Below are 42,901 nucleotides of genomic sequence, written 5' to 3'. Positions count from 1 at the left end.
AAGCAGCCACCCTTGAAAGAGTGCGTAATAGCTCACTGGTCAAGTGATTCCGCGCCGACAATGTAGCGGGGCTCAAGCGTACCGCCGAAGTCGTGTCATTGCAGCATGAGGGCCAACGCCCGCTGTGATGGGTAGGGGAGCGTCGTGTGCCGGGTGAAGCAGCCGCGGAAGCGAGTTGTGGACGGTTCACGAGTGAGAATGCAGGCATGAGTAGCGATTCACACGTGGGAAACGTGTGCGCCGATTGACTAAGGGTTCCTGGGTCAAGCTGATCTGCCCAGGGTAAGTCGGGACCTAAGGCGAGGCCGACAGGCGTAGTCGATGGAGAACCGGTTGATATTCCGGTACCCGCTGTGAAGCGTCAAACATCGAATCCAGTGATGCTAAGCCCGTGAAGCCGCCCTGATCTCTTCGGAGTTGAGGGGAGTGGTGGAGCCGGTGACCCGATCTGGTAGTAGGTGAGTGATGGGGTGACGCAGGAAGGTAGTCCAGCCCGGGCGGTGGTTGTCCCGGGGTAAGGGTGTAGGACGGTGTGCAGGCAAATCCGCGCACCATTGAGTCTGAGACCTGATGCCGAGCCGATTGTGGTGAAGTGGATGATCCTATGCTGTCGAGAAAAGCCTCTAGCGAGTTTTATGGCGGCCCGTACCCTAAACCGACTCAGGTGGTCAGGTAGAGAATACCGAGGCGTTCGGGTGAACTATGGTTAAGGAACTCGGCAAAATGCCCCCGTAACTTCGGGAGAAGGGGGGCCATTCTTGGTGATCCGTTTTACACGGTGAGCTGGGGGTGGCCGCAGAGACCAGCGAGAAGCGACTGTTTACTAAAAACACAGGTCCGTGCGAAGCCGTAAGGCGAGGTATACGGACTGACGCCTGCCCGGTGCTGGAACGTTAAGGGGACCGGTTAGTCTAGTTTCGACTAGGCGAAGCTGAGAACTTAAGCGCCAGTAAACGGCGGTGGTAACTATAACCATCCTAAGGTAGCGAAATTCCTTGTCGGGTAAGTTCCGACCTGCACGAATGGCGTAACGACTTCTCGACTGTCTCAACCATAGGCCCGGTGAAATTGCACTACGAGTAAAGATGCTCGTTTCGCGCAGCAGGACGGAAAGACCCCGGGACCTTTACTACAGTTTGATATTGGTGTTCGGTTCGGCTTGTGTAGGATAGCTGGGAGACTGTGAACTTGCCACGCCAGTGGTGGGGGAGTCGTCGTTGAAATACCAGTCTGGTCGTGCTGGATGTCTAACCCGGGTCCGTGATCCGGATCGGGGACAGTGTCTGATGGGTAGTTTAACTGGGGCGGTTGCCTCCTAAAGAGTAACGGAGGCGCCCAAAGGTTCCCTCAGCCTGGTTGGCAATCAGGTGGTGAGTGTAAGTGCACAAGGGAGCTTGACTGTGAGACCGACGGGTCGAGCAGGGACGAAAGTCGGGACTAGTGATCCGGCGGTGGCTTGTGGAAGCGCCGTCGCTCAACGGATAAAAGGTACCCCGGGGATAACAGGCTGATCTTCCCCAAGAGTCCATATCGACGGGATGGTTTGGCACCTCGATGTCGGCTCGTCGCATCCTGGGGCTGGAGTCGGTCCCAAGGGTTGGGCTGTTCGCCCATTAAAGCGGTACGCGAGCTGGGTTTAGAACGTCGTGAGACAGTTCGGTCCCTATCCGCTGTGCGCGTAGGAGTCTTGAGAAGGGCTGTCCCTAGTACGAGAGGACCGGGACGGACGAACCTCTGGTGTGCCAGTTGTTCTGCCAAGGGCATGGCTGGTTGGCTACGTTCGGGAGGGATAACCGCTGAAAGCATCTAAGCGGGAAGCCTGCTTCGAGATGAGGACTCCCACCCCCTAGAGGGGTTAAGGCTCCCAGGAGACTACTGGGTTGATAGGCCAGATCTGGAAGCCCGGTAACGGGTGGAGGTGACTGGTACTAATAGGCCGAGGGCTTGTCCTCAGATGCTCGCGTCCACTGTGTTGGTTCTGAAACCACGAACAACCCCTGTCCTGGGCCACAGGACGGTTGCCGGTTGTGTGTTTCATAGTGTTTCGGTGGTCATAGCGTGAGGGAAACGCCCGGTTACATTCCGAACCCGGAAGCTAAGCCTTACAGCGCCGATGGTACTGCAGGGGGGACCCTGTGGGAGAGTAGGACACCGCCGAACAAATATTGAAAGAGCTGGTCCCCGAACTTCGGTTTGGGGACCAGCTCTTTTTTGTTGTGCGTTACTTCGTGTTCACGTTGCGAGATAAGCATCCCGAGCATGGGGACTGTGGGAATGCTCAGGGCCGCGGGCGTCGGACTTGGTGACGAGGTCATCGTGCCGGCGTTCGGGAACGTCGAGGTCGCCGAGGCCGTGAGCCTGACCGGTGCGATGCCGGTGTTCGCCGACATCGACCCGGCCACGTACTGCCTCGATGCCGCAGCCGTAGATGCCGTCGTCGGACCGCGGACGGTGGCCGTCGTCGCCGTACATCGCTTCGGTCGGTCTGCTGATCTCGCGGGGCTGCGGCGGATTGGGCAGCGGCACGGTCTCCTGGTGCTGGAGCAGAGCGAGTCGAAGGCGCCGTACGACGAGGTCGGGCAGCGCAGGGCTCATGCCGCGTATCTGGACAGGCGGTTGAGCGGGGTGCGGACGCCCGAGGGCGGCATCGGGCATACGTATCAACAGTACGTCGTGCGGGTGCCGGGCAATGGGCGGCCGGACCGGGACGCCTTCGCACGGGCCGTGCGGGCCAGGGGAGTTGAGTGCTGGGTTCCGGTGAAGACTCCTGTGCACCGCATGCCGGGGTTCCGGCGGGACGTGTATCTGCCGGAGACCGAGCGCGCCTCCGACGAGACGCTGGCGCTGCCCGTGGACGCTGCTTTGACGAGGCGTGAGATGCATCGGATTGTGTCGGCTTGCAATGCGCTCGGTGGGTTGCTGCAGCCTGCTTTCTAGTCGAGCAGGGAGTCGAACACGGTTGGGAGCACTCTGCTGTTCGGGGTATGATCTATGCCGTCGCCGCGCGGAAAATCCGAACGCGTGACGGGCCCCTATAGCTCAGTCGGTAGAGCGTCTCCATGGTAAGGAGAAGGTCAACGGTTCGATTCCGTTTGGGGGCTCTGACAGCAAAGGCCTCCGTCCGATTCGGGCGGAGGCCTTTTTCGTATGCCGTATACCAGGACTTGATCAGTCCTTGTGGAGGCCCGGAACGCGCATGGCCAGGATGGCCATGTCGTCTGACGGGGCGTCGGAGGCGAAGCGTTCTACCGCGCGCATGATGCGGGCGGCGACCGCGCCGGCGGTCAGGCCCGTGCAGGTGGTGAGGACGTCCGTGAGGCCGTCGTCGCCCAACATGCGGGTGCCTTCGCGGCGTTCGGTGACGCCGTCCGTCACGCACAGGAGGACGTCGCCGGGATCGAGCGTCACCGTCTGCTCGTACAGTTCGAGATCGTCCATGACGCCGAGGAGGGGCTGCGGTTCGGCGGCCGGTTCGACTGTGCCGTCCTGGCGCAGGCGCAGGGGGAGCGGATGGCCGGCGCAGACGATCTTCAGTACGGCGCTGCCGTCGTCCTGGGGCCACAGCTCGCCGTACAGGAGCGTCAGGAAGCGGCTGCGGGCTCCCTCGTCGAGGATGGCGGAGTTGAGGCGCTCCAGGACGGCCGGGCCGCCGAAGCCCTCGCGGGCGAGGAGACGGAGGGCGTGGCGGGCGAGGCCTGTGACCGCGGCCGCCTCCGGGCCCGTACCGCAGACATCGCCGATGGCGAAGCCGTACGCGCCGTCGCGGATCGGGAAGACATCGTAGAAGTCACCGCCGACTTCGTTGCCCTCGCCCGCCGCGCGGTAGATGACCTCGACCTCCACGCCCTCGATGACCGGGAGTTCGGGCGGCAGGAGGCTGCGCTGGAGGGACTGGCTGATGGCCATGCGCTCGGAGTACAGACGGGCGTTGTCCAGAGCCAGGGCGGCCCTTCGGGAGAGGTCCTCGGCGAGTTCCAGGATCTCCTGGCGGAAGTGTTCGTCGGTCGGCTTGCCGAGCGTCAGCATGCCGATGACGCGGTTGCGGGCCACCAGGGGGAGTACGACCGTTTCGCCGCCCACTGCCGAGGCCGTGGCGAGGGTCGTGCCGATGCCGGAGCTGACCGTCGCGGGCTCTCCGCGGCCAAGGCTGCGCATGGAGGTGCGCAGGGCCGCCTCGTGGGCCGCCTCGGCGGGGGCCGACCAGACGCGGGCGCCCGGGGTCGGGACCGGGTCCGGCGGGGAGATCTTGGAGAGGAGTGCCTTGAGGCCGTCGATGCGCTCCTCGTCCTCATGCAGGACGTACGAGAGATACGGGTCCGAGGCCTGGTCGGCAATCGTGTAGACGGCACACCAGGTGGCCAGGGTCGGGACCGTCATCTGTGCCATGAGGGCCAGCGTCTGATCGCGGTCCAGGGTGCCCGCGAGGAGATCGGAGGCCTCTACGAGGAAGGACAGGGAGCCGCGGCGCAGGCGCTCCAGCTCGCCCAGGCGGGCCGATTCGACGGCGAGCGCGATGCGGTCGGCGGCGAACTGGAGACGCAGGGCCTCTTCGTTCGAATACCGCGCGGGGGACTCGGCCGCGACGCCGAGCGAGCCCGTGAGGCGGCCCTCGACCTTCAGCGGGACCGTGACGACGGAACGCATGCCCGTGCCGCTCAGCAGCGGGACGGCGCCAGGAACGGCCGTGAGGTCGTCGTGGACGGCCGGCATCCTGGCCGAGCCGTACCGGCCGGGGCCCGCCTCCACGGGGACGCGAGCGAAGCGCTGGCGGGCGGAGGGGAGCCCGGTGGAGGCGCGTACCTCCAGCTCGGTCTCGTCGTCGGTGGCCAGGAGGAGGAAGGCGGAGTCGCCGTCGAGCATGTCGCGGGCGCGCTCCACGGTGCGCTGGAGGAGGCCGTCGAGGTCGTCCGGGGCCGGGGAGCCGATGAACACCTCGAAGGGGTCGGTTGCCTGGCCGCCTTCGGAGAGTGTCGCCGAGTCGGCGGAGGGTACGCGCAGGGGAGTCTGAAGGACGGCGCGCTCGTGATCCCGTACGAGGAGACAGACCGTGGAGGGCTCGCCGCCGGTGTCGCGGACGCGCAGATGCGAGGCGTACACGGGTGTCACGCGGCCGTTGGCGTCGCGGATGCCGTAGCTGCCCTCCCAGCGCGAGAGCTGGAGTGCCTCGGCGATGCCGGTGCTGGTGCCGGGGGTGTGCGGCCAGGCCGCGAGGTCGGTGAGCGGCTTGCCGATGACCTGCTCGGCGGCGTACCCGAAGAGCTCCTCCGCGTCTTCGCTCCAGGCGGAGATGGCGCCGGTGCGGTCGATCTGGACGACGGCGACGCGTACGCGGCCGTCGGCGAGGGGCAGGAGGTCGGCCGGGAGCGCGGGGCCGGCGGCGCGGGTGCCCACGGGGCGGTCCGGGAGGTCGAGTTGGAACCAGACCTGCTTGTGGGTGGGCGTGTACTCGACTCCCCAGCCGGCGGCCAGGGCGGCGCACAATTGGAGGCCGCGGCCGCCCTCGCGGTCGGGGCTGCCCATGTTGACGGCCGTCGCCTGGAGTGGAATCTCCCGCTCCGGGTAGCGGTCCGCTACTTCGATGCGTACGCCGTCCTCGGTGCGCAGGCACAGGACATCGGCGGACGTGCCCGCATGTACGACGGCGTTGGTGACGAGTTCGCTGGTGAGGACCACGGCGTCGTCGACGATGTCACCGAAACCCCAGCCCTGGAGGGTGTCACGGACAAAGGACCGAGCGGTTGCGACGGACCGTCCGACGGGGTCGAAGCTGGCGGCCGCGCGAGCGGTGATCACAGCACTCCTTGTCCGGGTCTCTTCGGGCAGGGCCTCGTGGCCGACTCGCCCCTGCCGCGGCAGGTTGCCGTTGCCTGTCTGTCCGGGATCCTGTGGCTGTCCCCCAGGATGCACTCCGGTGGTCATGGTGAGGCCGCCCCTCCGATGCCTGCCCGCTCGTGCTCGTGCCACCGCCCAGGCCGGTCGGACCGGCGTGGCTGGACAGCCGCATGCAAGGTTACTTACCTTCGCCGTCCATGCGGATGCCGGTCACCACAGTGTTTCCGTCCGGGAGGGTGTGTGCGGACCATGTGCGAAGCTGCCGAACTGTTATGGCCTGGTTCAGGCACGGTGAAACACTGGGCAAGCTTCAAGAGATGGTGCAAACACGCAGTGCACTACCCGAACACCCCGAGCAGTAGTGGTCGACCCTTGCGGGAGGGACACAGTGGAGTCTGGCGCAGCGACGCGGGGCAACAAAGCGCGCGCGAAAGGCGGACAGTCCCTGAGTAACCAGCGCAAACCGCGCAACGGAACCACCGAGGTGGACACCGCTGCGCTGAACAGACTGCTCGCGGCTCTGGAGTCGATGCGGGACGGGAACTTCCGTAAGCGGCTGACCGTGTCCGGCGACGGCGTTATGTCCGAAATCGCGGCGGTCTTCAATGAGGTTGCCGACCGTAATCTGCATCTGACGGGCGAACTGTCGCGCGTACGGCGCATGGTCGGCCGTGAGGGAAAGCTCACGGAGCGCCTGGAGGCGGGCGTCTGCGAGGGCTCCTGGGCCTCGGCGATCGACGCGTCCAACGCGCTGGTCGACGACCTCGTACGCCCCGTCTCCGAGGTCGGCCGGGTGCTGTCCGCGGTGGCCGACGGTGATCTGTCGCCGCGTATGGAACTGCGGACGCAGGCCCCGGACGGCAGTGGGCATCCGCTGCGCGGGGAGTTTCTGAAGGTCGGGCGCACGGTCAACAACCTGGTCGACCAGCTGTCCATCTTCACCGACGAGGTCACGCGTGTGGCCAGTGAGGTCGGCACGGAGGGCAAGCTGGGCGGGCAGGCCAAGGTGCGCGGGATGTCCGGTTCGTGGAAGGACCTCACGGATTCGGTCAACACGATGGCGTACCGGCTGACGGCTCAGGTGCGTGACATCGCGCTGGTGACGACGGCGGTCGCCAAGGGGGACTTGTCCCGGAAGGTCACGGTTCATGTGGCCGGCGAGATGCTGGAGCTCAAGAACACCGTCAACACGATGGTCGACCAGCTGTCCTCGTTCTCCTCCGAGGTGACGCGAGTCGCGCGTGAGGTCGGCACGGAGGGCGAGCTCGGCGGGCAGGCGCAGGTGCCCGGTGTGGCCGGTGTGTGGAAGGACCTCACCGATTCGGTGAATCTTATGGCCGGCAATCTGACGGCCCAGGTCCGCGGGATCGCGCAGGTGACGACGGCGGTCGCCAACGGTGACCTGTCGCAGAAGGTGACGGTTTCGGCGCGCGGTGAGATGGCGCAGCTCGCCGAGACGATCAACCAGATGACCGAGACGCTGCGTACGTTCGCGGATGAGGTCACGCGTGTCGCCAACGAGGTCGGCGGTGAGGGGCGGCTCGGCGGGCAGGCGAATGTGCCGGGTGCGGCGGGAACGTGGAAGGACCTCACCGACTCGGTGAACACGGTCTTCCGGAACCTCACAACTCAGGTGCGGGACATCGCCGCGGTGACGACGGCCGTGGCCAACGGTGACCTGTCGCAGAAGGTCAGCGTCGAGGTCGCCGGCGAGATGCTGGAGCTGAAGAACACCGTCAACACGATGGTCGACCAGTTGTCGTCCTTCGGTGCCGAAGTGACGCGAGTGGCGCGGGAGATCGGCGTCGAGGGTGAGCTGGGCGGTCAGGCGGCGGTGCCGGGCGCGGCCGGTACGTGGAAGGACCTGACGGACTCCGTCAACACGGCGTTCCGGAATCTCACCGGACAGGTGAGGAACATTGCGCAGGTGACGACGGCGGTGGCCAACGGCGACCTGTCGCAGAAGGTCACGGTGGACGTCTCCGGCGAGATGCTCCAGCTGAAGAACACCGTGAACACGATGGTGGACCAGCTCTCCGCGTTCGGCGCCGAGGTCACGCGTGTGGCCCGGGACGTGGGCACCGAGGGTCGGCTGGGCGGCCAGGCCCGCGTGGACGGCGTCTCCGGCACGTGGAAGGAACTCACGGACTCCGTCAACTTCATGGCGGGCAACCTCACCTCGCAGGTGAGGCAGATCGCTCAGGTGACGACGGCGGTGGCGCGCGGTGACCTGTCGCAGAAGATCGATGTGGATGCGCGCGGGGAGATCCTGGAGCTGAAGAACACCCTCAACACGATGGTGGACCAGCTCTCCGCGTTCGCCGACCAGGTGACCCGGGTGGCCCGCGAGGTGGGTACGGAGGGCCGGCTGGGCGGTCAGGCGCAGGTGCCCGGCGTCGCCGGTGTGTGGCGCGACCTGACCGACTCCGTGAACGGTATGGCCGGCAACCTCACCGCCCAGGTCCGCAATATCGCCCAGGTCGCGACGGCGGTGGCGCGGGGTGACCTGTCGCAGAAGATCGATGTGGATGCGCGCGGGGAGATCCTGGAGCTGAAGAACACCCTCAACACGATGGTGGACCAGCTCTCGAACTTCGCCGAGCAGGTGACGCGGGTGGCCCGTGAGGTGGGCACGGAGGGCATCCTCGGCGGTCAGGCCGAGGTACAGGGTGTCTCCGGGACCTGGAAGGACCTCACGCAGTCCGTCAACTTCATGGCGAACAACCTCACCATTCAGGTGCGGAACATCGCCGAGGTGACCACGGCGGTCGCCAACGGCGACCTCTCCAAGAAGATCACCGTCGACGCGAAGGGCGAGATCCTCGCCCTGGTGACCACCGTGAACACGATGGTGGACCAGCTGTCCAACTTCGCCGAGCAGGTGACCCGGGTGGCCCGCGAGGTGGGCACGGACGGCAATCTCGGCGGACAGGCGCGGGTGCCGGGCGTCACGGGTATCTGGAAGGACCTGAGCGACAACGTCAACGTGATGGCGGCCAACCTCACCAACCAGGTGCGGAACATCTCGCAGGTTGCGACGGCGGTGGCCAACGGCGACCTCACCAAGAAGGTCACCGTCGAGGCGAGCGGCGAGGTCGCTCAGCTCGCGGACACGGTGAACACGATGGTGCGGACGCTGAGTTCGTTCGCGGACCAGGTGACGCGGGTGGCCCGTGAGGTGGGCACGGACGGCATCCTGGGCGGTCAGGCGCACGTCCCGGGCGTCGCCGGCACGTGGAAGGACCTCACCGAGTCCGTGAACGGCATGGCGTCCAACCTGACGGGGCAGGTGCGCAACATCGCGATGGTCACCACGGCCATCGCCAAGGGCGACCTGACCAAGAAGATCGACATCGACGCGCGCGGCGAGATCCTGGAACTCAAGACCACCATCAACACGATGGTCGACCAGCTCTCGTCCTTCGCAGAAGAGGTCACCCGCGTCGCCCGCGAGGTGGGCACCGAGGGGCAGTTGGGCGGTCAGGCGCGCGTACGCGACGTCGACGGCACCTGGCGCGACCTGACCGAGTCGGTGAACGAGATGGCCGGGAACCTGACCCGGCAGGTACGGGCCATCGCGCGCGTGGCGACCGCGGTGACCCGTGGCGACCTCAACCTGAAGATCGACGTGGACGCCTCCGGCGAGATCCAGGAACTTCAGGACTACATCAACAAGATGATCGCCAACCTGCGCGACACCACCATCGCCAACGAGGAACAGGACTGGCTGAAGGGCAACCTGGCCCGTATCTCCGGTCTGATGCAGGGCCGCCGCGACCTCGCCGACGTGGCCTCGCTCATCATGAGCGAGCTGACTCCGGTGGTCTCGGCGCAGCACGGTGCGTTCTTCCTGGCGATGCCGCTGGACGACGGCAAGGACGTGGGCGCCGCGGGCGACGACTCGTACGAACTGCGCATGCTCGGGCACTACGGCTACTCCATGGGGTCCATGCCGACGTCGTTCCGGCCCGGAGAGACGCTGATCGGGACGGCTGCCAAGGAGAGGCGGACGATCCTCGTCGACAATGTGCCGCCCGGGTACCTGAAGATCGCCTCCGGGCTCGGTGAGGCACCTCCGGCGCATGTCATCGTGCTGCCGGTGCTCTTCGAAGGGACCGTTCTGGGAGTGATCGAGCTGGCGTCGTTCCAGCCGTTCACACAGATCCAGAAGGACTTCCTCAACCAGATCGCCGAGATGATCGCGACGAGCGTCAACACGATCGCCGTCAACACCAAGACCGAGGTGTTGCTCAAGCAGTCGCAGGAGCTGACCGAGCAACTCAGGGAGCGGTCGGCCGAGTTGGAGAACCGGCAGAAGGCCCTCCAGGCGTCCAACGCCGAACTGGAGGAGAAGGCCGAGCTGCTGGCCCGGCAGAACCGCGACATCGAGGTCAAGAACACCGAGATCGAGGAGGCGCGGCAGGTCCTGGAGGAGCGCGCCGAGCAACTCGCGGTCTCCATGCGCTACAAGAGCGAATTCCTCGCCAACATGTCGCATGAGCTGCGTACGCCGCTCAACTCGCTGCTCATCCTCGCCAAGCTGCTCGCCGACAACGCGGACTCCAACCTCACCCCGAAGCAGGTCGAGTTCGCCGAGACGATCCACGGAGCTGGCTCCGACCTGCTCCAGTTGATCAATGACATCCTCGACCTGTCCAAGGTCGAGGCGGGCAAGATGGACGTATCGCCGACGCGTATCGCGCTGGTCCAACTCGTCGACTACGTAGAGGCCACTTTCCGTCCGCTGACGGCAGAGAAGGGCCTCGATTTCTCCGTACGGGTCTCTCCGGAACTGCCCGCCACGCTGCACACGGACGAGCAGCGGCTCCTCCAGGTGCTGCGCAACCTGCTGTCCAACGCGGTGAAGTTCACCGACTCCGGAGCGGTCGAACTCGTCATCCGGCCAGCCGGCGCGGACGTGCCCGTCGCCATCCGGGAGCAGCTCCTGGAGGCGGGCTCGCTGCGGGACGCGGACGCCGATCTGATCGCGTTCTCCGTGACCGACACCGGCATCGGCATCGCGGCCAGCAAAATGCGGGTGATCTTCGAGGCGTTCAAGCAGGCGGACGGCACGACGAGCAGGAAGTACGGCGGTACGGGTCTGGGGCTGTCCATCTCGCGGGAGATCGCACGGCTGCTGGGCGGTGAGATCCACGCCCAGAGCGAGCCGGGACGGGGCTCCACGTTCACGCTGTATTTGCCGCTGCACGCGAGCGAACTGCCGCCCCAGGGCTACCCGCAGCTCGCGGCACCGGCGATGGACAACGGAGCGCTCGCGCTGCCCCCAGGGGCCGATGACGGGGCACCTGTGGAGACGCCCGCCGAGGTCAAGTCGTACCAGGAGACTCAGAACGGGGCGGCCGCGCTCTTCAGGCGGCGCCGCAGGTCGGTGCCCTCTGCCGGGCAGCGGCAGGCGCTGTCGGGGCAGCAGGGTCAGGCCCAGGAGCCCTGGACCACGCGCGATGAGGAGACGTCCGGCCGGACGAGGGACGTCTTCCACTTCGAGGGCGAGAAGGTGCTGATCGTCGACGACGACATCCGCAATGTGTTCGCGCTCACCAGCGTCCTGGAGCAGCACGGACTGTCGGTGCTGTATGCCGAGAACGGCCGAGAGGGCATCGAGGTCCTGGAGCAGCACGACGACCTCACGGTCGTCCTGATGGACATCATGATGCCCGAGATGGACGGGTACGCGACCACGACGGCGATCCGTCGGATGCCCCAGTTCGCCGGCCTGCCGATCATCGCTCTCACGGCGAAGGCGATGAAGGGCGACCGCGAGAAGGCGATCGAGTCGGGGGCTTCCGACTATGTGACGAAGCCGGTCGATCCCGATCATCTCCTTGAGGTGATGGACCGGTGGATGCGCCAGCGATGACCGGATCGGGTCCCCCTGTTCACGTGCACGGCGAACATGGGGGACCAGGGCACGCGGACCTGCTGACTGACCGTGCCCGAACCTGTGTAGAAACCCGGGATTCGGGGAACCTTCTGGTCTCCTGCCGCGTTTCTGCTACGTGCACAGTGACATCGCGGTGACAGGGTGTGGCGACAGGCGGGGTGCGGCTACCATGACCGGCACAAGGACGGGCGGCGTAAGGGAGTCGTCCCCTGGGGCGGCGCCCGGTGCACTGCCGGGGCGAGGAGGACGGGCCATGGTGCAGAAGGCCAAGATCCTCCTGGTCGATGACCGGCCGGAGAATCTGCTGGCGCTGGAGGCCATCCTCTCTGCGCTCGATCAGACCCTGGTTCGGGCATCGTCCGGGGAGGAAGCGCTCAAAGCACTGCTCACGGACGATTTCGCGGTCATTCTGCTGGATGTCCAGATGCCGGGCATGGACGGTTTCGAGACCGCCGCGCACATCAAGCGGCGGGAGAGGACCCGGGACATCCCGATCATCTTCCTCACCGCCATCAACCACGGTCCGCACCACACCTTCCGGGGATACGCGGCGGGCGCGGTGGACTACATCTCCAAGCCGTTCGACCCGTGGGTGCTGCGGGCGAAGGTCTCCGTGTTCGTCGAGCTCTACATGAAGAACTGCCAACTCCGGGAGCAGGCAGCCCTGTTGCGGCTCCAGTTGGAGGGCGGTGGCGGCAAGACCGCCGAGGCAAAGGAACCGGCCGGGCTGCTCGCCGAACTCTCCGCGCGGCTCGCGGCCGTGGAGGAGCAGGCCGAGGCGCTGTCCAAGCAGCTCGACGACGACTCCGCGGATGCGGCGGCGGTCGCGACCGCGGCGCATCTGGAGCGCAAGCTCACGGGACTACGCAGGGCGCTGGACGCGCTGGAACCGGGCTCGGGGAACGGCGCGGCTTCGCTCCCTTCGCAGAACTGAGTTTGCACAACGGTGGCGATCCGGTACGGCGGTTGAGGCTCCGTCAACTTGACGCCTCGCTGGGGTGCGACACGAATGGGTGAAGCGCAAGGCACACGTGTCCCCAGTGGTCTGCCCCGGTAACCTCACCCTCATGGCCTCACGTCAGCCCGCTGCCAAGAAGTCGACCGCCAAGAAAGCGGCCGCTCCGAAGAAGGCTGCGGCGAAGAAGGCCCCAGCGAAGAAAGCCCCGGCCAAGAAGGCTCCCGCGAAGAAGGCCGCGGCCAAGAAGGCGCCGCCCAAGCCGGCGCCCAATCCCACCGGGGGCGTGTTCAGGCTCGTACGCGCCCTCTGGCTCGGTGTCGCACACGCCGTCGGCGCCGTGTTCCGCAGCGTAGGGCGGGGCGCGAAGGGGCTCGACCCGGCGCATCGAAAGGACGGACTCGCCCTGCTGCTGCTCGGCCTCGCCCTGATCGTGGCCGCGGGCACCTGGTCCAACCTCCGCGGCCCCGTCGGCGACCTCGTCGAGCTGCTGGTGACCGGAGCCTTCGGCCGCCTCGACCTGCTCGTACCGCTCCTGCTCGCGGTGATCGCCGTACGGCTCATCCGGCACCCCGAGAAGCCCGAGGCCAACGGACGCATCGTCATCGGCCTGTCCGCGCTCGTCATCGGCGTGCTCGGCCAGGTCCACATCGCCTGCGGGGCGCCCGCGCGCAGCGACGGCATGCAGGCGATACGGGACGCCGGCGGGCTCATCGGCTGGGGCGCGGCGACGCCGCTGACGTACGCGATGGGTCAGGTTCTGGCCGTTCCGCTCCTTGTGCTGCTCACGGTCTTCGGGCTTCTGGTCGTCACGGCGACGCCCGTGAACGCCATTCCGCAGCGGCTGCGGCTGCTCGGCACCAAGCTCGGCCTCGTACAGCCGAAGGCGGCCGAGGGCGACGTCAGCGAGGACGACGAGCGCTACGACGACCAGTGGCGCGAGGCGCTGCCCGCGCGCTCCCGAAAGCGCCGCTCCGCCCCCCGGACGTCCGAGGAGTACGACCCGGACAGCGCCGAGCAGGAGGCGCTCTCCAAGCGCCGCAGCCGCTCCAGGCGGCCCGCAGCACAGCAGCCCGCCGCTGACCGGCAGAGGGACGCGGTGGACGTGGCCGCGGCGGCCGCAGCGGCGCTCGACGGTGCCGTGATGCACGGGATGCCGCCCTCGGCGCTCGTGGCCGATCTGACGCAGGGCGTCGGGGCGGACCGCGGGGACCGCGAGGACACGGGTGGTGGGCACCAGGAGACAACGCCGGTGCCGGCAGCGCGCAGCAAGTCCGGCAAGGGCGGCAAGCCCAAGCAGGAGATGCTGAAGGCCGAGGTCGCCGACCTCACCAAGGCGCCCCCCGCGGAGCCGCGCGAACTCCCGCCGCGCGCCGAACAGTTGCAGCTCTCCGGCGACATCACGTACTCCCTGCCGTCGCTCGACCTCCTGGAGCGCGGCGGCCCGGGCAAGGCGCGCAGCGCCGCCAACGACGCCATCGTCGAGTCGCTCACCACGGTCTTCACCGAGTTCAAGGTCGATGCCTCCGTCACCGGCTTCACGCGCGGCCCGACGGTCACGCGGTACGAGGTCGAGCTCGGCCCCGCCGTGAAGGTCGAGCGCATCACGGCGCTCACCAAGAACATCGCGTACGCCGTCGCCAGCCCGGATGTGCGGATCATCAGCCCGATCCCCGGCAAGTCGGCGGTCGGCATCGAGATCCCCAACACCGACCGTGAGATGGTCAACCTGGGCGACGTACTGCGGCTTGCGGACGCGGCCGAGGACGACCATCCGATGCTCGTCGCGCTCGGCAAGGACGTCGAGGGCGGCTATGTCATGGCCAACCTCGCGAAGATGCCGCACGTCCTGGTGGCCGGAGCGACCGGTTCCGGTAAGTCGTCGTGCATCAACTGTCTGATCACGTCGATCATGGTCAGGGCGACCCCCGAGGACGTCCGTATGGTGCTCGTCGACCCCAAGCGCGTCGAACTCACCGCGTACGAAGGCATTCCGCACCTGATCACGCCGATCATCACCAACCCGAAGCGGGCCGCCGAGGCGCTGCAATGGGTCGTACGGGAGATGGATCTGCGCTACGACGACCTCGCGGCGTTCGGCTTCCGGCACATCGACGACTTCAACGAGGCCATCAGGAACGGCAAGGTCAAGCTGCCCGAGGGCAGCGAGCGGGAGCTCCAGCCCTACCCGTACCTCCTGGTGATCGTCGACGAGCTCGCGGACCTGATGATGGTCGCCCCCAGGGACGTCGAAGACGCCATCGTGCGTATCACGCAGCTCGCGCGCGCGGCCGGCATCCACCTCGTCCTCGCCACCCAGCGGCCCTCCGTCGATGTCGTCACCGGTCTGATCAAGGCGAACGTGCCGTCCCGGCTCGCCTTCGCCACCTCCTCGCTCGCCGACAGCCGCGTCATCCTCGACCAGCCCGGCGCCGAGAAGCTGATCGGCAAGGGCGACGGGCTCTTCCTGCCGATGGGCGCCAACAAGCCGATCCGTATGCAGGGCGCCTTCGTGACCGAGGACGAGGTCGCGGCGGTCGTACAGCACTGCAAGGACCAGATGGCGCCGGTCTTCAGGGACGACGTCGTGGTCGGCACCAAGCAGAAGAAGGAGATCGACGAGGACATCGGCGACGACCTCGATCTGCTTTGTCAGGCGGCGGAACTGGTCGTCTCCACGCAGTTCGGGTCCACCTCGATGCTCCAGCGCAAGCTGCGCGTCGGATTCGCCAAGGCTGGGCGGCTGATGGACCTCATGGAGTCCCGCAACATCGTCGGGCCGAGCGAGGGTTCCAAGGCTCGTGATGTTCTTGTGAAACCTGACGAGCTGGACGGAGTGCTAGCGGTGATCCGTGGGGAGGCTCAACCGTAAGGAATCACCGTCAGGAATCGGTGCGGGCCGGGTCCCTGTGCGAGTGGGTCGACGATGCGCGAACGTGACTCATCCGTAAAGAAGCGGCGAGCAACCGTTTCCCTTCGGCCCACGTCAAGTTGAGGGGAGGGACAGGTACGTGTCCCACCCTCAGGATGTCCGGCCATTCTGATGGCGTACAAAGTCATACCGCCCGGTTGCCCCACCCTTTCGTACCCCCCATAAACTGAACCTCCAGCACAGGTGGCTACACGCTCGAAAGGCGCCCCCGTGTCCATCGGCAACTCCCCTGAGGACAACTTCCCTGAGGACAAGCGTCCCTTCGAAGAAGAAGACCGTCCCTCGATCGGCAGCGCGCTGCGACAGGCACGTATCGACGCGGGGCTGACCGTCGACGATGTCAGTAACGCCACCCGGGTCCGCATCGCCATCGTGCAGGCGATCGAGCAGGACAACTTCGATGCCTGCGGCGGAGATGTCTACGCCCGCGGCCACATCCGGACCCTGGCACGCGCTGTGCGCATCGATCCGGATCCGCTGCTCGCGCAGTTCGCGGCCGAGCACGGCGGGCGTCCGGCGCCGACGCCGGCGGCACCGCTGTTCGAGGCCGAACGCATCCGTCCGGAGCGCCAGCGGCCCAACTGGACCGCGGCCATGGTCGCCGCGATCGTCGCCGTGATCGGTTTCGTCGGGTTCACGCTGTTCAGCGGCGGTGACGACGGTGCCGACGCGAAGACGCAGACCGCCGAGGGCTCCAATCCAGCCGCCACCAAGTCCCCCGACCGCAAGCCGGACAAGCCCGACCGCACGCCCGACCCGTCGGACAGCGCCATCGCGGCCGCGCCGCGGGACAAGGTCACCGTCAAGGTGACCGCCCCCGACGGCCGCAGCTGGATCTCGGCCCACGACCACAACGGCCGACGGCTGTTCGACGGCTTCCTGGAGCAGGGCGACTCCAAGACCTTCCAGGACAAGGAGAAGATCGACCTTGTCCTCGGTGACGCGGGTGCGCTTCAGCTGTACGTCAACGGCAAGAAGATCGACGACGAGTTCCGGCCCGGAGGGGTCGAGCGGCTGACGTACACGAAGGGCGATCCCGAGGTCGGCTGAGTCACACGGCATTCAGGGGTTGCTGGACAGCGGGTTTTTCGGGCAGGCGGGCACGGGGTTGGCCAAGGACGGCCAACCCCGTCGACGTGGGCTGTCAGTGGGACGAAGTAGTCTTGAGCCCATGCCTGAACGCCGTACCGTCGCACTCGTCACTCTTGGCTGCGCTCGTAACGAGGTGGACTCGGAGGAGCTCGCAGGCCGCTTGGAGGCGGACGGCTGGCATCTCGTGAAGGACGCCGAGGAAGCCGACGTCGCCGTCGTGAACACATGCGGCTTCGTCGAAGCCGCCAAGAAGGACTCCGTCGACGCCCTTCTAGAGGCCAACGACCTCAAGGGACACGGCAGAACCCAGGCCGTCGTCGCCGTCGGCTGTATGGCCGAGCGGTACGGCAAGGAGCTCGCCGAGGCCCTTCCCGAGGCCGACGGCGTGCTGGGCTTCGACGACTACGCGGACATCTCCGACCGGCTCCAGACCATCCTGAACGGCGGGATCCACGCCGCGCACACCCCGCGGGACCGCCGCAAGCTGCTGCCGATCAGCCCTGCCGAACGGCAGGAGTCCGCCACCGAGGTCGCGCTGCCCGGGCATGGCCCTGCCGACCTCCCGGAGGGGCTCGCTCCGTCATCGGGCCCCCGTGCGCCCCTGCGGCGCCGTCTGGACGGCTCTCCGGTCGCCTCGGTGAAGCTGGCCTCCGGCTGTGACCGGCGCTGCTCCTTCTGCGCCATCCCGTCCTTCCGGGGCTCGTTCATCTCGCGGCGGCCGTCCGACGTCCTGGGGGAGACGCGCTGGCTGGCCGAGCAGGGCGTCAAGGAGATCATGCTGGTCTCCGAGAACAACACCTCGTACGGCAAGGACCTGGGCGACATCCGGCTCCTGGAGACGCTGCTGCCCGAACTCGCCGAGGTCGACGGGATCGAGCGCGTGCGGGTCAGCTATCTGCAGCCCGCCGAGATGCGGCCCGGCCTCATCGACGTACTGACCTCGACGCCGAAGATCGCGCCCTACTTCGACCTGTCCTTCCAGCACTCCGCTCCCGGCGTGCTGCGCGCCATGCGGCGCTTCGGGGACACCGACAGGTTCCTGGAACTGCTCGACACGATCCGCACCCGGGCCCCGCAGGCGGGCGTGCGGTCCAACTTCATCGTGGGCTTCCCCGGCGAGAGCGCGGACGACCTGGCCGAGCTGGAGCGCTTCCTGAACGGCGCGCGGCTGGACGCGATCGGCATCTTCGGGTACTCCGACGAGGAGGGCACGGAAGCGGCCACGTACGAGAACAAGCTGGACGAGGACGTCGTCGCCGAGCGGCTGGCCCGGGTCTCGCGGCTCGCGGAGGAGCTGGTCTCGCAGCGGGCCGAGGAGCGGGTCGGCGAGACCGTGGAAGTGCTGGTCGAGTCGCTCGACGCCGCCGAGGGCGCGATCGGCCGCGCGGCGCACCAGGCGCCGGAGACCGACGGCCAAGTGCTGTTCACGAGCGGCGAAGGCCTGACGGTCGGCCGTATGGTCGAGGCGAAAGTGGTCGGTACGGAAGGCGTCGACCTGGTGGCCGAGCCCCTCCCGGGCTCGCTCGCAGGTCCTGAGGAGGCTGCCAGATGACGGGAGTCCCGGCATCCGCGGCGGGCGGCCCCGGCGCGCCGGGCACGCGTGGTGCTGCCGCAAGCGCCTCCGGTACGGGCGCTTCCGGTGCTCAGGGCTCGAAGTCGTCCCGCGGCGGGAAGCTGGGCGCCGTGGCCGTCAATCAGGCCAGCGTCTGGAATGTCGCGAACCTCCTGACCATGCTCCGCCTCCTGCTCGTGCCGGGCTTCGTCGCGCTGATGCTCGCCGAGGGCGGCTACGACCCCGTGTGGCGGGCCTGGGCCTGGGCCGCCTTCGCGGTTGCCATGATCACCGACATCTTCGACGGCCACCTTGCGCGGACGTACAACCTCGTCACCGACTTCGGGAAGATCGCCGACCCGATCGCCGACAAAGCGATCATGGGGGCAGCCCTGATCTGTTTGTCCTCGCTCGGCGATCTGCCGTGGTGGGTGACGGGTGTCATCCTCGGCCGGGAACTCGGAATTACGCTGCTGCGTTTCCTGGTTATCCGCTACGGCGTCATTCCGGCGAGCCGCGGCGGCAAGATGAAGACGCTCGCCCAGGGCACAGCTGTCGGGATGTACGTCCTGTCGCTGACGGGGCCATTGGCGACCCTGAGGTTCTGGGTGATGGCTGTGGCGGTCGCCCTGACGGTAGTGACCGGGCTCGACTATGTGAGACAAGCCATTGTGCTGCGACGCCAAGGTCTCGCCGAGCGGAAAGCAGCGGCGAAGGAGGCGGAATGATTGCTGCCCAGGCCGCTGAAGTGCTGAGACTACTGACAGTGAGAGGCGAGACGCTGGCCGTCGCCGAGTCGCTGACGGGTGGTTTGGTGGCAGCGGAGATCACCGCGGCGCCGGGGGCGTCCAAGGCCTTCCGCGGCTCCGTGACCTCGTACGCCACCGATGTGAAGCGGGATGTACTCGGCGTCGACGCCGCCCTGCTGGAACAGCGCGGGGCGGTGGATCCGCAGGTCGCGGCCCAGATGGCGGCCGGCGTACGTAAGGTGCTCGGCGCGGACTGGGGTCTCGCGACGACCGGTGTCGCGGGGCCCGAAACCCAGGACGGGCAGCCGGTCGGCACGGTTTTCATTGCCGTCGACGGGCCGTCCTGGGAGGTCGGCGGCCGATTTGGTGGCGGGAAAGTGGCGTCGCTGCGGTTGAACGGCGGCCGGACGGAAATCCGTATGGAGAGTGTACGGAGCGTGCTCGGGCTTCTCCTGGCGGAGCTCGAGCACGAACAGTTGGGAAATGAGCGGGCACAGGATACGGAACAGAACGGGGGGAATTGATGTTTGCAGCCCTGAGTGAACACGACATCGCTCCCCGCACGGCCGCGGCGCAAGGCGGTACGGTGGGGCGAGAAGGATCCGGCTACACGGCCCGAGGAGGGAGCCACCGATGATTCTGCTCCGTCGCCTGCTTGGTGACGTGCTGCGTCGGCAGCGCCAGCGCCAGGGCCGTACTCTGCGCGAAGTCTCCTCGTCCGCCCGAGTCTCACTCGGCTATCTCTCCGAGGTGGAGCGGGGGCAGAAGGAGGCTTCCTCCGAGCTGCTCTCCGCGATCTGCGACGCGCTGGACGTACGGATGTCCGAGCTCATGAGAGAAGTGAGCGACGAACTTGCGCTCGCCGAGCTGGCCCAGTCGGCAGCGGTCACCGAGCCTGTGCCCACGCCAGTACGCCCGATGCTCAATTCCGTGTCAGTGACCGGTGTGCCGCCGGAACGAGTGACGATCAAGGCGCCGGCCGAGGCGGTCGACGTAGTCGCCGCCTGACGGCTGCGCGTCTGTGGTCGGCCGGTCATGAGAGGCATGAGAGTCGTGAGTCGGCTCACATGAGCTGAGAACCGGCTGAGAACTGTGTGAGGGCCCCGATCGGGGCCTCTCCGGGGAGACCTGGAGGGATGCGGTCGGGGTTTTTGCGTTGGTGGAGGGCGGCGGCCGGGGGATCTGTACGTTCCGGATGGCTGCTGTCGTGTGCATGTGGGCAGTCGCGTTTCGGTTTCATCACTTTTGCTCCGTTTGCCGCGGTGTCCCTGGACGGCGATGGTTGAGGGGCCGGGGCGCTTGAAGCTGAGTCGCGGCGCCTTGGGTGCGTGGGTGCGTTGGGTGCGCCTCGTGGGGATTGATGCGCCCTGCCGGTGGTTGACGGTCGCGGTCCAGCGGCGGTTGGCGGTTGGAGGTGGTGCCATGGCGGGGCGGGCGGTGCGAATAGGGCGGTGGGGGCTGGTTCTGGGGGGCGGGGCGCTGTGGTGGTGGGGGGTGGTGCGATGGGCGTTTGCGTCGGATGCCGGGGCATGGGAGGGGATGGTCGTGGCTGGGGGGTGGGGGTTGAGTCTGCTTCCGGTGCACTGTGTGCCGAAGGCTCGGGCCACGGCTGAAGATCCGGTCCAAGGTTGAAGGCCCGGCCAAGGTTGAAGATCGGGCCCAAGGTTGAGTCCCGCGCAAGGCTGATGGTCCCGCACAAGGCTGACCGGGACCTGGGTTGCGCTTTGGGAAGTGGTCCGCGCGGTGCCTACCAGGGCATGGCCACGCCGCCGTTCGGGCGGAGGATCTGGCCGGTTGTGAAGGCCGAGGCGTCGCAGGCGAGATACAGGACGGCGTGCGCGATGTCCTCCGGTTCGCCGACCCGGCCCAGTGGTGACATCCGTGCCATGACCGCCTCGGTCCGCGCTTGGGCCTCGTCGTCGTTGCGGTCCGTCATGGGCGTACGGATCCAGCCCGGCGCGACTGCGTTGACGCGGATGCCGTGCGGCCCCATCTCGGTCGCCAGGGTCTTCGTCAACTGGACGACGGCCGCCTTTGCCGCCCCGTAGCAGAGCAGCCCGGGCCCTCCGGTGTCGACGGCGCCCGAGGCCATGGTGACGATGCTGCCGCGTGTCCCGGACGCGATCATGGTGCGGGCCGCCTCCTGGCAGGCGTAGAGCACGCCCTTGAAGTTGACGCCGAGTACTCGGTCGAGGTCCTCGTCGCGGGTCTCCAGGACCGGGCTGCTGTGCATGATCCCGGCGACGGCGGCCATCACGTCGAGGCGCTCACAGGCCGCGACCGCCTGGCCGAGCCGGGCGCGGTCGGTGACGTCGAGGGCGTATGTGTGGGCCACGCCGCCCTTGTCCTTGATCAGGGCCGCTGTCTCGTCGAGGCCCTGGTCGTCGCGGTCCGCGCAGTGGACGACGGCTCCCGCCTCGGCGAGCAGCACGGCACAGGCGCGGCCGATGCCGCTCGCGGCGCCGGTGACGAAGACGGTGCGTCCGCTGAGGTCGTACGCCGTGACAGGCATGTAAGGACCGTACGAGGGTTTCTGACGGGTCGTCAATTACTCGTACGGGATGGGTGTGTGCGTGATCGGGAGGGCCCTGGCTCGGGGACCGGGCCGGACTGGCATGTCGGGCACCAGTACGTGGGCCGCTCTCGGGAGCCGTCGCCCTGGTTCGCCGTACGGACCGAGGTGCGGCAGCGCAGGCAGGGGCGGGGCGCGCGGCCGTAGACGTAGAGGTTCTGGTCGCGGCGGCCCGTGGTGCTGCGGGCGGGGCGGTCGCGGTTGGCTTCCAGGAGTTTCTTGGCGAGGGCGGGCAACTGGGCGGCACGTTCGGCGTCGAGGTCGCCGATGGGCAGCCATGGGGTGACCCCGAGCAGGAAGCAGAGCTCGCTTTTGTAGACGTTGCCGATTCCGGCGAGATTGCGCTGGTCGAGGAGGGCTTCGCCGAGCGGGCGGGCCGGGTCCTGCAGGAGGTTCTCCAGGGCTTTGTCGGGGTTCCAGTCAGGGCCCAGGAGGTCGGGGCCGAGGTGGCCCACGGCCCGGTGCTCCTCGGTGCTGCGGAGCAGTTCCAGTACGGGGAGCCGGTAGCCGACCGCTGTGTGCTCCGTGGTGCCGAGGATCACGCGGATCTGGTGACCGGGGCCGCCGCTCCAGCGCTGGCCGGACGCGTACACCTTCCAGGAACCGTCCATCCTCAGGTGCGTATGCAGCGTCAGCCCGCCCTCGATGTGGGTGAGCAGGTGCTTTCCGCGTGGGGTGACGTCCAGGACGGTGCGCCCGGTGAGGTCGGCCGTCGCGTACTGGGGCACCCGGAAGTCTGAGCGCGTGAGCACGCGGCCCGCGAGCGCCGTGTGCAGGCGCCGGGCGGTCTGCCAGACGGTGTCTCCTTCGGGCATGGGGTCCAGGGTGGCATGGGGTGGGTGGGTGCGTCTTGGTCGGGGACGCGGGGAGGCTGGTGGAGGGCAGGTTGCGCGGCTGAGGGCGGGACGCGTGGCTGGTCGGCTGGGTGGGCAACGGCGGCTGGGAGGGGAGCGGTTATGGGGAAGGAAGTGGTGGCGGGGATCAGGCAGGTCCGGGCCGTGGCCTCGAGCGGCCATCGGTCCGCTGGTACGGGTATACGGCCTCGGCTGGTCCTATGCCCGGAGGCGTAGGCCCCGCGGTGTCGCGTGGAAACCGGCTCCTTCCAGGAGTGTGCCGAAGGGCGATGTCAGGGCCGAGGCGCCGTTCACACGCTCCACCGTGACTGTGCCGAGGGAGCCCGCGCGGGCGGCCGCGGAGAGGGCCTCGGCGGCTATGCGCAGACGTGGGTCGTTCGGCGGTGTGTCATCCGGCGTGGAGGGCCAGGCCAGGAGGGTCTTGCCGCCGCGCTCCATGTAGAGGGTCAGTTCGCCGTCGACCAGCACGACCAGGGAACCCGCCTTGCGGCCGGGCTTGTGACCCGCCCCGTCCGGAGGGTCGGGCCAGGGAAGGGCTGCCCCATAGGCGTTCGCCGGGTCGGCGGCGGCCAGGACGACGGCACGGGTCGCGTTGCTCGGACGGGGACGGGAGGTGGGGCCGCCGGGGAAGCCGGTGCCGGAGTGGGCGTCGGCGTAGGGGTCTGGGAAGCCGTTGGTGTCGGCCAAGAACTCGGGCGCGCTCGGGAACCCCGGCTCTGGCAGCGTCTCGCCTCGCTCGCGTGCGTTTGCCGCCGCGCGCAGCCGGTCCACCGCGCCGTCCATCGCGAACTGCGCGGCACCGAGCCCCTCCACCACATAGCCACGGCGTGCCTGTCCGCTGTCTTCGAAGGCGGACAAGATGCGGTACGTCGCCGAGAAGCCGCCCTCGACTCCTTCCGCCGCGACCGCGCCCCGGGTGACCACGCCGTGCCGGTCGAGCAGGGTGCGGGCCAGGGCGTGGGCGCGCACGGTGGGATCGGCCTCGCGGTCAGGGAGCAGTGACCAACGGCCCGCGACGGTGGGAGGGCCGCTACGGGAGGCGGGGCGCGCCGCGGCCGTCAGGCTGCCGTACCGTCCGCGCGGGACCGTGGGCTTCGCGCGATGGGCGGTGGAACCCGCAGTGCGGCCCGATCCCAGGAGGGAGCGCATCGGACCGAGGGTGTCGTTCGTCAGCCGGCCCGACCAGGCCAGATCCCAGAGGACGTCGGCGAGTTGGGGGTCGGTCGCGTCGGGGTGCGTGGTGGCGCGGATCTGGTCGGCGATCTGGCGGAAGAAGAGTCCGTAGCCCCCCGAGAGTGTGTCGAGGACCGACTGGTGGAGCGCGGTCAGCTCCAGAGGATGCGGGGCCGGCAGCAGCAAGGGGGCCGCGTCCGCCAGATACAGGGACACCCAGCCGTCCTTGCCGGGCAGCGCGCCCGCTCCGGCCCACACCACCTCGCCGGCGGCGGTCAGCTCGTCGAGCATCGCCGGAGCGTAGTTCGCGACCCGGGATGGCAGGACGAGCTTCTCGAGGGCGGAGGCGGGCACGGAGGCGCCCTGCAACTGCTCGACGGCGCGGACGAGTCCGTCGATGCCACGCAGTCCGTGTCCGCTGCCCAGATGCTGCCACTGCGGCAGGAACTGGGCGAGCGCGGCGGGCGGCACCGGCTCCAACTCCTGTCGCAGCGCCGCGAGCGAACGGCGCCGCAGCCGCCTCAGCACCGTCGCGTCGCACCATTCCTGGCCGATCCCCGCCGGGTGGAACTCTCCTTGTACGACACGGCCGCTCGCGGCGAGCCGCTGCAAGGCGCCCTCGGTGACCGCCGTACCGAGGCCGAAGCGCGCCGCCGCCGCGGTCGAGGTGAACGGGCCATGGGTGCGTGCGTACCGCGCGAGGAGGTCGCCTAGCGGGTCCTTGACCGGCTCGGTAAAGGCTTCGGGGACGCCGACAGGCAGCGCCGTGCCGAGCGCGTCACGCAGTCGGCCCGCGTCCTCGATCGCCGCCCAGTGGTCGGCCCCGGCGACCCGGACCCGGATGGCGCGGCGGGACGCGGCCAGCTCCGGGGCCCACTCCGGCTCGGCGCCGCGCTCGGTCAGTTCCGCGTCCGTGAGGGGGCCGAGCAGGCGCAGCAGGTCCGCGACGCTCTCGACGTCCTTGGCACGGCGGTCCTCGGTGAGCCACTGGAGTTCGCGCTCCAGCTCGCTCAGGACGTCGGCGTCCAGGAGCTCGCGCAGTTCGGCCTGGCCGAGGAGTTCGGCGAGGAGCCGCGAGTCCAGCGACAGGGCGGCGGCGCGTCGCTCGGCGAGCGGGGAGTCGCCCTCGTACAGGAACTGTGCGACGTATCCGAACAGCAGTGACCGCGCGAACGGTGACGGAACCGGCGTGGTGACCTCGACGAGCCGCACCTTGCGGGACTCGATGTCGCCCATCAGTTCCGCCAGGCCGGGGACGTCGAAGACGTCCTGGAGGCACTCGCGGACCGCCTCCAGGACGATCGGGAAGGAGCCGAACTCGCTGGCCACCTGGAGCAGTTGGGCGGCGCGCTGGCGCTGCTGCCACAGTGGGGTGCGCTTGCCGGGGTTGCGGCGCGGCAGCAGCAGGGCGCGGGCGGCGCACTCGCGGAAGCGGGACGCGAACAGGGCGGAGCCGCCGACCTGGTCGGTGACGATCTGATTGACCTCGCCCTTGTCGAAGGCGACGTCCGCTGCGCCCACGGGGGCCTGCTCCGAGTCGTACTCCGTGCCCAGCTTCACGGGCTCCTGGTCGAGCAGGTCCAGGCCCAGCAGATCGGCGTCAGGGAGGCGCAGCACGATGCCGTCGTCGGCGTGCATGACCTGCGCCTCCATGCCGTACCGCTCGGAGAGGCGGGCGCCCAGCGCCAGGGCCCAGGGGGCGTGTACCTGCGCGCCGAACGGGGAGTGCACGACGACGCGCCAGTCGCCCAGCTCGTCGCGGAACCGCTCGACGACGATGGTGCGGTCGTCCGGGATGTGACCGCAGGCCTCACGCTGTTCGGCCAGGTAAGACAGGACGTTGTCGGCGGCCCAGGCATCGAGGCCGGCGGCCAGGAGCCGGAGCCGGGCGTCGTCCTCGGGCAGTGAGCCGACCTCGCGCAGGAAAGCGCCCACCGCGCGGCCCAGTTCGAGCGGGCGGCCCAGCTGGTCGCCCTTCCAGAACGGCAGCCTGCCCGGCACACCGGGCGCGGGCGAGACGAGGACGCGGTCGCGCGTGATGTCCTCGATGCGCCAGGAGCTGGTGCCGAGCGTGAAGACATCGCCGGTCCGGGATTCGTAGACCATCTCCTCGTCGAGCTCGCCGACCCGGCCGCCGCCCTTCTTGGGGTCGGCGCCCGCGAGAAACACCCCGAAGAGGCCCCGGTCAGGAATCGTGCCCCCGGAGGTGACGGCGAGGCGCTGCGCACCGGGACGCCCGGTGACCGTCCCGGCAACCCGGTCCCAGACGACGCGTGGCCGCAACTCCGCGAAGGCGTCGGACGGATAGCGGCCCGCGAGCATGTCCAGCACCGCCGTGAAGGCGGACTCCGGAAGCGATGCGAAGGGTGCCGCCCGGCGGACCGTCGCGAGCAGGTCGTCGACCTGCCAGGTGTCCAGGGCGGTCATGGCGACCAGCTGCTGGGCCAGCACATCCAGGGGGTTGGCGGGGACACGGAGGGACTCGATGGAGCCGGTGCGCATCCGCTCGGTCACGACGGCGGCCTGGACAAGGTCCCCTCGGTACTTGGGGAAGACGACACCGGTGGAGACCGCACCGACCTGGTGCCCCGCGCGACCGACGCGCTGCAGCCCGGAGGCCACCGACGGCGGAGATTCGACCTGCACGACAAGGTCCACCGCGCCCATGTCGATGCCCAGTTCCAGACTGGAGGTGGCGACCACGGCAGGCAGCCGTCCGGCCTTCAGGTCCTCCTCGACCAGCGCGCGCTGCTCCTTGGAAACCGAGCCGTGGTGGGCGCGCGCGATGACGGGCGGGGCACCCTGGGCCGCGCCCGAACCGCCCATCATCTCGGCCGGGCCATGGTGCTCCTCCAGAGGCTCACCCGTCGCCCTCTCGTACGCGATCTCGTTGAGCCGGTTACACAGCCGCTCTGCGAGCCGCCGGGAATTCGCGAACACGATCGTCGAGCGGTGTGCCTGGACGAGATCGGCGATCCGCTCCTCGACATGCGGCCAGATCGACGGGCGCTCGGCACCCTCCTCGGAGTCCGCGACCGGGGAACCTCCCAACTCGGCGAGATCCTCGACCGGAACCACCACCGACAGGTCGAACTCCTTGCCGGACGGCGGCTGGACGATCTCCACCTTGCGGCGCGGCGAGAGATAGCGCGCCACTTCGTCCACCGGACGCACGGTCGCGGACAGGCCGATGCGGCGTGCCGGCTTCGGCAGCAGCTCGTCGAGCCGCTCCAGGGTCAGGGCGAGATGGGCGCCGCGCTTGGTGCCCGCGACCGCGTGCACCTCGTCCAGGATCACCGTCTCGATACCGGTCAGCGCGTCGCGCGTGGCCGAAGTGAGCATCAGGAACAGCGACTCCGGAGTCGTGATCAGGATGTCCGGCGGCCGCGTGGACAGCGCGCGGCGCTCGGCTGCCGGGGTGTCACCGGAACGGATGCCGACCTTCACCTCGGGCTCGGGCAGCCCGAGGCGCACCGCTTCCTGCTTGATGCCGGTCAGCGGGCTGCGCAGATTCCGCTCGACGTCGACCGCGAGGGCCTTGAGCGGCGACACGTACAACACGCGGCATCGCTTCTTGGGGTCTGCCGGGGGCGGCGTAGAGGCCAGCTGATCGAGTGCGGCGAGGAACGCGGCCAGCGTCTTGCCGGAGCCGGTAGGCGCGACCACGAGCACGTCCGAGCCCTCCCCGATGGCCCGCCACGCCCCGGCCTGGGCGTCGGTGGGCGCGGAGAAGGCACCCGAGAACCAGCCGCGGGTCGCGGGCGAGAAGCCGTCGAGGGCACCGTGTGCAGACCTGACCATGCCCCCATCCTGCACCTCGCCACTGACAATGGGTCTGACCTGCGGAAACGGTCTCGCGGCGAGGGCCGGTGCGAGGCGCCGGAGCCAGAGGAACGGGCTGTGGCGGGGGTCGGCGCAGGCTGCGGGGCGGGGTGTTACGCGCTGCGACGGGGGGCGTACGCACGTGATGGGGGCGTATGCACCTGCCGCCCGGCATCGTCGCCCCGAACCGCCTCAGCCCCCAGCAGAGGACGAGTCCGAGCCCGGCAGCACCCCCATGCCCGTACTGCCCGAAACCCCCCGAACCCAACGGGCGACCTGACGCAGAATGGGCACATGGCAGGTTCCGGCGAGCGAGCGCGGCACTGGCGGTACCCGGAACTGCCAGGCGTCGATCTGCTGCGCGCCCGGTACATCCGGAAGACCTTCGTCCGGCACACCCACGAGAACTTCGTCATCGCCGCCATCGCCGACGGCGTCGAGGTCTTCCACCACGGCGGCGCGGACCAGTACGCGGGACCCGGCTCCCTGGCCCTGGTCAACCCAGACACCCCGCACACCGGTCGCGCGGGCAGCCCCGAGGGCTGGCGGTACGGGGCGGTCTACCCGTCCCCCGACCTGGTGGCCGAGATCGCCGCCGAAACCACCGTGATCCGCGGCACCCCCGGATTCACCGCACCTGTGCTCGACGACCCCTACGCCGTGCGCCTGGTCCACCAAGTCCTGCGCGCCGCCGACGAAGGCAACGCACTCGCCGCCGACACCCTGCTGAGAGTCGCCGTGACCCGACTCCTGCGACTGAACGGAGGCCCGCTCCCGCAGCGCACCCCGCGCACGGCAGGCGCCCGAATCGCGGCACGCGCGCGTGCCGTCCTAGAGGAACGCATGACCGAGCCGCCCACCCTGGAACGGCTCGCCGCCGACCTCGGCACCAGCCCCTTTTCTCTGCTGCGTGCCTTCCGGGACACCTACGGCATGCCTCCCCACGCCTGGCTCACCGACGCCCGCGTACGCCGCGCACGCCACCTCCTCGACGCCGGCGCCGCACCCGCCGAAGCAGCCCACGCCGTGGGCTTCACGGACCAGCCGCACCTCAACCGCCACTTCAACCGGATCGTGGGCGTGCCGCCCGGGGCGTACCAGCGCGAGCGCAAGAACGTACAAGACCCACAGGAGAGGTTCCTTCTACCGTCCGAGGCGTGGCAGAACAGACAGCTCTCCCAGACACGCAACGTGAAGAACGCGGAAAACCCGACGCCGCCGTCGTACGAGACGCCCTCGGCGTCGGGGTCGCCGTCGGACTGTCCGGCTTCGCTTTCGGAGTGACCTCGGCAGGAAGCGGCCTCACCCTGCTGCAGACCTGCGCACTCAGCCTCCTGGTGTTCACCGGCGCCTCGCAGTTCGCCCTCGTAGGGGCGCTCGCGGCCGGCGGAAACCCCTTCACCGCCGCCGCGGGCGCGTTCTTCCTCGGGGTACGAAACGCCTTCTACGGGCTGCGTCTGTCCCAGTTGCTGGCCCTCCCGCGCGCGATGCGACCGTTCGCCGCCCAGTGGGTCATCGACGAGACCGCAGCCGTAGCGCTTGCCCAACCCACGCGCCGCAGTGTGCGCATCGGCTTCACCGTCACCGGGCTGACCCTCTACGTGTTGTGGAACCTCACCACATTGCTCGGCGCACTGGGGGCCGAAGCAATCGGCGACACCAACGCATGGGGCCTCGACGCCGCCGGGCCTGCCGTCTTCCTGGCCCTCCTCGCGCCGATGCTCAAGACGACCACGGAGCGGGCCGTCGCGGGCCTCGCAGTCGTCCTGGGCCTCGGACTTCTGCCCGTACTGCCCGCCGGTGTGCCCGTCCTGGTGGCCGCGCTCGCCGCACCGGCCGTCCTGTGGGCGGAGGGCCGCCGCAAGGGGCGTACGACTGCTGAGGAGCCCGCCGACGACGTGCCAGACGCACTGGGGGAAGACCGTTGAACATCTGGATCGCGCTCGGCGTGACCGCCGTCGGCTGTTACGCCGTCAAGCTCATCGGTCTCCTCGTCCCCGCGGGGGTGCTAGAACGGCCACTCGTCCAACGGATGGCCGCCCTGCTGCCCGTCGCTCTGCTGGCCGCTCTTACGGCCCAGCAGACCTTCGCCGACGGCCGAGTCCTGCTCCTGGACGCCAAGGCCGCAGGACTTGTGGCCGCCGCCGTGGCGCTGCTTCTGCGGGCTCCCTTCCTGCTCGTCGTCGCGGCGGCCGTGGTGGTCACGGCAGGGGTGCGGGCGATGACCGGCTGACGCAAGCCGACAGCTGGCGGCACGCGCGCGTGGAGGCTGATTGGCGGCGCGCGCCTGTAGAGGCCGGTTTACGTGCGCGCCGCCCTGGAAGCCCCGCCCTGGACGCCCCGCTCCAGACACGTCAGCCGACAGGCCGCCCGTACGCCCGCAGAGTACGCAGCGCCTCGATCGTGACGATCGGACGCGCCTCCAGGGCGGTGCCCGGCGCCCACTGACGCCAACGGATCGGCCAACCGCCGTCCTCCTCCTGCTCGTTGGCCAGGAAGTCCAGCGAGCGATCCATCTCCTCGTCGGTGAACCACGCGCGCGCGAGCGAGTCCGGCGTCTTGGCGTAGTCGTGCGCGAAGTGGTGCTCGCCCGGCGCGTAACCCGGCGCCACCGGAAACTCCTCACGCCGTTCCGGGGCGAGCGCCACGAGCCGATGCTCGCGCACCAGACGGCCGAGCCGGTCGGCCGCTGCCTCCGCTCGCGAACGATCTGGCGCGGAGTCCAGAAAGGCCACGGCCGCCTCGATCTCGTACGGATGCGACTTCTCCAGGGACTTCACCGCCTGCCAGCAGAAGTCGGTGGCTCTGAACAGCCAGGCGTGCCACACCTCGTTGCGGTGCAGCAAGCCCACGACGGGTCCTGTGGCGAGGAGTTCACTGGGCGGGTCGTCCACGACCGGCACGAAGGGGGCCACCGGGTAGCCGCGTTGGCTGGGATGGATCGCCGGCAGCGCGCCGTCCGGCGTCGACACGGCGGTCAGATAACGGCACACACGCTCTACCCGCTGCCCTCCGCACCGACCGATCGAGTCCAGGACACGCAACGCGTGCCCGGTGTGCAGCGGCTGGCTGACCGGGCCCCGGAGATCGGGCTCGAGCGCGTGACCGTACCCCTCGTCGTCATTGCGGTACGACGCCAGCGCGGTCTCCACCGCGTCGGCACTGCCACCGAGGAAGTGGTACGCGAAACGCCGCTGCTCCAGCACGCGCGCGGTCAGCCAGACGAAGTGCTCGGCGCGGGCGAGCAGGGAGTGCGCCGGGCGCTTCGGGGGGAGTGGGGATGCTCCAGTTTCGGCCATGGCCCGACCGTAGGGCGGAAAGCGTTCTCGACAAGCGGTCCCGGCTCGGACCCACCCTCAGGGGCGGGATACTGGAGTCATGCGGTTGACGGTCTTCTGGCAGCGGATGGCGGAACACTTCGGCAAGGGATACGCCGACACCTTCGCGCGCGATCACGTGATGTCGGAACTCGGCGGACGCACCGTCCACCAGGCGCTGGACGCGGGCTGGGAGGCAAAGGACGTGTGGCGCGCGGTGTGCACCGCCATGAACGTTCCGCACGAAAAGCGCTGAGCGACCACGAAGATCCCAGGACCGGGACCGATTGTCGGTGGCGTGGGCGAGACTTGGACGGTGGCATCGACAGACGAGACCGCCCAGGTCGCACAGCAGGCATCCCCGCTCGGCACGACGCCGCCCACGCGGCCCTCGACCGAAGACCCGACGGGCCGCACCCGCATGCCACGCTGGCTGCCGCGCGCGATGGTGCTCGCGCTCACCCTCATCGCCTGCTTCCAGCTGGGCAGTTGGGCTTTCCACCAGCTGACCGGGCTGCTGATCAACGTCCTGATCGCGTTCTTCCTGGCACTCGCCATCGAACCCGCGGTGAGCTGGATGGCCGCGTACGGCATGCGCAGAGGACTGGCCACCGCGCTGGTGTTCTTCGCCGTGGTGATTGCGGGCGCGGGCTTCGTCACTCTGCTCGGCTCGATGCTCGCCGGACAGATCATCGACATCGTCGAGGACTTCCCGAAGTACGTCGACTCGGTGATCAGCTGGATCAACACGACCTTCCACACGGAGCTCAGCCGCGTCGACATCCAGGACAGCCTGCTCCGCTCCGACTGGCTCCGCAGATACGTGCAGAACAGCGCGGGCGGCGTCCTCGATGTGTCCGCCCAGGTCGTCGGCGGTCTCTTCCAGCTCCTGACGATCACACTGTTCTCGTTCTACTTCGCCGCCGACGGACCGCGACTGCGGCGCGCGCTGTGCTCCGTACTGCCGCCCGCCCGCCAGGCCGAGGTGCTGCGCGCCTGGGAGATCGCCGTCAACAAGACCGGCGGATACATCTACTCACGCGGCCTGATGGCACTGATCTCCGGCATAGCGCACTACATCCTGCTGGAAACCCTCGGCGTGGACTACGCGCCCGTGCTCGCCGTCTGGGTGGGCCTGGTCTCCCAGTTCATCCCCACGATCGGCACCTACCTCGCCGGCGCCCTGCCCATGCTGATCGCCTTCACAGTCAATCCCTGGTACGCGCTGTGGGTGATGATCTTCGTCGTGGTCTACCAGCAGTTCGAGAACTACGTGCTGCAGCCCAAGCTGACCGCCAGGACCGTGGACGTCCACCCGGCAGTCGCCTTCGGATCCGTCATCGCGGGCACCGCGCTGCTCGGCGCTGTCGGCGCACTGATAGCCATCCCCGCCGTCGCCACGCTGCAGGCCTTCCTCGGGGCGTATGTGAAGCGGTACGACGTCACGGACGACCCTCGGGTGCACGGGCACCGCAGGCGGGGCTCAGGCGCTCTCCTCGCGCGCCTACGAGGCGTTTTGAGCGGGCCAGGGAGGGCGCAGCCGACCGTGGAACGGGAGGCGGCGGAGGAAGCGGACGGGGAAGCGGTGCGGGACTCCTCGTAGCGCATCCGCGTACCCGCCCACGGGCCGTGGTCGAGGCGGGTGGTGCGCTTGACACCAAAATCGAACATCCATTCTTATGGAATCTCCGGCGGGGCTCTCGACGGCGATTTCGCGGGGAAGTGCCCGAGTTATCCACAGGCAGGACGGGCGTCGGGGCGCATTGTCAGTGGCAGGCGTTAGCGTCTTTGACGTGAAGCGATCGACTCAAGCAAATCGGGTGGAACCCATGGCAGGAACCGACCGCGAGAAGGCGCTCGACGCCGCGCTCGCACAGATTGAACGGCAGTTCGGCAAGGGCGCAGTGATGCGCATGGGCGAGCGGCCGAACGAGCCCATCGAGGTCATCCCCACCGGGTCGACCGCACTCGACGTAGCGCTCGGCGTCGGCGGCATCCCGCGCGGCCGAGTGGTGGAGGTGTACGGACCGGAATCCTCAGGCAAGACGACCCTGACCCTGCACGCCGTGGCCAACGCACAGAAGGCCGGCGGTCAGGTGGCCTTCATCGACGCGGAGCATGCCCTCGACCCCGAGTACGCGAAGAAGCTCGGCGTCGACATCGACAACCTGATCCTCTCCCAGCCGGACAACGGCGAACAGGCCCTGGAAATCGTGGACATGCTCGTCCGCTCCGGCGCCCTCGACCTCATCGTCATCGACTCCGTCGCCGCCCTCGTGCCACGCGCGGAGATCGAGGGCGAGATGGGCGACTCGCACGTGGGCCTCCAGGCCCGCCTGATGAGCCAGGCCCTCCGGAAGATCACCAGCGCACTCAACCAGTCCAAGACCACCGCGATCTTCATCAACCAGCTGCGCGAGAAGATCGGCGTGATGTTCGGGTGCTTCAACTACTCGACTCGGGTCACACTCGCCGACGGCACACAGGAGAAGATCGGCAAGATCGTCAACCAGCGTATGGATGTGGAGGTCCTCTCCTACGACCCGGACACCGACAAGATCGTCCCTCGACGCATCACCAACTGGTTCGACAACGGGAACGCCGAGCGATTCCTTCAGTTCACCGTGGCCAAGTCCGGAAAGAACGGCAAGGCGCAGTTCGCTGCGACAGAGAACCACTTGATCCGCACCCCAGGAGGCTGGCGCGAGGCGGGTGAGCTGATCGCCGGAGACCGCGTGCTCATCAGCGAGAAGAAGGCACTGAGCGAGCAACAGGAGCAGGTCGTCCTCGGGGCGCTGATGGGCGACGGCAGCCTTTCCCCGAACAGGAAGGGCCGCACCGGAGTTCGTTTCCGGATGGGGCACGGTGTCAAGCAGGCCGAGTACCTGAACTGGAAGGTCTCGTTGCTCGGGAACATCGGATGCTCCCGGACGCAGAACGACAAGGGCGCGGTCTTCGCGGACTTCACTCCGCTTCCGGAGCTGGACGAGCTGAGGGAAGTCGTCTACCTCGGCGGAGACAAGAAGCACATCACCTGGGAGTACCTCAAGGCGCTGACCCCGCTGGCCCTCGCCGTCTGGTACATGGACGACGGTTGCTTCACGGTGCGCTCCCAGGGGCTTCAGGAGCGTACGGAAGGCGGCTCGGGCCGGATCGAGATCTGCGTCGAAGCCATGAGTGAAGGCTCACGGGAGCGCATCGCCGACTACCTGCGAGACACACATGGTCTTGACGTGCGACTGCGGTTCGCAGGTGAGCGACAGATGGCCGTCCTGCAGTTCAGCACGGACTCATCGGCGCGCTTCCAGGAGATGGTGGCTCCCTTTGTGCACTCCTCCATGCAGTACAAGCTCCTTCCACGCTTCCGTGGGCGATTTGGTGTCGAGCCGGAGTTCATCGAGGAGACGCAGCGCTTGGTGGCGTCGAGGATCCTCGACATTCACGTAAAGCCACCGACGCGTTCCATGAAGAAGTTCGACATCGAAGTCGAGGGCACGCACAACTACTTCGTGGACGGCGTCATGGTGCACAACAGCCCGGAGACCACGACTGGTGGCCGGGCCCTGAAGTTCTACGCCTCGGTACGCATGGACATCCGCCGCATCGAGACCCTGAAGGACGGTACGGACGCGGTGGGCAACCGCACGCGCGTCAAGGTCGTCAAGAACAAGGTCGCGCCGCCCTTCAAGCAGGCCGAGTTCGACATCCTTTACGGGCAGGGCATCAGCCGCGAGGGCGGCCTGATCGACATGGGCGTGGAGCACGGCTTCGTCCGCAAGGCCGGCGCCTGGTACACGTACGAGGGCGACCAACTCGGCCAGGGCAAGGAGAACGCTCGCAACTTCCTGAAGGACAACCCCGACCTCGCCAACGAGATCGAGAAGAAGATCAAGGAAAAGCTGGGCGTCGGCGTGAAGCCGGTAGAGCCGACGGTTGAGCCGGGCGCGGACGCGGCGGTCGCGGCTGTCCCGGGCGAGGCCACGAAGGCGGTGCCCGCTCCGGCGGCCAAGGCCACCAAGTCCAAGGCCGCGGCGCCCAAGAGCTGATCCGTGACGCGGCGAACCGACTGGGCCGAGTACGTCTATCCCGGTGTTCCGGAAGGGCGGGGGCATCGTGGTGACGGTGGCTCCTTCGGAGACGGCGACAGGGCGATAGGCAGTGACGGGCTGGACGGCACTGGCGCGGGCGCTGAGGAGGCGTACGGCGGTGATCCGGACGGTGACGGCGGTCCGGGCCGTGGTGACGGTGCGCCAAGTGGCGGCGTACATCAGGGCGGTGGCCGTGGTGGGCGGGCTCGTGGCCGTCGACGGCGCGGCTTCGGGGAGTCGTCCGGCGGCCCGAAGGACGGAGGTACCCCTTCCTTGTCGAGGGCCGAGGCGGGGGAGCCTTCAGGGGACCCGGCTGAGCGGGCGCGGGCCATCTGCCTGCGCCTGCTCACCGGGACCCCGCGCACGCGAGGGCAACTCGCAGATGCGCTGCGCAAGCGGGAGATCCCGGACGACGTGGCGGACGAGGTGCTGTCCCGCTTCGAAGAGGTCGGCCTGATCAACGACAGCGCATTCGCCGACGCTTGGGTGGAGTCCCGCCACCACAGCCGGGGCCTGGCCCGGCGGGCGCTGGCCCAGGAGCTGCGGACCAAGGGCGTGGACTCCACGCTGATCGACGAGGCCGTCGGACAGCTCGACTCCGAGCAGGAGGAGGCGACGGCACGGGAGCTTGTGGCCCGCAAGCTCCGCTCCACCCGAGGCCTCGACCGCGACAAGCGGCTACGGCGCCTTGCGGGCATGCTCGCTCGCAAGGGCTACTCCGAGGGCATGGCTCTCAGAGTGGTCCGGCAGGCGCTGAAGGAAGAGGGCGAAGACACAGAGGGGTTGGGGGAAGAGGGGTTCTGATCCCTGGGGGCTTCTTCGGCCGGATCACGGAACCCTCGTGAGGCGCCCGCGGGCAGTGGTCGCCCGACTATGGCTGCCAGGCGGATCTGGTTATCCATATCAGGTGGTCCTCTCGGGCCCTGAACACGGTAGACGCGCGGGGCGCCGATCGCGCTCAGGGTCCGGATGCCTGTCTGGACATTCCGACAGGTAAGCCCGGTGCGGAACCCCACAGCACCACCCGGATCTCCCCGAACTGGATTCCCGGCCCACCTGTTGACACCCGCAGGCGCAGGTGAACAAGCCCTGCGGCCACGCTTGGGACTCCGCTGCCCTCGCCTCGCAAGGTGGGGGGCTCCTACCACCTACACGAAAGCGCCGCTAACCCGCCCAGGAGACGCTTCCGACCCCCAGCAGTTAAGAGCTCGTAGCACGATCACGAGTGGGCCTTTCAGAAGTGTCTCCACCAAATGAGCCGCAGGCGAGGGAGACGAGGGTGTCATGCAGGTCGAGGCGTCGTTCCCAGCGGACGGCCAGGCGTTTGAAGTGGTGCAAGGGCGAGGAGCTGTGCCCGACGACGTAGCGGAGCTTGACCAGGTCCTTGAATGTTCGGGGCGCTCTTGCGGGAGATCACCGGCAGGATCCGGCGCCGGCGCGGCTCCCGCCGGTTGGGGTAGTTGTCGTGTCCCTCGTCACCGAGCAGGGCCTCGGGTCGACGGCACGGTGGTCCCGGCTTTCCGGCCACGGGCGGGATGCCGTCGACCAGGGCCAGGGTCTGCGTGACGTCGTTGCAGAGCACGCACAGGATGCCCTGCAGGCACAGCATGTCATCCACCGCATCGGGCCGGGACTCTTCTGTGGTCAGGGCGGCAGTAACGGCTCGATCAACGCCCACAGTTCGTCATCCACCATCCATGGCTGACTCCCACACTCCGCGAGGGACGGAATCGTCCTACCGGTCACGTCCGACAAGCACACCTCAAACAAGATCGTGTTACGAGCCCTATGCGGCATCGCCAGCTGCCGCATGGTCAGCCCCTTGCGGCCGCGCTGCCGCAGAAGACCACCTGGTACTTGGCCACCAACCTGCTCGCGATCGTCCGGCTCCACGGGCTGCGACCGTGGATCGAGCACATTTACAAACAGATTAAGGACGAACAACGAACTACCGGTAACCGGACGGGCGAGGACATCGCGGAAGGAAGCTGACAAGGGATTTTCTCAAGCTCAGATCTAGCTCAAAGAATTCATCGATTGCTTGTGGTGGTCATGGCAGGATGCCAAGATCGTGAGCGACCAGAAGGCTTCTGTCGAAGGCTTCAACTACGGGGATGGGAGATTTCCTTGCGTGCCAAAATGAAGAGGCTTGCCATTGTCGGTGCCGCCGCCCTTGGCGTTCTCGCGCTCAGCGCGCCGAACGCCTCGGCGACGTCCCAGAAGGTCGGCCCAGTGAAGATGAAGATTAACCCGAAATGCGATGTCACGTTGTACGTGGACGACCACCAGTTCCCCGGCAAGATTCGTGCTCAGGCCCACTTTGGCTGCTCTAAGGGCGACAACCTCTTCACGCCCTACATCAGCTTCGACCGTAACGGTACTCACGGCATAGCGAGGAAGACTGCCGGTCTAAAGGTGATCAACAAGGACAAGGGCTTCGGGGGCTTCGAGACGACCACCAAGGACAAGGCCGGTACTCAGTGCTACCGGGCTGTCGTGCTCATCGTGTATCCCGATCCCGCAGATGTGAACCAGTCGCAGCAGGTCAAGACTCCGTGTCTCAACACCTGATCCCCGCTGCTGGAGGTCACGCTCGATGAGCCGGGGTAGTGTCACGGGTGCCTGAACCAGTTCTCGAATCTTGACAGAGACCCAACTGTAGGGATTCGCGCAGGATTTGACCCTGGCTGCCTTTTCGGCAGTCAGGGTCTTTCAAATCGCACAGAGCGCTTGGGGTATTGATCCGAAATAGTTGGCGTTCTTTAATTCTTTGATCGCCGCGTGAGTGAACTGGTGGGGGAGGGGCACGGCACTTGTCGCCGTCGGCGTAGGAGGCTCTGGGGATGCGAGCAGCGGTGGCCTTGGCGGCGGGTCGGGCAATTTGGACGTCGCGGCCGTGTTGCAGGGCATATTCGAGACGGCAGCCAATTAGTGGCAGAGTGGCTGGCGGCCAGACGTGAGGCGCTGGTAGCGCGGCCGTGCAGCCGGTGAGCATCAGGCCCTCGGACCCTCGACCTGCACGACGTCATCATCTTTCTCGCCTGCGGCCTCATCTGATGACGTCGTCTCAACAAGGCCCGCCCATGGTCGTGTTACGAGATCAACGGCTTCACCGGAAGCCCAGCCGCCCGCCACGCCTGGAAGCCCCCCACCAGATCCGTAGCCCGGCGCAGCCCCAACTGCCGCAGTGACGCGGCAGCGAGGCTCGACGCGTAACCCTCGTTGCAGACCACCACGACCCGTAGGTCGTGACTTGTAGCTTCGGGCGCGCGATGGCTGCCCTGTGGGTCGAGTCGCCACTCGAGTTCGTTGCGCTCGACGACGAGGGCGCCGGGGATCAGTCCGTCGCGGTCGCGGAGAGCCGCGTAACGGATGTCGACCAGTAGGGCTTCGCCGGCCTTAGCGGCATCGTGGGCGTCCGCAGGCTCGACGCGGTCGAGGTCTGAGCGGACGCGCTCGAGCAACTCGTCGATTCCCGCGGGGCGTTCGGGGCTCACTGCCAGTCCTCCGGGCGTTCGACCTGCTCAAGGCGCATGATCTGGCCGGTACGGCTGTAGCGGCGGATCCGGGGCAGTGGCGGGTAGTACGCGTGGACGGAGATCGCGTGCTCCTCCGTGGACTCGTTGAGTACCTCGTGCACGTGGTTGCGGCCGAAGGCGCGTCCCTTGCCGGCTGGCAGTCGTCGTTCCTGGTCGATTCCTTCGGTGAGTTCCAGGGTCTTCCAGCCGTCGGTGGGCAGCCGGGCCGTGAGCGAGTTCTCCTTGAGTTCGCCCGACGCCGTGAGGAAGGCGCCGACGGACTCGGCGTGGTCGTGCCAGCCGGTGCCGGTGCCGGGTGGCCATCCGATGAGCCAGGCCTCGCTGCCGCCGGGGCCTTCAAGACGTACCCAGGTACGGCCCTCGGGGTCGAGCGGGAGTGAGGCGATCAGCTCGGTGTCGGCGGCCGTACGCCGGACGAAGTCGAGCAAGTCGGCTTGGGTGGGGGTGGTGGTGCGAATGGGCGTGGTGTCAGCGGAAGCGGAGACAGAGGGTGACACAGACACGGGTACCGTCCTGATGAGTGTTCGCGCGGGGGCGCGGGCCGAACATGGGTGGCGCGCGCGGGTGAGTGAGATGCGAATTCAGCAGGACGAGTGACACACGCAGCCCGCATAGCGGACGAGGTCCATATGGACCCTCCGCCACAGGTGCACACAGGTGTCGGTCACGATCCGGAGTACACCATGGCGGTGTGGACCGGTCAACTCGGTGTCGCCGTATGGACAAGCGGTCCGGTGGCCGTGCGGGCAGGGCCAGCTCAGCTGGTCCCCGCCGTGGCCTCGGCCGTGGACCGCGTTCTGCCCAGCGCCGCCTCGGCGGCCTCGTACAGGTCTGCCGGGCGTACCCCGCTCAATGCCGTGACAAGGTGTCCGTCGGGGCGGATCAGCAGCACGGTGTGCGCGGCGGCGCCCGGATATGCCTCGGCGACGAGCAGTTCGGCGCGGTGCGGCAGCGCGGTCACGGCGGCCGCGAGCCGAGGCATGATCCCGGCCGTCATCCAGTGCTTGCGCTCCCACACACCCGTACCGGGTGCGATCAGCAGCACGAGGAGCGCGCCACGGCCCAGCCGGTCCCGCAGTTGCACGAACGAACCGTCCTCCGCCGTCACCCGCACATCGACGACCGGAGCACCGACCTCCGTGGCGACCTCGGCCGCTGACTCGGCGCGTGGAGGCGTGAGCGGCGAATCGGCGTACGCCCCCGGCGCGCCCAGAGGACCGCGTCCAAGGTGACCGTCTGTGAGCAGTGCATCGTGGCCGCGTGCCGAGCCGGGCACGACGGAGCGCAGGCCTCCGCCGGCGCGCAGCAGCGGCAGCGACTGGTCGGCCGCGCGCAGTCGGGCGGCGACGATTGCGCGCCGTTCCACCTGGTAGCTGTCGAGCAGCGCCTCATGCGGCCCGTGGTGCCAGGCGAGGGCCAGCTTCCATGCGAGGTTGTCGGCGTCCCGCAGGCCCTCGTCGAGTCCCTGCGCGCCGAGTGCACCCAGCAGATGCGCGGCGTCCCCGGCGAGGAAGATCCGGTCGACCCGCCACCGGCGGGCCAGGCGGTGGTGGACGATGTGGACTCCGGTGTCGAGCAGTTCGTACGGAGGTGTGGAGCCCCCGTTCCAGCCCGCGAGGGTCTCCCGGACGCGCGCCACCAGCAGCTCGGGCGTGACCAGGTCCTTCCCCGGCGGCAGCAGCCAGTCCAGCCGCCACACGCCGTCGGCGAGCGGACGCCCGGTCACCTCCCCGGCCGAAGGCCCAGACGTCCGCCACGGCGGCATCCGATGCAACAACGCCTCACCGGGCCACGGAAGTTCCGTACGCAGCGCCGCGACGGCGTGCCGCTCCACGGCTGTACGTCCCGGGAAGCGGATGTCCTGGAGCTTGCGTACGGTCGAGCGCGGACCATCGCAGCCGATCAGGTAGCTGCCGCGCCACCACGTGCCCTTGGGGCCTCGGGTGTGCGCCGTCACGCCCGCCTTCTCCTGCTCTATCGAGTCGAGGCGGTTCTCCACGGCGACCTTGATCAGGTGCTCGCCCGCGATCGCGTCTCGCAGGGCGGCCGTCAGCACGTGCTGGGCGATGTGCAGCGGCGCGGCCTCGTCGTCGCCGAACGTGATCTGCTGCATCACCTGCTTGCGTCGCATCGATCGCCATCCGGTCCAACGGAACCCGGCCTCGGCGATCGGGAATCCCGCGAGCCGTTCCATCAGCGCGGCGGTGTCCTCGCGCAGTACGACAGTTCGTGCGGGCCGCTGTTCGTCCTTACCCGGTCCCTCGTCCAGAACGACGGAAGGCACTTCCTGACGCGCCAGCGCCAGCGCCAGCGTGAGCCCGACGGGCCCCGCTCCGACGATGATCACCGGGTCCACGGCGTGGTTCCCCCTGCCCGGAGCGGTGTCCTGAGTGTCCTATCGGGACTTGCAACTGGAGCAGGGTGCACGATCACAGAACGTATGCAACCTATTGGTGGTGCTTGCGTCAAGTGACGGAGGCAGTGGCGACCATGCCACTGCCTCCGGGATTTCACATCTCGTCAGTTCTTCGGTGTACGCGTGCCGTTTACGGGCCCTTTTCGACCTCGTGGGTGACGTCCACGTGCTCACCGGGTGCGCTGAGCTCAGCGACCGCGTCCGCCCCGAGCACCGCGCCGGTGGACTTCTTGCCGCGCCGCAATCTGATTTCCAGCCAGCTCGCGAAGCTCGTGAGGGCGAAGTTGAGCACGATGTAGATCACCGCCACGATCGTGAAGCTGGCGATGGTGTTCGCACCGTAGTAAGCGCTCATCGAGCTGACCGACGCGAGCAGCTCCGGGAATACGAGGACGGCGCCGCCGAGTGCGGTGTCCTTCACGATCACGACGAGCTGGCTGACGATCGCCGGCAGCATCGCGGTGACCGCCTGTGGCAGCAGGATGAACCGCATCACCTGGTTCTTGCGCAGACCGACCGCCATCGCTGCTTCGGACTGGCCCTTGGGCAGCGACAGGATGCCTGCCCGGACGATCTCTGCTAGGACCGAGGAGTTGTAGAGCACGAGTCCGGTGACGACGGCGTACAACGGGCGGTCGTCGGAGCTGACGTCCGTGTACGCGGAGAACGCCGCGAGGCCGAAGATCATCAGGATCAGTACCGGGATGGCGCGGAAGAACTCCACCACGGCGCCAGCCGGGACACGGATCCAGGCGTGGTCCGAGAGCCGGGCGATGCCGAAGACAGCCCCGAGCGGTAGGGCGATGAGCATCGCCAGAGCCGAGGCCTTCAGCGTGTTCTGCAGGCCCGGCCAGAGGTATACCGTCCAGGGCTCGGTGCTGGTGAAGAATGGCTTCCACAGCACCCACTCGAGCTGGCCCTTGTCGGTGAGCATGCTGATCACCCACCACACCAATGCGGCTAGGGCGGCAAAGAACAGCACCGTGAAGATGACGTTCCGACGCTTGGCGCGCGGGCCCTGTGCGTCGTAGAGAACCGAACTCATCGCTTTACCGCCACCTTCTTGCTCACCCAACCGAGAATCAGACCGGTCGGCAGTGTGAGGCAAATGAATCCGAAGGCGAACACGGCGGAGATCAGCAGAAGTTGCGCCTCGTTCTCGATCATTTCCTTCATCAGCAGTGCCGCTTCGGCTACACCGATCGCGGCGGCCACTGTGGTGTTCTTCGTCAGGGCGATCAGTACGTTCGCCAGCGGGCCGACCACCGAACGGAACGCCTGAGGCAGCACGATCAGCGTAAGAACCTGTGTGAAGCTCAGGCCGATGGCGCGAGCCGCCTCAGCCTGGCCGACGGGCACCGTGTTGATGCCTGACCGCACCGCTTCGCAGACGAACGCCGAGGTGTACGCGACCAGACCGAGCACAGCGAGCCGGAAGTTGGTCGTTTCGATCTGATCGGAGCCGAGGCTGATACTCAGCGTCTGGTTGAGGCCCAGCGAGGTGAAGAGAATGATCACGGTCAGCGGGATGTTCCGCACGATATTGACGTACGCGGTGCCGAAACCGCGCATCAGGGGGACCGGGCCGACCCGCATGGCGGCCAGCAGGGTGCCCCAGATCAGGGAGCCGATGGCTGAGTAGACGGTGAGTTGCACCGTCGTCCAGAAGGCTCCCCACAGGTCGTAACCTTCAAGAAAGTCGAACACGATCTCCCGCGCTTCCGCGTGTGTGGAGTGCTGCTTGGAACAGGTGCGCCGCCCCTGAGGGCGACGCACCTGTCAGACCTGGCCCCGCTCTACTTGACCACGTTGCCGATCTTCGGGGCTTCCTCGTACTTGTAGTTCGCCGGGCCGAAGTTGGCTTCCACGGCTTTCTGCCACGACTTGTCGGAGACCATCTTTTCCAGAGCCGTGTTGATCTTGGCCTTGAGGTCACTTCCGTTCTTGACACCGATGCCGTAGTTCTCGTTGGTCATCTTGAAGCCGCCGAGCTTGAACTTGCCCTTGAAGTTCGCCTGCGCGGCGTAACCGGCGAGGATCGAGTCATCCGTGGTCAGCGCGTCGATGGCTTTGTTCTGCAGACCGGTCAGGCACGCCGAGTACGTC

General features: G+C 67.9%; 30 protein-coding genes, 1 tRNA gene, 2 rRNA genes and 3 pseudogenes (2 of these 36 running past the window's edge). 24 read left to right on the top strand and 12 right to left on the bottom strand.

Annotated features, from left to right (window positions below):
• The 4 genes from ACQEVY_RS12565 to ACQEVY_RS12550 form a co-directional block, all read left to right on the top strand.
• Positions 1-1,952 (top strand): 23S ribosomal RNA (locus ACQEVY_RS12565); it begins 1,172 nt to the left of the window's first position.
• 91 nt (positions 1,953-2,043) lie between these two features.
• Positions 2,044-2,160: ribosomal RNA gene (gene rrf / locus ACQEVY_RS12560) — 5S ribosomal RNA — on the top strand.
• Between the two features lie 114 nt (positions 2,161-2,274).
• Positions 2,275-2,937 carry a DegT/DnrJ/EryC1/StrS family aminotransferase gene (locus ACQEVY_RS12555; RefSeq protein ID WP_432955188.1) on the top strand — a complete coding sequence of 221 codons (663 nt, stop codon included), beginning with the start codon at positions 2,275-2,277 and terminating at the stop codon, positions 2,935-2,937.
• A 91-nt stretch (positions 2,938-3,028) separates the two neighbouring features.
• Positions 3,029-3,101 (top strand) — tRNA-Thr (locus tag ACQEVY_RS12550).
• 67 nt (positions 3,102-3,168) lie between these two features.
• On the opposite strand, the gene ACQEVY_RS12545 is transcribed toward ACQEVY_RS12550, so the two are convergent.
• A complete protein-coding gene (locus tag ACQEVY_RS12545; RefSeq protein WP_432947836.1) occupies positions 3,169-5,919 on the bottom strand; it encodes a SpoIIE family protein phosphatase in 2,751 nt (916 codons plus the stop codon).
• 301 nt (positions 5,920-6,220) lie between these two features.
• Here ACQEVY_RS12545 and ACQEVY_RS12540 point away from each other — a divergent pair, with 301 nt between their 5' ends.
• The 8 genes from ACQEVY_RS12540 (at position 6,221) to ACQEVY_RS12505 (ending at position 20,022) form a co-directional block, all read left to right on the top strand.
• Positions 6,221-11,710 carry a HAMP domain-containing protein gene (locus ACQEVY_RS12540; RefSeq protein ID WP_432947834.1) on the top strand — a complete coding sequence of 1,830 codons (5,490 nt, stop codon included), beginning with the start codon at positions 6,221-6,223 and terminating at the stop codon, positions 11,708-11,710.
• A 277-nt stretch (positions 11,711-11,987) separates the two neighbouring features.
• Complete coding sequence (locus ACQEVY_RS12535; protein ID WP_328768256.1) at positions 11,988-12,668, top strand: response regulator; 681 nt, start codon at positions 11,988-11,990, stop codon at positions 12,666-12,668.
• 133 nt (positions 12,669-12,801) lie between these two features.
• Positions 12,802-15,561 carry a DNA translocase FtsK gene (locus ACQEVY_RS12530; protein ID WP_432947831.1) on the top strand — a complete coding sequence of 920 codons (2,760 nt, stop codon included), beginning with the start codon at positions 12,802-12,804 and terminating at the stop codon, positions 15,559-15,561.
• 270 nt (positions 15,562-15,831) lie between these two features.
• Positions 15,832-16,671, top strand: coding sequence for a helix-turn-helix domain-containing protein (locus ACQEVY_RS12525; protein WP_432947829.1), 840 nt, complete (start codon positions 15,832-15,834; stop codon positions 16,669-16,671).
• Positions 16,672-16,792: 121 nt separating this feature from the next.
• Positions 16,793-18,265: a 30S ribosomal protein S12 methylthiotransferase RimO gene (gene rimO, locus ACQEVY_RS12520; RefSeq protein ID WP_432947827.1), complete on the top strand. Its 1,473-nt coding sequence runs from the start codon at positions 16,793-16,795 to the stop codon at positions 18,263-18,265.
• The gene (pgsA, locus tag ACQEVY_RS12515) at positions 18,262-18,993 is read left to right on the top strand and encodes a CDP-diacylglycerol--glycerol-3-phosphate 3-phosphatidyltransferase (RefSeq protein ID WP_432947825.1); all 732 of its coding nucleotides are present in this window, start codon (positions 18,262-18,264) and stop codon (positions 18,991-18,993) included. The genes rimO and pgsA overlap by 4 nt, the downstream gene beginning before the upstream one ends.
• Positions 18,990-19,538 (top strand): CinA family protein, encoded by a 549-nt coding sequence (locus ACQEVY_RS12510; RefSeq protein WP_432947823.1) that lies wholly within the window; start codon positions 18,990-18,992, stop codon positions 19,536-19,538. Before pgsA ends, ACQEVY_RS12510 begins: the two co-directional genes overlap by 4 nt.
• A gap of 109 nt (positions 19,539-19,647) precedes the next feature.
• On the top strand, positions 19,648-20,022 hold the full coding sequence (locus ACQEVY_RS12505; RefSeq protein WP_119106308.1) for a helix-turn-helix domain-containing protein: 375 nt from the start codon (positions 19,648-19,650) through the stop codon (positions 20,020-20,022).
• Positions 20,023-20,761: 739 nt separating this feature from the next.
• On the opposite strand, the gene ACQEVY_RS12500 is transcribed toward ACQEVY_RS12505, so the two are convergent.
• The 3 genes from ACQEVY_RS12500 to ACQEVY_RS12490 form a co-directional block, all read right to left on the bottom strand.
• The gene (locus tag ACQEVY_RS12500) at positions 20,762-21,526 is read right to left on the bottom strand and encodes an SDR family NAD(P)-dependent oxidoreductase (RefSeq protein WP_432947820.1); all 765 of its coding nucleotides are present in this window, start codon (positions 21,524-21,526) and stop codon (positions 20,762-20,764) included.
• 32 nt (positions 21,527-21,558) lie between these two features.
• Positions 21,559-22,401, bottom strand: a complete 843-nt coding sequence (locus ACQEVY_RS12495; RefSeq protein ID WP_432947818.1) for an Fpg/Nei family DNA glycosylase — start codon at positions 22,399-22,401, stop codon at positions 21,559-21,561.
• 237 nt (positions 22,402-22,638) lie between these two features.
• Positions 22,639-27,414 (bottom strand): ATP-dependent helicase, encoded by a 4,776-nt coding sequence (locus ACQEVY_RS12490; protein ID WP_432947816.1) that lies wholly within the window; start codon positions 27,412-27,414, stop codon positions 22,639-22,641.
• A gap of 315 nt (positions 27,415-27,729) precedes the next feature.
• Between ACQEVY_RS12490 and ACQEVY_RS12485 the strand changes: the two are divergent.
• The 3 genes and pseudogenes from ACQEVY_RS12485 to ACQEVY_RS12475 form a co-directional block, all read left to right on the top strand.
• Positions 27,730-28,479, top strand: a pseudogene (locus ACQEVY_RS12485) (AraC family ligand binding domain-containing protein); the annotation flags it as partial.
• A 113-nt stretch (positions 28,480-28,592) separates the two neighbouring features.
• A complete protein-coding gene (locus tag ACQEVY_RS12480; protein ID WP_432947814.1) occupies positions 28,593-29,363 on the top strand; it encodes an AzlC family ABC transporter permease in 771 nt (256 codons plus the stop codon).
• Positions 29,360-29,668: an AzlD domain-containing protein gene (locus tag ACQEVY_RS12475; RefSeq protein WP_432947812.1), complete on the top strand. Its 309-nt coding sequence runs from the start codon at positions 29,360-29,362 to the stop codon at positions 29,666-29,668. Before ACQEVY_RS12480 ends, ACQEVY_RS12475 begins: the two co-directional genes overlap by 4 nt.
• 121 nt (positions 29,669-29,789) lie before the next feature.
• On the opposite strand, the gene ACQEVY_RS12470 is transcribed toward ACQEVY_RS12475, so the two are convergent.
• Positions 29,790-30,734, bottom strand: a complete 945-nt coding sequence (locus ACQEVY_RS12470) for a hypothetical protein (protein ID WP_432947810.1) — start codon at positions 30,732-30,734, stop codon at positions 29,790-29,792.
• Positions 30,735-30,813: 79 nt separating this feature from the next.
• On the opposite strand from ACQEVY_RS12470, the gene ACQEVY_RS12465 reads away from it, so the two are divergent.
• The 9 genes and pseudogenes from ACQEVY_RS12465 (at position 30,814) to ACQEVY_RS12425 (ending at position 37,411) form a co-directional block, all read left to right on the top strand.
• Positions 30,814-31,008: a DUF3046 domain-containing protein gene (locus tag ACQEVY_RS12465; RefSeq protein ID WP_165344899.1), complete on the top strand. Its 195-nt coding sequence runs from the start codon at positions 30,814-30,816 to the stop codon at positions 31,006-31,008.
• 165 nt (positions 31,009-31,173) lie between these two features.
• Complete coding sequence (locus ACQEVY_RS12460) at positions 31,174-32,355, top strand: AI-2E family transporter (protein WP_432955186.1); 1,182 nt, start codon at positions 31,174-31,176, stop codon at positions 32,353-32,355.
• A 226-nt stretch (positions 32,356-32,581) separates the two neighbouring features.
• A pseudogene (recA, locus tag ACQEVY_RS12455) lies at positions 32,582-33,430 on the top strand (recombinase RecA); the annotation flags it as partial.
• 57 nt (positions 33,431-33,487) lie between these two features.
• Positions 33,488-34,045, top strand: a pseudogene (locus tag ACQEVY_RS12450) (LAGLIDADG endonuclease); the annotation flags it as partial.
• A gap of 171 nt (positions 34,046-34,216) precedes the next feature.
• A complete protein-coding gene (locus tag ACQEVY_RS12445; protein WP_432955184.1) occupies positions 34,217-34,798 on the top strand; it encodes a hypothetical protein in 582 nt (193 codons plus the stop codon).
• 3 nt (positions 34,799-34,801) lie between these two features.
• Positions 34,802-35,644 carry a recombination regulator RecX gene (gene recX / locus ACQEVY_RS12440; protein ID WP_432947808.1) on the top strand — a complete coding sequence of 281 codons (843 nt, stop codon included), beginning with the start codon at positions 34,802-34,804 and terminating at the stop codon, positions 35,642-35,644.
• A gap of 661 nt (positions 35,645-36,305) precedes the next feature.
• On the top strand, positions 36,306-36,545 hold the full coding sequence (locus ACQEVY_RS12435; RefSeq protein ID WP_432947806.1) for a hypothetical protein: 240 nt from the start codon (positions 36,306-36,308) through the stop codon (positions 36,543-36,545).
• Between the two features lie 83 nt (positions 36,546-36,628).
• Entirely contained in the window at positions 36,629-36,832 is a 204-nt protein-coding gene (locus ACQEVY_RS12430; protein ID WP_432955667.1) for a hypothetical protein, read from the top strand.
• 147 nt (positions 36,833-36,979) lie between these two features.
• Complete coding sequence (locus ACQEVY_RS12425; protein ID WP_432947804.1) at positions 36,980-37,411, top strand: hypothetical protein; 432 nt, start codon at positions 36,980-36,982, stop codon at positions 37,409-37,411.
• 521 nt (positions 37,412-37,932) lie between these two features.
• Here ACQEVY_RS12425 and ACQEVY_RS12420 read toward each other — a convergent pair.
• From ACQEVY_RS12420 to ACQEVY_RS12390, 7 genes are all read right to left on the bottom strand, one after another.
• Entirely contained in the window at positions 37,933-38,343 is a 411-nt protein-coding gene (locus tag ACQEVY_RS12420; RefSeq protein ID WP_432955183.1) for a rhodanese-like domain-containing protein, read from the bottom strand.
• On the bottom strand, positions 38,334-38,882 hold the full coding sequence (locus tag ACQEVY_RS12415; protein ID WP_432947802.1) for a cysteine dioxygenase: 549 nt from the start codon (positions 38,880-38,882) through the stop codon (positions 38,334-38,336). The genes ACQEVY_RS12420 and ACQEVY_RS12415 overlap by 10 nt, the downstream gene beginning before the upstream one ends.
• Before the next feature lie 78 nt (positions 38,883-38,960).
• Entirely contained in the window at positions 38,961-39,032 is a 72-nt protein-coding gene (locus ACQEVY_RS12410; protein WP_328774051.1) for a putative leader peptide, read from the bottom strand.
• A gap of 104 nt (positions 39,033-39,136) precedes the next feature.
• A complete protein-coding gene (locus ACQEVY_RS12405; protein ID WP_432947800.1) occupies positions 39,137-40,735 on the bottom strand; it encodes an FAD-dependent monooxygenase in 1,599 nt (532 codons plus the stop codon).
• 190 nt (positions 40,736-40,925) lie between these two features.
• A complete protein-coding gene (locus ACQEVY_RS12400; RefSeq protein WP_432947798.1) occupies positions 40,926-41,840 on the bottom strand; it encodes an amino acid ABC transporter permease in 915 nt (304 codons plus the stop codon).
• Positions 41,837-42,502: an amino acid ABC transporter permease gene (locus tag ACQEVY_RS12395; RefSeq protein ID WP_432947796.1), complete on the bottom strand. Its 666-nt coding sequence runs from the start codon at positions 42,500-42,502 to the stop codon at positions 41,837-41,839. Before ACQEVY_RS12395 ends, ACQEVY_RS12400 begins: the two co-directional genes overlap by 4 nt.
• 89 nt (positions 42,503-42,591) lie before the next feature.
• On the bottom strand, positions 42,592-42,901 hold the end of the coding sequence (locus ACQEVY_RS12390; protein ID WP_432947794.1) for a glutamate ABC transporter substrate-binding protein. Its footprint extends 542 nt past the window's final position; only the last 310 of its 852 coding nucleotides appear in the window; its start codon lies off the right edge, out of view — the gene reads right to left on this strand; its stop codon occupies positions 42,592-42,594.

Origin of the sequence: Streptomyces sp. CA-288835 (assembly GCF_050936385.1) — a bacterium.
In the GTDB taxonomy this organism is placed as follows: Bacteria; Actinomycetota; Actinomycetes; order Streptomycetales; family Streptomycetaceae; genus Streptomyces.
Note: the sequence above shows the minus strand (reverse complement) of the source record. Positions and strands in the feature narration are given on the sequence as shown.

Excerpts from the sequence above, each read along its gene's own strand:
- ACQEVY_RS12425 (WP_432947804.1), top strand. The coding sequence starts at position 36,980 with ATGAAGAGGCTTGCCATTGTCGGTGCCGCCGCCCTTGGCGTTCTCGCG.
- ACQEVY_RS12460 (WP_432955186.1), top strand. The coding sequence starts at position 31,174 with ATGCCACGCTGGCTGCCGCGCGCGATGGTGCTCGCGCTCACCCTCATC.
- ACQEVY_RS12555 (WP_432955188.1), top strand. The coding sequence starts at position 2,275 with ATGCTCAGGGCCGCGGGCGTCGGACTTGGTGACGAGGTCATCGTGCCG.
- ACQEVY_RS12495 (WP_432947818.1), bottom strand. The coding sequence starts at position 22,401 with ATGCCCGAAGGAGACACCGTCTGGCAGACCGCCCGGCGCCTGCACACG.
- ACQEVY_RS12445 (WP_432955184.1), top strand. The coding sequence starts at position 34,217 with ATGAAGAAGTTCGACATCGAAGTCGAGGGCACGCACAACTACTTCGTG.
- ACQEVY_RS12470 (WP_432947810.1), bottom strand. The coding sequence starts at position 30,734 with ATGGCCGAAACTGGAGCATCCCCACTCCCCCCGAAGCGCCCGGCGCAC.
- ACQEVY_RS12400 (WP_432947798.1), bottom strand. The coding sequence starts at position 41,840 with ATGAGTTCGGTTCTCTACGACGCACAGGGCCCGCGCGCCAAGCGTCGG.
- ACQEVY_RS12545 (WP_432947836.1), bottom strand. The coding sequence starts at position 5,919 with ATGACCACCGGAGTGCATCCTGGGGGACAGCCACAGGATCCCGGACAG.
- ACQEVY_RS12430 (WP_432955667.1), top strand. The coding sequence starts at position 36,629 with ATGCGGCATCGCCAGCTGCCGCATGGTCAGCCCCTTGCGGCCGCGCTG.
- ACQEVY_RS12505 (WP_119106308.1), top strand. The coding sequence starts at position 19,648 with ATGATTCTGCTCCGTCGCCTGCTTGGTGACGTGCTGCGTCGGCAGCGC.
- pgsA (WP_432947825.1), top strand. The coding sequence starts at position 18,262 with ATGACGGGAGTCCCGGCATCCGCGGCGGGCGGCCCCGGCGCGCCGGGC.
- ACQEVY_RS12500 (WP_432947820.1), bottom strand. The coding sequence starts at position 21,526 with ATGCCTGTCACGGCGTACGACCTCAGCGGACGCACCGTCTTCGTCACC.
- ACQEVY_RS12465 (WP_165344899.1), top strand. The coding sequence starts at position 30,814 with ATGCGGTTGACGGTCTTCTGGCAGCGGATGGCGGAACACTTCGGCAAG.
- ACQEVY_RS12510 (WP_432947823.1), top strand. The coding sequence starts at position 18,990 with ATGATTGCTGCCCAGGCCGCTGAAGTGCTGAGACTACTGACAGTGAGA.
- ACQEVY_RS12535 (WP_328768256.1), top strand. The coding sequence starts at position 11,988 with ATGGTGCAGAAGGCCAAGATCCTCCTGGTCGATGACCGGCCGGAGAAT.
- rimO (WP_432947827.1), top strand. The coding sequence starts at position 16,793 with ATGCCTGAACGCCGTACCGTCGCACTCGTCACTCTTGGCTGCGCTCGT.
- ACQEVY_RS12530 (WP_432947831.1), top strand. The coding sequence starts at position 12,802 with ATGGCCTCACGTCAGCCCGCTGCCAAGAAGTCGACCGCCAAGAAAGCG.
- ACQEVY_RS12490 (WP_432947816.1), bottom strand. The coding sequence starts at position 27,414 with ATGGTCAGGTCTGCACACGGTGCCCTCGACGGCTTCTCGCCCGCGACC.